Here is a 57,671-nt window from a genome sequence, read left to right as displayed (position 1 = left end):
AGACGCCGACGCTGGACGCCGACTACTGGGTGGCCAACGTGCGGCGGCCGGTGCAGTTCAGCCGGGCCGTCGCCGCCGCGGCCGCCGATCACGGCACCTTCATCGAGGTCAGCCCGCACGCCACGCTGGGGCAGCCGATCGCCGCCACGCTGGCCGAGCAGGCCGACGTCCACTCGCTCGGCACACTGGCCCGCGACGCCGACGACACCGTCACGTTCCACACCCACCTCAACGCCACGCACACCACCCGCCCGCCGCAGACCCCGCACCACGGCGAGCCGCACGTGGTGCTGCCCGCCACGCCGTGGCACCGCACCCGGCACTGGGTCGACGTCCGGCCGACGCGCCGGGTCGCCGAGGGCCGCCCCGCCACGGTTCCCGCCGACACCACGGTGCCGGCCGAGTGGTTCTGCGCACTGACCTGGCCGGTGAAAACCCTTGCTGGACAGCAGGATTCGGCCCCATCGCACGGCACATGGCTGGTCGTCGGCGACGCCCGGATCGGCGAGGCGATGGCCCGCCTGCTGGGCGGCCCGGTGAGCACGCTGGCCGCCGGCGACGACGGACTCTCCGACGCGGTGGCCGCGGCAACCCATGTGCTCTACGCCCCGGACGAGCGCGACGGCGACGAGCTGGGCTACGAACTGTTCGAGGCCGGCCGCGCGATCGCCTCGGCAGCCGCGGCGAGCCCGGCGCCGCCCGCGCTGTACCTGCTGACCCGCAACGCCCAGCCCGTCAGCGAGGGGGACCGGGCCAACCCGGCCCAGGCGGTGCTGTGGGGACTGGGCCGCACGCTGGCCCTGGAGCATCCCGAGATCTGGGGCGGCCTCGTGGACGTCGACGCGTCGGTTCCGGCGCCGGTGACGGCCCGCTGGGTGCTGGCCGAGGCGCACGCCGGGGACGGCGAGGACCAGGTCGTGTACCGGGCGGGCGAGCGCCGGGTGGCCCGGCTGGTGCACCAGCCGCCCACGGCCGCCGGCACCGCCGTACTGGATCCGAATCGGGCGCACCTGGTGATCGGCGCCACCGGCAACATCGGGCCCCGGCTGATCGAGCAGCTCGCCGCGATGGGAGCGAAAACCGTGGTGGCCGTGTCCCGGAACCCCGGCGGCCGGCTCGACGAGCTGACCGCACGGCTCGCGGCGACCGGCACGACGGTTGTCACCGCGGCCGCCGACGCCTCCGACGAGGCGGCCCTGCGCGCGCTGTTCGACCGGTTCGGCACCGACCTGCCGCCGCTGGGCGGGATCTACCTCGCCGCGATGAGCGGGGGACCGGTGACGCTGGCGGAGACGACGCACGACGACGTCGTCGCGATGTTCCGCTCCAAGATGGACGCCGCCGCGCTGCTGCACACGCTGTCGCTGGGGCACCCGGTCGAGCAGTTCGTGCTGTTCTCGTCGATCTCCGGTGTGCTCGGCTCCCGCTGGCTGGCCCATTACGCGGCGACGACGACGTTCCTGGACACGTTCGCGTTCGCCCGGCGCGCGGCCGGCCTGCCGGCCACCGCGATCAACTGGGGTCTGTGGAAGTCGCTCGCCGACGTGCAGGAGGGCTTCGAGAAGCAGGCGACGGCCGAGTCGGGCCTGGAGCCGATGGACGACGACACCGCGATCGAGGCGATGCGCCTGTTCGTCGGGCCGGGGGCGCCGGCGCGCGCCACTGTGGTGGCCGCGGACTGGCCCCGGCTGGCCGCCGCGTACCACACCCGCGCCCAGCTGCACATCCTCGACGACCTGCTCGCCGAGGACGCGGGCCCGCAGGCCGCGTTGACGGGGGACACCCCGTTCCGTGGTGAGCTGCGTGCCGCCGACCCGGCGCGCCGCAGAGATTTGCTGGCCGACCATGTCGCTGCCCAGGTCGCCGCGGCGATGGGGCTGGCCTCGGCGCACACGCTGGATCCGAGCGTCGGGTTCTTCCAGTTCGGCATGGATTCGCTGATGAGCGTAACGTTGCAGCGTTCTCTGAGCGAAAGCCTTGGGGAGGTCCTGCCCGCCTCGGTGGTGTTCGACTACCCGACCATCGAGGCGCTCACCGATTATCTGGCGTCGGTCCTGCCTGAGATAATCGAGACCGCCGGTCACGACGACGAGGTCGTGGCGGGCGAGGGCGGTGACGGCTCGGACGAGGCCGCGGACGCCTACGACGACCTGGCCGAGGACGAACTGCTTGCCAGACTTTCAGAAAGATTGAGTTGACTGAGATGACCCAAGCGTCGCCTGCTTCGCCGGATCGCCGGGCGATCATCACCGAGGCCCTGCGCAAGATCGACGATCTGAGCGCGAAGCTGGCGGCCGCCGAGAAGGCCGAGACCGAGCCGATCGCCGTCGTCGGCATCGGCGCGCGGCTGCCTGGCGGCGTCGACAACGCGTCGCAGTTCTGGCAGTTGCTGCTCGACGGCGGCAACGGCGTCATCAGGGTGCCTGCCGACCGCTGGGACGCCGACGAGTTCTACTCGCCCGACCACAGCGTGCCCGGCACCATCGTCAACCGCGAGGGCGGGTTCCTGACCACCTGGCAGCCCGACGAGTTCGACGCGGAGTTCTTCTCGATCTCCCCGCGCGAGGCCGCCGGCATGGACCCCCAGCAGCGGCTGCTGATGGAGGTGGCGGTGGAGGCGCTCGAGGACGCCAACATCAGCCCGCGGTCGCTGCGCGGCTCGTCGACCGGCGTGTTCGTCGGTCTGACCGCCAATGACTACTTCCGCTCGGTGATCGGCAAGCTCGAGCCCGAGGAGATCGACCCCTACATCCCGTTCGGCAACGCGCCGAACTTCGCGGCCGGTCGGCTGTCCTACTTCCTCGGCGTGCGGGGTCCCGCGGTGGTCAGCGACACCGCGTGCTCGTCGTCGCTGGTGTCGATCCACCTGGCCTGCCAGAGCCTGCGCCGCGGCGAGAGCGACCACGCGCTGGCCGCCGGGGTGAACCTGATCCTGAGCCCGGAGAACAACATCGCCTGCTCGCGGTGGGGCATGCTGTCGCCGACCGGCCGGTGCGCGACGTTCGACGCCGACGCCGACGGCTACGTCCGCAGCGAGGGCTGCGGCGTCGTGGTGCTCAAGCGCCTCACCGACGCGCTGCGCGACGGGGACCGCGTGCTCGCGGTCGTGCGCGGCTCGGCGGTCAACCAGGACGGCGCCAGCAGCGGCCAGACCGTCCCCAACGGCCCCGCCCAGCAGGAGCTGATGCGCACCGCGCTGGCCAACGCGCGGCTGGCCCCGTCGGACATCGACTACATCGAGGCGCACGGCACCGGCACCGGGCTGGGCGATCCCATCGAGCTCGACGCGCTGGCCGCCGTGTACGGCGACCGCAAGGATTCCGCGCCGCTGGTGCTCGGGTCGGTCAAGACGAACCTCGGGCACCTGGAGTCCGCGGCGGGCGTCACCGGTTTCATCAAGACCGCGCTGAGCCTTCAGCACGGCCACATCCCCCGGCAGCTGCACTTCACGACGCTGACCCCGCAGGCCTCCGAGGGCGCGTCGAAGTTCCACATCGTCGCCGAGCCGATGGACTGGCCGGCCCACGACCGTCCGCGCCGCGCCGCGGTGTCGTCGTTCGGGGTCAGCGGCACCAACGCCCACATCGTCCTCGAGCAGGCCCCCGAGCCCGATCCTGCGAAAACCCCCGCGGCGCAACCGGAACCGGCGGTGAGCACACTGGTGGTCACCGGCAAGACCCCGGCCCGCGTCGCGTCGCTGGCCGGTGCGCTGGCCGACTGGCTGCAGAGCCCGGACGCCGCGTCGGTCAGCCTGGCCGACGTCGCCGAGACGCTCAATCACCGCCGCGCCCAGCACCCGCGGTTCGCCACCGTCGCCGCCACCGACCGCGACCAGGCGGTCGCCGGGCTGCGGGCGGTCGCCGGGGGTTACCCGGCGCCGGGCGTGGTGCCCGTGCACGACGGCGCCTGCGGTTCCGGCACGGTGTTCCTGTACTCGGGGCAGGGCTCGCAGTGGGCGGGCATGGGCCGCCGGCTGCTGGCCGACGAGCCCGCGTTCGCCGCGGCGGTCGACGAGCTGGAGCCCGACTTCGTGGCGCAGGCCGGGTTCTCGCTGCGTGACGTGCTGGCCTCGGGGGAGACCGTGGTCGGCATCGACCGCATCCAGCCGGTGCTGGTCGGCGTGCAGCTGGCGCTGACCGCGCTGTGGCGGTCCTACGGCGTCGTCCCCGACGCCGTGATCGGGCATTCGATGGGTGAGGTGACGGCCGCCGTGGTGGCCGGGGCGCTCAGCCCGGCCGACGGCCTGAAGGTGATCTCCACCCGGTCGCGACTGATGAAGCGCCTGTCCGGGCAGGGCGCGATGGCGCTGCTGGAACTCGACGCCGCGGCCGCCGAGGAGCTGATCGCCGGCTACGACGGGTTGACGGTGGCCGTCTACGCGTCCCCGCACCAGACCGTGATCGCCGGCCCGCCGGACCAGGTCGACGCCGCGGTCGCGGTGGTCGACGCGCAGGACCGGCTGGCCCGCCGCGTCGACGTCGACGTGGCCTCGCACCACCCGATCATCGATCCGATCCTCGACGAGCTGCGCACCGAACTGGCGACGCTGCAGCCGAAGGCCCCGGCCATCCCGGTGATCGTCACCACCGATCAGCGCCCCACCGACGGGTCGAACGTGTTCGACGCCGATCACTGGGTGGCCAACCTGCGCAACCCGGTGCGGTTCGCCCGCGCGGTCGCCACCGCCGGGGCCGACCACGCCGTGTTCGTCGAGGTCAGCCCGCACCCGCTGCTGGGCTACGCGATCAAGGACACGCTGGCCGAGCAGCACCACCACAGCATCGCCACGCTGCAGCGCGACGCCAACGACACGCTGACCTTCCGCACGAACCTCAACGCCACCCACACGACGCGTCCCCCGAAGACGCCCGAGCGGCCAGGCCCGCGGGTGCAGATCCCGACCACGCCGTGGCACCATTCGCACCACTGGATTCACACGGCCGCGATGCGAAAGGCGGCTGCGGACAACGGTTCTGCGGTGTCGCCGGCGAGCGGCGAGGGCGGCTACCACGAGTGGATGCACCGGCTGAGCTGGCCGGTGCGCGAGCTCGGCGGTGCCCGCGCCGACGGCTCCTGGCTGGCGCTCTCCGACGACGAGGGCCTGGCGAGGGCGCTGGGCGCGCAGGGGTTGCCGCTGTCCGCGCTGGACGATCCCGCCGCGCTCCGGAGTGCTGTCGGCGCAGCGGATGTCGTCGTGTACGCACCGTCGGTGCCCGCGCAGCGCTTCGACGCCGCCGCGGCCTACCAGGTGTTCGACGAGCTGCGCCGCCTCGTGGTCACGCTGGCCGGAACCGGTTCGGCACCAAGGCTTTTCATCGTGACGCGCAACGCGCAGCCGGTCGTCGACGGGGACCGCGCGAACCCCGCGCACGCAGTGCTGTGGGGCCAGGGCCGCACGCTGGCGCTGGAACATCCCGAGTTCTGGGGCGGCCTGGTCGACGTCGACGAGACGTTGCCGCCGGAACTGCTGGGCGCCTACCTACGCACCGAGGCGTCGACGCTGGGGGACACCGACCGCGACGACCAGGTGGTCTACCGGGTCGGCGAACGGCGCGTTCCGAGGCTGGAGTCGGCGGCGCTGCCGGCGGTGGCGGTCAGCCGCCTCGAGGGCGGCACCAGTCACCTCGTGGTCGGCGCCACCGGCAACGTCGGCCCGTATCTGATCCGCCAGCTCGCCGAGATGGGCGCCTCGACGGTCGTCGCGGTGTCGCGGCGCGGCACGGGGCTCGCCGAGCTGGCCGCCGAGCTGGCCCCGCACGGCACCACGCTGGTCGAGGTCGCCGCGGACGCCGCCGACGAGGCGTCGATGGCGGCGGTGTTCGACCGGTTCGGGGCGGACCTGCCGCCGCTCGACGGCGTGTACCTCGCGTCGCTGGCGGGCGGCGAAGCGCTGCTGACCGACATGACCGACGACGACCTGCGGCCGATGTTCCGGGCCAAGGTCGACGCCGCGGCGGTGCTGCACAAGCTGTCGCTGACCACTGCCGTACGCCGGTTCGTGCTGTTCTCGTCGATCACCGGGCTGCTCGGTTCCCGCGCGGTCGCCCACTACACGGCGGCCAACGCCTTCGCCGACGCGTTCGCCTACGCCCGCCGCGCGCTGGGCCTGCCGGCGACGGTCGTCGACTGGGGCCTGTGGAAGTCATGGTCGGACGCCCAGCCGCAGATGAAGGCGGCCGGGTTGGAGCCCATGCCCAACGACGTCGCGATCCGGATGCTGCCGACGGTGCTCAGCCCCGACGCCGGCACGCAGATCGTGCTCGCGGGCGCCGACTGGCCCCGGCTGGCCGATGCGTACCGGATGCGCGCCGCGGTCAAGGTGCTCGACCACCTGGTCAGCGGTCCGGTCGACGGAGCGGACCTGTCGGCATTGCCGGCACCCGCGTGGGGCACGGTGCTCGGCGACCCGGTCGAGGCGGCCGGTCACGATCACGTGTGGCGGGCGCGGCTGCAGCCCGGCGAACGGTCCTACCCCGTCGCGCACCGCGTGCGCGGCGTCGAGGTGGTACCGGTGTCGGTGGTGCTGCACACGCTCTCGGCCGTGGCCGCCCGCATCGGTGACGGAAAGGTCGCCGGGGACATCCGCTTCGAGTACCCGATCGTCGCCGACCAGCCGAAGGTCGTCCACGTCGTCGCCACGGGCGACGCGCTCAGCGTGTGGTCGAGCGCGGGACCCGACACCCCCGAGCAGAAGTGGACCCGGCACGCCGGGGCCACGCTGGTCGCTGCCCCCGGGGCGGCGCCGCAGGGCGATCAGAGCCCGGTCGGGACGGTGTTCGACGCCGCGGCGATCGAGGAGATGCAGCGCGCGTGGGGGGTGGAGGGCCGGCCGTTCTCCTGGACCGTCGCCGACGCCACGGCCACCGCCGCCGGCGCCCGGGGCACGGTCGACGTGCCCACGGAGACGGACACGCCTGCCGCGGCACTGCTGGACGCCGCTGTGCACGTGGCCCGGCTCGCCGACGCTGACAACCCGGCACTGCTGCTGCCCGCGGGCGCCGAGAGCATCGCCGCGGCCGACGCCGCGGCGGACGGGTCGGCGGTGATCGAGGTGTACCGGCGGGCGGGCGCCGGCGACGGACTGGTCGTCGACGCGCTGGTCACCGGGCCCGACGGTGCGGTGTGGGTGGACATCCGCGGGTTGCACTTCGCCCCGGTGGAGTCGGCCCCGGCCCCGAGTGCAGGCCAGACAGCAACGGCGGCAACCGAATTCGTCGACTGGTCGACGATGTCGGGCACGGAGACGGTCACGCAGCTGCGGGTGCGGCTGCGCGCGATCCTCGCCCGCGAACTCGGCATGCCCGAGGACGCGGTCGATGTCGATTCGCCGTTCCCGGAGCTGGGCCTGGACTCGATGATGGCCATGAACCTGTTGCGCGACGCCAAGGCGCTCGTGCGCATCGACCTGTCCGCGACGATGCTGTGGAACCACCCGTCGATCTCGCTGCTGTCGCAGTTCATCGCCGAACTGCTGGCACCGACGCAGCAGGCCGCACCGGAGTCCGAGCCTGAGCCCGAACCCGAGGACGACGAGTTCAGCCTCGACGACCTGTTCGACAGCATCGAATCTTCCGTCGAGTCGGCCAACGCCGGCAGTGAGGGCGCCATCTGATGAAGACCACCTTCGACCGGATCTCGGCGATGACCGTCGAGCAGCGCGACAAGCTGGCCGAACAGTTCGAGAAGGCGTCGCGCGTCGCCGGTGCCGAACCGATCGCCGTCGTCGGCATCGGCTGCCGGCTGCCCGGCGGGATCACCGGACCCGACAGTTTCTGGAAGCTGCTGGAGAGCGGCACCGACGCGGTCACCGAGGTGCCCGCCGACCGGTGGGACGCCGAGGCGTTCTACGACCCCGACCTGAGCGCGCCGGGCCGGATGCCCACCAAGTGGGGCGCCTACCTCGACGATGTGACGGGTTTCGACGCCGACTTCTTCGGGATCACCCCGCGTGAGGCGACGTCGATGGATCCGCAGCAGCGGGTAGCCCTCGAGGTCGCCTGGGAGGCGCTGGAGAACGCCGGGTACGCCCCCGATCAGCTGGGCGAATCCCGCACCGCGGTGATGCTGGGCGTCTACTACAGTGAGTACCAGAACGCCTCACCCGACAATGCCGACGCGATCGACGCGTATTCGGCGACCGGCAACGCGCACAGCGTGACCGTCGGCCGCATCGCCTACCTGCTGGGCCTCAAGGGCCCGGCGGTGGCCGTGGACACCGCGTGCTCGTCGTCGCTGGTGTCGATCCACCTGGCCTGCCAGAGCCTGCGCATGCGGGAGAGCGACCTCGCGCTGGCCGGCGGGGTGAACCTCAACCTGCGCCCGGAAACCCAACTGGCGCTGGCCAAGTGGGGCATGCTCTCGCCGCACGGGCACTGCTATGCGTTCGACTCGCGTGCCGACGGGTTCGTCCGCGGCGAAGGCGCCGGCGTCGTGGTGCTCAAGCGGCTCACCGACGCGGTGCGCGACGGGGACCGTGTGCTCGCGGTGGTGCGCGGCTCGGCCGTCAACCAGGACGGCCGCTCCAACGGCCTCACCGCCCCCAACGCGCCGTCGCAGCGCGACGTCCTCACCCGGGCGCTGAAGTCGGCCGATGTCGCGGCGTCGACGGTGGACTACATCGAATGCCACGGCACCGGAACGGCTCTCGGCGATCCGATCGAGTTCGACGCGCTGGCCGCGATCTACGGCAAGGGCGAGGTGCCCTGCGCGCTGGGCACCGTCAAGACCAACATGGGCCACCTCGAGGCGGCCGCCGGCGTGGCCGGGTTCATCAAGACCGTGCTGACGCTGCAGCACGGCACGATCGCGCCGAACCTGCACTTCGACAAGTGGAACCCGCAGATCGACCCGAAGCCGACGCGGCTGTTCGTGCCGACCGAGGCCAAGCAGTGGCCCACCAGCGACCACCCGCGCCGCGCGGCGGTGTCGTCGTTCGGCTTCAGCGGCACCAACGCCCACATCGTGCTGGAGCAGGGACCGGAGAGCCCGGCGGCCACGCCCGCGCCGGAAACCGGCGTGACCACCCTGGTGGTCTCCGGCAAGACCCCGGCCCGCCTCGCCGCGTCGGCGAAGGCGCTGGCCGACTGGCTGGAGGGCGACGGCGCGGCGGTGCCGCTCACCGATGTCGCGTTCACCGTCAACCACCACCGCAGCCGCTACCAGACCATCGCCACGGTGTGCGCCCGCACCCACGCCGAGGCCGTGACGGGCCTGCGCGCGCTGGCCGCCGGCCAGAGCGCGCCCGGCGTGATCGGCGCGCACGACGCCAAGGTCGGCAAGGGAACGGTGTTCCTGTACTCCGGGCAGGGTGCGCAGTGGGCCGGCATGGGCAAGGCGCTGCTGGCCGAGGAACCCGCGTTCGCCAAGGCCGTCGACGAGCTCGAGCCGGCGTTCCTCGACAAGGTCGGCTTCTCGCTGCGCCAGACGCTGGAGGCCGGTGAGCCGGTCGTCGGCATCGACCGCATCCAGCCCGTCCTGGTCGGCATGCAACTGGCGCTGACCGAGCTGTGGCGCTCCTACGGCGTGGAACCCGACGCGGTGATCGGCCACTCGATGGGGGAGACGACGGCTGCGGTGGTGGCCGGGGTGCTCACGCCCGCCGAGGGCCTCGACGTGATCGCCACCCGGACCCGGCTGATGAAGCGGCTGTCCGGTCAGGGCGCGATGGCGCTGCTCGAACTCGATCCCGCGGCGGCGGAGAAGCTGATCGCCGACCGTCCCGACGTCACGATCGCGGTGTACGCGTCACCGAAACAGGTGGTGATCGCCGGACCGCCCGATCAGGTCGACGAGCTCGTCGCGCAGGTCGATGCGCAGGGCAAGCTGGCCCGCCGCGTCGAGGTGGATGTGGCCTCGCACCACCCGACCATCGACCCGGTGTTGCCCGAGCTGCGCGAGGCGCTGACCACGCTGAGCCCGGCCGCCCCGAAGATCCCGCTGGTCTCGACCGTCGCCTACACCGGCTCCCAGCCGATGTACAGCGCCGACTACTGGGCCGCCAACCTGCGCAACCCGGTGCGGTTCAGCCAGGCCGTGCACGAGGCATCCGCCGAGAACAGCAACTTCATCGAGATCAGCCCGCATCCGCTGCTGAGCCACGCGATCTCCGACACCCTCGCCGCGCAGTCGACCAGCCGGCGGTTCCACGTCGGCTCGACCGTGAACCGGGACCACCCGGAGACGCTGGCCTTCCACGCGCAGCTCGCGGCGGTGCGCCCGCCGGCGGTCAAGGCCGCCGACGGCGAGTTCGGGCGCGTGGTGGACGCGCCGACGAGTGCCTGGCAGCACGTGCCGTTCTGGCAGTCCGACCGCGGGTCGGGTCAGCAGTTCACCGGTGCGCACCCGCTGCTGGGCCTGCACGTGGAACTGCCCTCGGGCAGCGGCCACGTCTGGCAGTCCGACGTCGGCACCGAGCCGCACCCGTGGCTGGCCGACCACATCGTGCACGGCCTGCCGGTGATGCCCGGCGCCGGGTTCGCCGAGATCGCGCTGGCCGCGGCCCAGGAGGCACTGGGCCTGCCCGCGACCGGGGTCGAGGTCTCGGTCGAGGTCGAGCAGATGCTGCCGCTCGACCCGCACACGAAGCTCACCACGCAGCTGCACACCGCCGACGACGGCACGCTGCGGGTGGAGATCCACTCGCGCTCCGACGCGGGCGGCTGGACCCGGCACGCGATCGGCACCGTCCGGGCCGTCGACGCGGGCCCAGGGTCAGACACCGAGGCGGCGCCGGCGAAGGTGACGCCGACGGCGGGCGGCACCCCGGTGTCCCCGGCCGACTTCTACACCGCGCTGCGCCGCACCGGCGCCCATCACGGCCACGCGTTCGCGGCGCTGACCCGCATCGCGCGGTCGACCGATGCGGCCGACACCGAGATCGAGCTGCCCGACGAGGCGACGCCGCACCGGGGTATCGCGCTGCATCCGGTGATGCTCGACGCCGCGCTGCAGGGCCTGGCCGCCGCGATGAGCGACTCCACGCTCGCCGACTCCGGCGAGGACACCTATCTGCCGGTCGCGTTCGGCTCGATCCGGGTGTTCGGGACGGTCGGGCGGCGCGCCCGGTGCCGCGCCGAACTGGTCAGCGTGGTCGCCGAGACCGGCGACGCCGTCGGCCGGGTCACGCTGACCGACGACACCGGCACCGTGCTGGCCCGCGTCGACAACGTCACCCTGAAGCGAGTCCAGCGGCGCACCGTCCCACTTCCGTTGTCGCAGAAGATCTTCGACTCCCGGTGGGTCGAGTCGGCGGCGACGGCTGCGGGGTCGCCGACCGGCAGTTGGCTGGCACTGGCCGACGGGCCGGCGGGCCTGGCCGCGGCGCAGGACTTCGCCGCCCGGTTCGGCGGTGCCACCCGGCGGGTCGTCACCGCCGACCTCGGCGACGAGGCGGCCGTGCGGGAGGCGTTCGCCACCGCGACGGCCGACCCCGACCTGCCGCCCGCCGGCGTCATCGTGTTCGGCGACTTCGGCTCCGGCGATGCCGCCGACGCCGCGGCCGGGCTGGCCCACGCCCGCGACGTGATCTGGGGTGTGGCCGGTACGGTGCGCGCGATCGTGGGCAGCTGGCACGGCAAGGCGCCGCGGCTGTGGCTGGTCACCCGCGGCGGCCTGGTCGTCGCCGCCGAAGACGGGCCGGGCAACCCGGCCGCCAACAGCCTCAAGGGCCTGGTGCGGGTGCTGGCCTACGAGCATCCCGACCTGAAGACCACGCTGCTCGACACCGGCGCCGACGATCCGGCCGGGGCGCTGGCGGCCGAGATCGAAGCCGACGGTGCCGATGACGTGATCGCGTGGCGCGGCGGCGCCCGGTTCGTCGAGCGGCTCTCCCGCGCGGCGCTGCCGGCCACCCCGGGACAGCTGACGGTCCGCAGGGACGGCTCCTATGTCGTGACCGGCGCGTTGGGCGGCGTCGGCATGTCCGTGGTGACCTGGCTGGTCGACCACGGCGCGGGACGTCTCGTGCTCAACGGCCGCCGCGGACCCTCCGACGAGGTGCAGGCCGTTCTCGACGAGCTGTCGCAGCGCGCCGAGATCGCGGTCGTCACCGGCGACATCGCCGACCCGGGGGTGGCCGACCGGCTGGTCGCCGCCGCCGAGGAGACCGGTAAGCCGCTGCGCGGTGTCATCCACTCGGCCGCGGTGCTCGAGGACGAGATCTTCGTCGGCCTCACCCGCGAGAGCCTGGACACGATCTGGGCGCCGAAGGCGACGGGTGCGCTGCGCCTGCACGAGGCCACCGTCGGCAAGGACCTGGACTGGTGGGTCGGCTTCAGCTCGATCGTGTCGCTGCTGGGTTCACCCGGTCAGGCGGCCTACGCCGCCGCCAACGCCTGGGTGGACGGGCTGGTGGCCGCGCGGCAGGCGGCGGGACTGCCCGCGATCGCCATCAACTGGGGCCAGTGGGCCGACGTGGGTCTGGCCAGCACGCTGCGGTTCTCGGTGCTCGACCCGATCAGCCCGGCCGAAGGTGTGGACGCGCTCGGCGGCGTGCTGGCCGCCGGACTGTCCCGGGTGGGCATCGCGCGGCTGCGGCTGGACCGTGCCGCCGCGGCGTTCCCCGAGATCCATCAGATCGGGTTCTTCACCGACCTGATCGGCGAGCTGCAGACCGACGACATCGACGACGACTGGGGCGGCGCGGACGCGCTCAAGACGATGGACGCCGGCGAGGTCAACCGCGTCGTCGTGGCCCGGCTGCGCCGCCGCATCTCGGCGATCATGGGCTACTCCGACGACAGCGCGGTCGACGTCGCGCAGCCGCTGACCGAGCTCGGTCTCGATTCGCTGATGGCGGTGCGCATGCGCAACACCATCCGCGGCGATTTCGGCGTCGAGCCGCCGGTGGCACTGTTGTTGCAGGGCGCCACGCTCACCGACCTCGCGGTGGATCTGATCCGCCAGCTGGGGCTCGAGGAGCAGGAGGACGCGGAGCGTCCCAACGCGCTGCGCGAGCGCGCCCAACAGCGTGCCGCCGCGCGTCAACGTGCCGCATCGCGGCGGAAAGTAGGACCACGATCGTGACGAGCAACCAAGCGGAGCTCCCCGACAACGCCATCGCCGTCATCGGCATGGCCGGGAAGTTCCCGGGGGCCGAGTCGGTGTCGGCGTTCTGGCGCAATCTGCGGGCCGGCGTGGAGTCCATCGTCGACCTGTCCGAGGACGAGCTGCTGGCCAACGGCGTCACCGAGCGCGCGCTGGCCAACCGCGGCTACGTCCGGCGCGCGGGGCTGATGCCGGGCATCGAGGAATTCGACGCGGACTTCTTCGGGTTCACCCCGTACGCGGCGCGCATGCTCGACCCGCAGCACCGGCTGTTCCTGCAGGCGGTGTTCCACGCCCTCGAAGACGCCGGCTACGACCCCAAGGGCCTGGAGTCCACCGTCGGTGTGTTCGGCACCAGCAGCTCGAGTGGCTATCTGCTGCACAACCTGATGTCGAACTTCGACCCGATGATGGTGATCGGGCAGGGCGCCAGCTTCGAGATGGTCAACCTGTCCCTGCAGAACGACAAGGACCACCTCGCCACCCGGGTGGCCCACCAGTTCGACTTCCGCGGCCCGGCCCTGTCGGTGGCCACCGCGTGTTCGTCGTCGCTGGTAGCGGTGCACCTGGCGTGCCAGTCGATCCTCAACGGCGAATGCGACATCGCGCTGGCCGGCGGATCGTCGCTGCGCATCCCGCACCACGTCGGCTACTGGTACGAGCAGGGCGCGATGGTGTCGCCGACCGGGCAGTGCCGCCCGTTCGACGTCCGCTCGGACGGCACGATCTTCGCCAGCGGCGTCGGCGTGGTGGTCCTCAAGGCGCTGGCCGACGCGATCGACGACGGTGACCGCATCCACGCGGTGATCCGCGGCTCGGCGCTGAACAACGACGGCGCGACCAAGATGACCTACGCCGCACCGAACGCGCTCGGGCAGGCCGAGGTCATCGCCGAGGCGCACGCGATCGCCGGCGTCGACGCCTCCACGATCACGTACGTCGAGACGCACGGCACCGGCACCCCGCTGGGCGATCCGATCGAGATCGAGGGCCTGCGTCAGGCGTTCGAGCTCGCCGAGGACACCCGCAGCGCGCCCTGCTACCTGGGCTCGGTGAAGTCGAACATCGGCCACCTCGAGACCGCGGCCGGCATCGCCGGGCTGATCAAGGCCATCCTGTGCCTGGAGCACAAGGCGATCCCGGCGACGCTGCACTACACCAGCCCGAACCCGGAACTGCACATCGACCGCGGGCCATTCCGGATCCGCAATGCCGACGGCCCGTGGGAGTCCGACGGCATCCGGCGCGCCGGGGTCAGCTCGTTCGGGGTGGGCGGCACCAACGCCCACATCGTGCTCGAGGAGGCGCCGAACGCGCCGGCCCCGACACCGAGCGCGCGGCCGCAGGTGCTGGTGCTCTCGGCCCGCACCCAGGAGGCGCTCGCGCAGTCGCGGGCCGCGCTGGCCGCCGAGCTGGCCGTCAGCGACGAGATCAGCCTGCCCGACGCCGCCTACACGCTGACGCGGCGCCGCAAGGACCCGTTCCGGCTGGCCGCCGTCGTGCACGATCAGGCCAACGCCGCAACCGTGCTGTCGGCGACCGAGACCGACAACGTCTTCGAAGGCCTCGCAGTACCGGACGCCGAGTCCTCGGCCGACCGGGTGGCGTTCCTGTTTCCGGGCCAGGGCGCCCAGCACATCGGGATGGCCCGCGGGCTGTACGACGGCGAGCCGGTGTTCGCCCGTCACTTCGACGAGTGCGCCACCGCCTTCAGCGACGAGATGGGCTATGACCTGCGCGCCGAGATCTTCGACGGCGTGGGCCGCAACCTCGAGCAGACCGATCGCGCCCAGCCGGCGCTGTTCACCGTCGAGTACGCGCTGGCCCGGCTGATCCAGTCCTACGGTGTGGAGCCCGCCGTGATGGCGGGCCACAGCATCGGGGAGTACCCGGCCGCCACGATCGCGGGCGTGTTCGACCTCGACACCGCGGTCAAGGTCGTCTCCAAGCGGGCGCAGCTGATGCACGCCGCGCCGCGCGGCGTGATGGTCGCGGTTCCGCTGAGCCCCGAAGCCATCGCCGAGCACCTCACCGGCGACGTGGACGTCGCGACGATCAACGATCCGGGCAGCTGCGTCGTCGCCGGCAGCGAGGAGGCGATCCGCACCTTCCAGGCCGGTCTGGCCGAGAAGGGCATCGCCGCGCGGCGGGTGCGCACCTCGCACGCGTTCCACTCCCGCCTGATGGATCCCGTGGTCGCCGAGTTCAGCGCGTTCCTGTCCGGCATGACGCTGCACGAGCCGCGAATTCCGTTGCTGTCCAACATCACCGGCACCACGATGTCGGCGGCCGAGGCCACCAACCCGACCACCTGGGCCCGTCAGATCCGGGCCACGGTGCGCTTCGCCGACGAGCTCGACATGCTGCTGAGCGCTCCCGACCGGGTCCTCGTCGAGGTCGGTCCCGGCGGCACGCTGACATCGTCGGCCGGCCGGCACCCGCGCTGGTCGGAGCGGCACCGCGCGGTGCGGCTGATGCGCCATCAGGCCCAGAACCGCAGCGACTCCGACACGTTCCTGCTCGGGCTCGGCCAGCTGTGGGCCGCAGGTGTGGACGTCGATTGGAACCAGGGCACGGACAGCGAGCCGCAGTTGGTGACGCTGCCCGGCTACCCGTTCGCCAAGCAGCGGCACTGGGTCGAGCACAACGCCAACGCGGCGTGGCTGGCCGGTGCGGGCGCCAACGGCGTCGCCGTGGATGCGGCCGCGCCCGCCGGGATCGCGGGGGCGCCGGCCACCGCGGGCGGCACGTCGTCGGTGGAGACCGCACTGGCGCAGGTCTGGGCGCAGTGCCTGGGCCTGTCCGACATCGACCGCAACGCCAACTTCTTCGAGCTGGGCGGCGATTCCCTGATCGCGATCAGCGTGGCGATGACCGCGGGCCACCGCGGCCTGGACCTCACCCCGCAGGATCTCTACGAGAACCAGACGGTGTCGTCGCTGGCCAAGGTGCTGACCGCCCGGTACGCCGAGGGCGGGCTGGCCCGGCATTCGCTCGACGACGTGGTCACCCCGCCGGTGCCGCCGAACGTGGCGTACTTCCTCGAGCACGGCCTGCGCGACGTGGGCCGCTGGCGCACCCCGGTCATCCTGGGGCTGCGGGCCGACATCGGCGAGGACGACGTGCGCGCGGTGCTCACCGCGGTCACGGGCGTGCACGACGCGCTGCGGGTGCACCTCGTGGAACGGGCCGGCGTCTGGGAGCAGCACATCGCCGAGCCCGGCGAGTTCACCGAGTTGGTCGTCCGCGCCCTGCCCGACGGGGTGCCCGCGGGCAGCCCGCAGGAGCGGGAGGCCGTGCAGGCCGCGCTCGACGAGCAGGTCCGTGAACACCAGCTGCTGACCGCGCCGCTGACGGCGACGTTCCTGCGCGCGAGCGCGGGCGGCCCGTCCTACCTGGCGCTGAGCCTGCACGGGGTGGCCGGCGGACCGGGCGACGACGGGGTGTCGCGCGACGTGCTGCTGACCGACATCTTCACCGCGTTCTCCCAGCGGATGGCGGGGGAGGAGATCGCGCTGGCCGCGGTGCCCACGTCGTGGCGGGAATGGTCGCAGCGCTGCGCCGGGCTGGCCACGCACCCGGCGGTGCTGGACAGTCGCGACTACTGGCTGCAGACCGCGCGCGCCGCGACAGTGAGCGTGGCCGGGCCGGAACCGGCCGAGCGGCCGGGCGCCGACGATCTGGTGCGGTTCTCGGCGGCGCTGTCGGCCGCGGAGACCGGCGAGATCGACGACACGCGGCGGCGGCTGCGGTTGCCGGTCGAGGAGATCCTGCTCGCTGCCCTGGGCCGGGCCGTTGCAGCGACGGTCGGTGAGGGCGCGGTGGCGGTCGACGTCGGCGGGCGTGCCCGCTCGGTGCTCAAACCCGACGTCGACCTGCAGCGCACGGTGGGGTGGTTCTCCACCCTGCATCCGGTCGCGCTGACCGCGGCGTCGGCCCAGAACACGGGTGCGGGGGCGCTGCTGGAGGACGTCCGCGAGACGCTGAAGGCGGTGCCGCACTACGGCATCGGGTACGGCCTGCTGCGGTACCTGTACGCGCCGACGGCGAAGGCGCTGGGGGAGACGCGTTCGGCCGACATCCTGTTCACTCACGTCGGCACGATCCCCGAGGTGCCCGCCGAGCAGCCCGAGGACGCGCCGGTGCGCTTCGACGCCGACACCGCGATGCCCATCCGCGACGCACTGCCCGGCCTCGGGCACGCGCTGGAGTTGCGCGTGTACCGGACCGGCGGCGTGCTGCACACCGACTGGTGGTACGACAGTCGCCGGCTCGGGCCCACCGATGTGGAATCCTTTGCCCGGCAGTACTCGACGGCACTGCTGGAGATCACGAGGGAAGCGCTGGCCGAGGAGGACTCCGACGCGGCCGGCGACGAGCTGGCGCTCGTCGACCTGTCGTGACACGGCGCAACCGGGCAGGAGGAGCTCATGGCCCGCTCTGAGAAGGCGGTGGTGGTCGCCGGCATCCGGAAGTCGTTCGGCGACGTCGTCGCGCTGCGCGACGTCAGCTTCGAGGTGGAGCGCGGCGAGGTGCTCGGTCTGCTGGGCCCCAACGGCGCCGGCAAGACCACGACGGTCAACATCCTGTCCACGCTGATCACCCCCGACAGCGGCCGCGCCCTGATCGCGGGCCACGACGTGGTCAGCGATCCGGCCGGCGTACGCCGGTCGCTGATGCTGACGGGGCAGTACGCGGCGCTCGACGACATGCTCACCGGCCGGGAGAACCTGCTGATGTTCGGCCGGCTGCAGGGCCTGAAGAAGAGGGTGGCCAGGGAACGCGCGCTGGAACTGCTCGAGCAGTTCGACCTGGTGGCCGCCGGGGACCGGCCCGTCGGCACGTATTCCGGCGGTATGAAGCGCCGCATCGACATCGCCTGCGGGCTGGTGGTCCGCCCGGAGGTGGTGTTCCTCGACGAGCCGACCACCGGGCTGGATCCGCGCAGCCGCCAGGCGATCTGGGAGCTGGTCACCGACTTCAAGGAGGCCGGCATCGCCACGCTGCTGACCACGCAGTACCTGGAGGAGGCCGACCTGCTCAGCGACCGCATCATCGTGATCGACAAGGGCACGGTGATCGCCGAGGGCACCGCCGACCAGCTCAAGGAACGCACAGGCGGCACCTACTGCGAGATCGTGCCGCGGCACATGCGCGACCTGCCCGAGGTGGCCCGCGTGCTGGGACCGCTGCTGCCGCAGGCGAATCGGGCCGCACTGACCGAGACCTCCGACCGCATCTCGATGCCGGCCCCGGACGGCCCGACCACGCTGATGGCGGCGCTGACCAAGCTCAGCGAGGCGAACATCGAGCTGATGGACATCGCGCTGCGGCGCCCGTCGCTCGACGAGGTGTTCCTGGCCCTGACCGGTGACGACACCCGCCAAGGGGAGCGTGCCGAGACGCGCGCGGCCGCGGACGCCTACGCGTGACCGGCACCGTCTCGACCGCGGCGCGGTCCGCGAGGTCCACGGTTCCGACCGCGACGCGGCCGCGGGTCAATCCCGTCCAGCAGTGGTGGGTGCTGACGGTCCGAATGATCATCCCGACGCTGCGCAACGGCGAGTTGGCCACCCAGATCGCCGGGTCGATCGTGTTCACCATCGGCTACTACCTGCCGCTCAAGCAGATGATGGGCGCTATCCAGCCGCTGTCCAGCTACGCCCAGTACCTGACCCCGTTGATCATCCTGCAGGCCATCTGGTTCGCGGCGGTGTCGGCGGCGTTCCGCTCGGCGACCGATTCGATCCAGGGCATCAACCGGCGCTTCCGCGCGATGCCGATTCCGGCGATCATGCCGCTGGCCTCGCGGCTGACCGCGAGCATGTACCGCTGCTGCATCGCGCTGGTGGTGTCGGTGGTCTGCGGTCACGTGATCGGGTTCCGGTTCCACGGCAGCCTCGCCCACATCGCCGCATTCGTCGGGCTGGTGCTGCTGATCGGCGCGACGCTGGCGGTCATCGGCGATCTGATCGGGATCGCCACCCAGAACCCGGAGGCGACGGCCCCGATGATGCTGGTTCCCCAGCTGACGCTCGGCCTGGCGTCGGTGGGCCTGCAGCCGGTCGAGCGCTTCCCCGAGTGGATCCAAGGCTTCGTGCGCAACCAGCCGCTGTCGCAGTGGGTGTACGGCCTGCAGGCGCTGGCCGGCGACAGCACCGATGCCGCGCCGGAGGCGACATGGGCGGTGCTCGCCCCGGGCCTGGCGTGGGCGGTGGGCTGCGGGGTGCTCGCAGTCGTGCTGCACGGCGTGGTGAGCAGGAGACGCCGATGACGGCCACGCAGGCGTCCCGGGCCGAGGCGCCCTACCGGCCCGGCGGGCGGCACCGGGTGGCCCGGGTGTGGGAGAACTCGCCGCGCCGGCTCGTCCCGCAGGTGCTGGTGCTGACCGCCCGCATCCTGCGCCGCTGGAGCCGTGACCCGGCGACGCTGGTGCAGTCCCTGGTGATGCCGGCCGGGTTCCTCGCGGCGCTGGACATCGTGCTCGGCGACGTCATCGAGAAAGTGACCGGACACAGCGGCCTCTACGGTCAGGTGCCGCTGGTGGCGCTCGTCGGCGGCATGACGGGCGCGATCATCGGCGCGGTGAACGTGATGCGCGAGCGTGAGGTCGGCCTGCTGTCCCGGTTCTGGGTGGTGCCGGTGCACCGGGCGGCCGGGCTCCTGGCCCGGTTGCTGGCGGACTTCGTCCGCATCCTGGTGATCACGCTGGCGGTGATGTGCGTGGGCCTGGCGCTGGGCATGCGGTTCGAGCAGGGCCTGCTCGCCGCGGTGGTCTGGGTGTTCGTGCCGTCGCTGTTCGTGGTCGCGCTGTCGGCCGCGGTGCTGACGCTGGCCCTGTTCTCGCAGTCCACGATCGTGCCGCAGGCCACCGAGATCGTGATCGCGCTCCTGATGTTCTTCTCGATCGGGTTCGTCCCGCTCGACCAGTACCCGGACTGGCTGCAACCGATCGTCGAGCACCAACCGGTGAGCTATACCATCGAGGCGATGCGGGGCCTGTCGCTGGAAGGGCCGATCGCCGAACCCCTCCTCTTCACGGCGCTGTGGTCGTTCGGCATCTTCGCCGTCTGCGCGGTGCCGCTGGCGATCGGGTACCGCAAGGCCAGCCGTCGTGGGTGAGCCACCCACGCCACCGACGTACAGGGAGAACTGAGCGATGTTTCCTTCCTCGGGCATCCGCAAGCTCGCGCGCAGCGAGGAGATGTTCGCCGAGACGCACAACTTCATCGGCCTCGCCGCGCACGTGAAGGGCCCGATGGACGCCGACGCGCTGTCCGACGCCTTCGACGCGCTGCTGCAGGCGCATCCGGTGCTGGGCGGGCACCTCGAGCAGCTGCCGGACGGCAAGTGGGAGATCGTGCTCGACGACCTGATGCACCCGGGCATCGAGGTGGTGGAGCTCTCCGGCGACGAGCCGGCGCCGCCGCTGATCTTCGACCAGACCCAGTCGCTGGTGCACCTGCGGCTGACCGTCCGCGACGGGCAGGCCCAGCCCACGCTGTACATCCACCACAGCCTCGCCGACGGTCACCACCAGTTCAGCCTGGTCGAGGAGCTGTTCTCCACCTACACCGATCTGGTCACCACGGGCACCACCCGGCCGGTGAAGGTGCATCCGGCGCCCGAGCCGCTCGAGGTCATCCTGGCCAACCGCGGCGTGGAGAAGCGGCCGCGCTCGGGGCTGGAGCGGCTGCTGGCCGCGATGTTCGCCTACGAGCTGCCGCCGTCACGGCGCGCCCCGTCGGAGGTGAATCCTGTGCTGCCACAACTGGTTCCGATGGAGTACTGCACACTCTCGGAGCAGGACACCGAGAAGATCATCGCATTCTGCCGGGCGAACAAGCTGGGCCTGAACAGTCTGCTGTCGGCCGCGGTGCTGATGGCCGAGTGGCAGGTGCGCAACACCCCGAACATCCCGGTGCCGTACGTCTATCCGGTGGACCTGCGGTACCTGCTGACTCCGCCGGTCTCGGCGACCGAGAGCACGAACCCGGTCGGCATCGCGACCTACCTGGCCGAGATCCATCCGGGCACCGATGTGGCCGCGCTGGCCCGCGACATCAACGACACCTACAAGAAGGACATCGCCGAGGGCGTGATCCAGCAGAGCTTCCTGCACTTCAGCCCGCAGTACGTCGGCAACCCGCCGGGCCTGCCCGATGTGGTGATGTTCACCGACAACGGGATCGTGCCGCCGCTGCGGACGCCGCCGGACATGCAGGTCGCGGCGAGCCACGGCGAGTTCTACTTCGCCGTCGGGGCGGGCATCGAGATCTACACGTCGAAGATCTTCAACGGTGCGCTGATGATCGAATACCACTCCCACGGACCCGGTCGCGACAAGTCGATCGCCGCGATCGAGGCGCAGCTGCGCAGCATCGCGGCCAAGCAGGCCGCGAGCACGGGCGCCTAGGCGCCCGGCCCGAACGCGTAGCGATGGTATTGCAACGAGGTGCGCAGCGCCGGCACCACGGTCACGGCGCGCTTGAGCGCGTGCATGCCGCGGCCGGTGCGCGCGTAGGTGCTCGCGTCGAAAAACGTTGCCGCCGAGAGCAACCGGATGTCGGGCAGCTTGTCGAGGATCTGCTGCGGGCTGTTGACCGCCCAGTACAGCACCGACCCGGACGTGCGGACCAGCGACTGCGTCTTCTGCGATTTGATGGCCAGCCAGTTGAAGAAGTCGATCTGCAGCTCCCCGGTGCCGAAGCGGTCGATGAACCGGCGCAGCAGCGCGATGCCCTCCTCCTCGGTCAGGTACATGCTGATGCCCTCGGCGATGAGCAATGTCGGCCTGTCCGAAGGGATCTCGTCGAGCCACCCGGGCTCGGTCGCCGGGGTGGGGATCAGCTCGTAGTGGGGCCGGCTCGGGTAGATCTGCTCGCGCAGCGCGATCACCTGCGGGAAATCGACGTCGTACCAACGGACGTCGGGTCCGGGGTCGATGCGGAACACCCGGCAGTCCAGCCCGCAGCCGAGGTGGACGACGGTGCACTCGGGGTTCGCGGCGATGAACTGGCGCACCCAGATGTCGTACTGCGCGGTGCGAACGGTGAACAGCGGAGCCCACTTCGGGGTGATCTCGAGTTCACTCCAGTCGAAGTCGAGCTTGCCGATGGCCTCCTTGGCGAACCGGTCGCCGAGGATCGGCTGCTCGAAGTCCGCGTCGAGCGCCTTCAGGTACAGCGTGGACAGCATCGTCTTCGCGGGACCGCTCAGATTGACCGCAACTTTGTCGTTCACGTGTGTGAGGCTATGCGGTTGAGGCCCGGCGTGGCACGTCGGGGCGTGCGCACCAGGGATGACATCAGGAAAGGATGTGCCGAGGGTGACTGAATCTCCGCAGCCGGCGGCCCGGTCGCCGCGGGTGCTGCTGCTCTACTACAGCTACACCGGGCAGGCCAAAAAGGTTCTGGACGCGGCGGCGACGGTGTTCCGCGCCCGCGGTTGCGAGGTCACCGAGGCGCCCATCGAGTTCACCGATCCGCGCTACGCCGAGCGGTTCTCGCGGTTCCCGATGCGCCGGGTGTGGCCCGAGTTCATCGGGATGCTGCCCGCGCAGACGCTGCAGCGCACCGGGGACATCCGCACCCCGGACGCGGTGCGCACCGGCGACTACGACCTGATCTGCATCGGCTCGCCGACGTGGTGGGACACCGTGTCGATGCCGCTGCGGTCCTTCCTGAAGTCCCACGAGGCACGACCGCTGTTGGAGGGCAGGCGGTTTGCGGTGTTCGTGGTGTGCCGGCGCAAGTGGCGCAAGAACCTCGCCGGGGTGCGCAAGCTCGCCGAGAAGAAGGGCGGCCGCTACGTCGACGGCATCCACTTCACCTATCCGGGCGGCGAGCTGCCGTCGATGCTGTCACTGACCAGCTACCTGGGCACGGGGGAGTACCGCGACCGCTACCTCGGGGTGAAGCTGCCCCCGACCAACATCGACGACGACCACCTCGAGGAGGCGCGCCGGTTCGCCGCGCGCGTCGCGGACAAGGTGTTCGGCCGGCAGAAGCAGGAGACGTAACCGACGTGCCCCGTCCCTTTGACGTGACGACCGAGACGTCGGCCGGCGTCTCCGACGTCGTCGCCGCGTTCAGTGCCCAGGAGTACTGGTTGGCCCGGCTGGCCGCCTACGGCGGTGACTCGATGACGCTGGACTCGCTGGTCGTCGACGACGACGGCGGCATCGTCGTGCGCACCACCCAGGATCTGCGTCAGGAGATGCTCCCCGGCGCGATCGGTCGGCTGCTGCCCGGCGACACCGCGATCACCCGGACCGAGTCGTGGCGGCCCGCGACCGACGGGCAGGTGCACGGGGAGTTCACGATCGCCGCCCGCGGGGTGCCCAGTTCGGGCGCGGGAACCATGGTGCTGCAACCGGTTCCGGCGGGCTCGCGGCTGCGGGTGTGGGGCTCGCTGGAGGTGCGGATCCCGATCATGGGCGGGCGCATCGAACGCTACGTCGCCGATCTGATCGCCCGGGAGGTGCCGCAGATGCAGCAGTTCACCGCGTCGTGGATCGCCGGGGAGGCCTAGCGATGCCCGAGCCGATCCCGGCCACCGCCGACGCGCTGGCCCGGCTGGACATGCCGTTGGTCGAGGCGATGATGACGCAGCGGGCGATCCGGCGGGTGCGACCGGATCCGGTCGACGACGCGATCGTGCTGAAGTGCATCGAGCTCGCGCTGCGGGCACCCACCGGTGCGAACGGGCAGAACTGGGTGTTCGTCGTCGTCAAGGACCCGCGGGTCAAGAAGAAGCTGCAGCGGCGCTACCGGATCGCCTGGCGGGTGTTCCACCGCACGTCGATCCGCGACATCGCCTCCTACGACGACGAGATGGCCAAGAGCGTGAAGGCCATCGAATGGCAGCTCGAACACTTCACCGAGATCCCCGTGCTGGTGATCGCCTGCCTGCGCCTGGGCGCCCGGGACGGCAAGGTGCCGTTCGTGCCGATGCCGCATGCGGCCGCGTCGTCGTTCTACGGCTCGATCTACCCCAGCCTGCAGAACCTGTTGCTGGCAGCGCGGTCCATGGGGTTGGGCGCCTCCCTGATCACGTTGCCACTGTGGAACGTGACGTCGGCCCGCCGGGTGCTCGGGCTGCCACTGGACGTCACCCCGTGCGCGGTCGTGCCGCTGGGCTGGCCGAAAGGCCGGTACGGACCGACAACCCGCAGGCCCGTCGACGAAGTCGTGCATCTGGACCGGTACGGCAACCGGGCCTGGTTCGGCCCGCACCGGGCGCTGCGGAACTGACGCACACGTCAACCGCGGGACCATCGCGGCGCGGTGGTCTCGCTTTGCTGGACACCCGTGGCCCCGTGGGATACGTTCCTTGCTGTCGGGGATCTGTTCACGCACAGTCGATTCACAGTTGAACCTGAAAGGGGCGTCATGCCTGCTGCCGTACGGCCATATGTCACGGCCGGCGTGGCACTGGTGGGGGCCAGCGTCATCTCCGTCACTCCGATCCAACCGGTGTCCCTCGCCGACCGCGCGGTCACCCAGGAATACAGCCTGACCGCGGCGTCGAGCCCCACCTGCGCACCGGGATCCGTCTCGGCGCTCTGCGGCGACGCCGCCGGTGCCGCGGCACTGCCCACGGGCCTGCCGGTCACCGCGCTGGGCACCGACCCGTCGCTGCTCTACGTCCCGATCAACCTGCTCAACATGGCCCTGAGCATCCCGGCGTGGGAGATCCAGGCCATGGACCGGTTCGCCGACGCGATGATCGGGACCGGCAGCTGGCAGGTGTGGGGCCCGACCAACGTGTTCGGGTTCGACGAGTGGGACCCGCCGAAGCTGAAGGGCTTCGTCGACATGCTGATCCCGATCAAGCCGTTCTCGTCGGTGCTCGGCCAGGACCTGAGCTGGTGGGCCCAGGCCAACCTGCCGATGAACTCCGGTTGCGCGGCGCTGCCCGGCGCGTGCCCGAACCTCGGCGGGCTGCTCAGCAGCATGTTCAAGGTGTCGCTGCTGGATCTGTACCAGGGCTACACGTTCCCCGCCGCGGGCGAGGAGGGGTCGACCAACCCGTTCACCGGTGAGCCGGTGTCCTGGGCGGGTCAGACCGTCAAGCTGGAGCCGTTCGGCGCGTTCACCTCCATGTGGGACTACCTGACCGCGCCGCCGACCGGCCCGGAGACCGTGCCGCTGACCGACTACTTCTCGGTGCCGGCCAAGCTCGGCAAGGCGCTGTTCGACTCGTTCTACCCGTTTGTGCAGAACAGCGAGTGGTTCAACGACGAGCAGACCAGTTTCGCGCCGTTGTTCCGCGCGCTGGCCCCGCTGCTGTGCCCGTCGTGCACACCCGGCAAGCCGGTCTACGACAACCCGTGGCTCTACGAGAACTACCCGCCGGACCAGCAGGCCACCACGGAAGCGACGCCGACGGCCACGCTCGCGGCCGCGACAGCCCCCGAGGACCCGGAGGCAAACTCCGGAACTCTCGCAAACCGTGAAGAGAAGTCTGAGAGTTCGCATCCGGTGAAGGACGCGGTGACGGGTCTGCTGAAGAAGTTCGAGTTAGCCGGTGAGACCGATGACGCCGCGGCCCCGGCCACTGCGGAGCCCGCGGCCGAGGTTGCTGAGAAGCCGGCCCAGGCCACCGAACCCGCCGCGACGGAGACCGAGGCCGGGACCGGGAGCACGGCCGAGACCGCGTCGGACACCGCCAAGGACAGCACGGACGGCGCCGCGGAATCGGCGAAGCCGACGCGGACCGGACTGTTCGGCAAGCACCGCAAGTCCGACGGCGACGACACCAACTCGGTGAGCTCGATCCGGGACAAGGTCAGCTCGGACAAGAGCACGACGTCGGACAAGAGCACCTCATCCGACAAGAGCACCACGTCCGACAAGAGCACCTCGTCCGACAAGGGTTCGTCGGACAAGGGTTCCGGCGGCGCCGAGTAACGCCCAGCGAGTCGCCGCGCGCCGCTACCCGCGGCGCGCGGCGGCCCTGCGCAGCGCGGGCAGCAGCAGGGCCCGCGGGGTGAATCGGCCGCCCAGCCCGGTGAGTTTAGGCAGCAGGCCCGGCACGACGAGGCGTTTCCCGGCGAGCATGCCGTCGATGCCGGCCTCGGCGACCTCCTCGGCCGACACCTGCACCGGCCCGCCGGGCGGGGCCTCGCCGGCCACCTCCCACCACTCGGTGGGCACCGGTCCCGGGCACAGCGCGGTGCACGACACCCCGGTGCCGCGCAGTCCCTCGTGGACGGCCTCGGAGAAGGTCTGCACGTAGGCCTTGCTCGCCGAATACACCGCGGCCCCCGGCAGCGGCTGGAAGCCCGCGATCGAGCCGAGGTTGAGGATCGCGCCGGACCCCTGCCCGATCATCGACGGCAGCGCGGCGTGGGTGAGTTCCGTCAGCGCGAGAACGTTCAACACCACCTGGCCGCTCTCCCGTTCGGCGGGCAGATCCTGGAACAGGCCGTTGGTCCCGAACCCCGCGCTGTTGACCAGGCCGGCCAACCCTCCGCCGCGCAGCCGCTCGGCGACGGCGGCCCGGCCGTCGGCGTCGGCGAGGTCGACGGCCAGCACGTCGACCGGGCGTGCCGGACCGCGCAGTTCGTCGGCCAGCACGTCGAGGCGGTCGCGCCGGCGAGCGACCAGCGTCAGCGGATAACCGCGCCGGGCCAGACCGCGCGCGATCTGGGCGCCGATGCCCGACGACGCACCGGTGATCACGACGGTGCGCTCGGCACCGGGCGGGGGGAGGGCCATGGGTTTCTCCTATGTCAAGCCGCTGCTGTTTGGCAAGCGGGGTGACGGTTGTTGTGATCGGTGTGTAGGTGTCCGAATACGACGCGGGCCAGACGTCGTTTGAGGCAGCGCAGGGCTTCGGTGGTGGAATCTCCTTGGTCGAGGCGGTGGCGGTAATAGGTGCGTCCGAGGCCGTCGAGACGGATCTGGGTGACGGCGATGCGGTGCAGGGCGGCGTTGAGTTGGCGGTTGCCTGAGCGGGTCATGCGGACCCGTCCGCGGGTGTTGCCCGACCAGACCGGGACCGGTGCCACGCCGCTGTGGCGGGCGAAGGCGGCCTCGTTTTTGAACCGGGTGACTCCGGCGGTTTCCCCGACGAGCTTGGCCGCGGTCAGCTCACCGCAGCCGGGCAGCGCCAACAGCGCCGGGGCGACAAGACGCACCCGGTCGCCGATCCGGGTGGCCAGGGCGTTGATCTGTTCGGTCAGGCGGGTGATGTCGGCCAGTTCGTCGCGGGCCAGTTCGGCGACCAGGCCGGGCTGGGTGGCCAGCCATGCCCCGAGCAGCTGGCGATGTTTGGCACGATCGAGCGAGCCGGCTTTGGGGGCATGGGCGGGATCGAGCTCATGAACCCGCCACAACAGCCGGTTGATCGTCGAAGTGCGCTGCCCGACAAGATCTTCACGACGATCCACCAGCAGCTTCAATTCCCGGGAGACCTCGTCGTGCGAGGCGACCGGGAGGTCGGGTTCACGCAGCACCGCCCGCGCGACAGCCAACGCATCGATGGGATCAGACTTGCCCCGGGTGCGCGCTGATGCCCGGGTCAAAGCCATGAGCTTGGGCGGGACCCGGACCACCTGCTGCCCGCAGGTCAACAAATCGCGCTCCAATCGGGCTGAGAGGTGCCGGCAGTCCTCGATGCCCCACCGCAGCTCGGCCCCGAACTGGGTGCGCGCCCACAACACCGCGTCATGATGCCCGGCGGTGGTGGCCTTGACGACTTTCTCCCCGAGTTTGCGTCCGACGTCGTCGACGGCGACGAAGGTATGGGTGTGCTTGTGCACGTCGGCTCCAACAACAACCATGGTGGTTGCCTCCTTCACTGTGAGGTGACAGTTGGGCCGGTCGGCGGACACATCTCAGTGGGGGCGACGCCACGCTCCTATCAAGTCACGCCGGCCGGTCCTTCACACCTGGTGCCGACAAAACCCATGGCTGCCAACCCGAAGGCGGCACCGATGCTACGAGCCAGACACCAGATGATCAGGATCCCAACCACCGCGAGAAGCGGCGACCTCACCCTGACACTGANCAACCCGAAGGCGGCACCGATGCTACGAGCCAGACACCAGATGATCAGGATCCCAACCACCGCGAGAAGCGGCGACCTCACCCTGACACTGAGCGCGATGGTAGCCGCGGCGGGTCCGTCCGGACCGCGTTCTGGGGTCGGCGCGCTCACGATTCGGCGAGCAGTTCTGCGAGGTCGGCCGGATCGAAGTACTCGTCGATCCGGGTGATCAGCCCATCGGCGCCGACCTTGATGACGATGCAGACCCGCATCGCCACCACCGCGCCGCGGTGGCCGTGGGCGTGCAGGATGTGCTGCTGGACGAAGCCGCCCTCGAACACCTGACGGTCCAGCACCTCGTAGCGCCGGTCGCTGGTGCTGTCGATGAACCAGCCGATGATGCGGGCCGACCGCCGCCGGTCGTTGTCGCGTTCGTCCCCGGTCTTGCGCACCGCGATGCCCGGGCCGAAGAGCTGCTCCACGCCGGCGACGTCGCTGTCCTCGATCGCGCCGAACAGGCGGTCGGCGACGTCGAGAACCGTCTTCACCTCGGTCGCGGACACGGTGCTGACTTCAACGTTGACCTCAACTTCCGTTCAGGTTGAACACTGGACACATGGACCAGACCCCCACACTCTCCCGCTTCGACGATTTCTACAAGCACCAGACCCCGCCGTGGGTCATCGGCGAACCCCAGCCCACGATCGTCGACCTCGAGCGCGCCGGTCACCTCCGCGGCCGCGTGCTCGACGTCGGGTGCGGAACCGGCGAGCACACCATCCTGCTGACGCGCCTCGGTTACGACGTCCTCGGCGTCGACGGCGCACCGACCGCGGTGGAGCAGGCCCGGCGCAACGCCGCCGCCCACGGCGTGGACGCCCGGTTCGACGTCCGCGACGCCCTCGATCTCGGAACGTCGCCGACCTACGACACCGTCGTCGACAGCGCCCTGTTCCACGTGTTCGACGACGCCGACCGGGCGCGGTACGTCCGCAGCCTGCACGGGGTCACCCGGCCCGGTGCTCTGGTGGTCGTGCTCGCACTCTCCGATGCCGGCCGCGGCTTCGGGCCGCAGGTCAGCGACGACGACCTGCGCGGGGCCTTCGGTGCCGGGTGGTCGGTGGAGGACCTCAGCCCGACGACGTACCGCGGCGTGGTCACCGACATGCACGCCGAGGCGCTCGGCCTCGACGTCGGCACACGGGTCGACGAGCCGGCCTGGCTGCTGCGGGCCCGTCGGACCTGAGCTCAGCGCGGGGTCAGCCTCACCACGGCGCCGGACTCTCCGCCGGAGGCCCCCCGCGGCGTCAGCGGGGCCGCGCGGCCCGACTCGAAGGCCACCCATACCGTGTCGTCGGATCCCACGGCCACGCCGTGCGGTTCGGCCGGCCCCGGGGGGAGGACGAACTCCTCGACGTGGCCGTCCCAGTCGATGTGGCCGATCCGGTTGGCCCCCCACTCGGTGAACCAGCAGCCCTCGGCGCCGGCGGCCAGCGCGTGCGGTCGGCAGTCCGGGTCCGGCAGCGCGAACTCCGTCACCTGCCCGGCAGGGTCGACACGCACGAGGTGCCCGCTGCCGATGCAGGCCGCCCACAGCGCGCCGTCGCCGCTTGCGATGCCGACGGGCGCCGCTGCGCTCGGAAGGGGCACGATCCGCACCTCGCCGTCGACGGTGACGCGAGCCAGCGCGTTTGCACCGTTCAACGCTGCCCACACTGCCCCGTCAGGGCCGGCGGTGAGATAGGCCGGGAAACTCCCGGCGGGCAGGCTGACGACCGTCACCGTGCCGTCCGCTCCACATCGGCCCACCCGGTCGGCGGCGGAGGCGGTGAACCAGAGCGCCTCGTCCGGCCCGATGCAGACACCGAACGGAGCGCTGCCGGCCGCGAGATCGACGGTGGCGGTGGTGCCGTCCGGACGCACCGTGCCGAGGCGATCGTCCCCGGTGCGGGCGAACCAGGCGGCCCCATCCGGCGCGACGGCGACGGCGGTGGGACGCGCGCCGGCGGGAGCCCGATGGTGCCGCTGGGTTCCGTCGTCGACGATCTGCACCACACCCCCGCCATGGGTCACCCACACCGCGCCGTCGGGGGATGTCGCGATGCCGTAGGGATCGGCGGCGCCGTCGAGGACGATCTCGCGTATCGACCCGATCGAATGCACCATCAGCCGTCGGCATAACCGGGATGGTCGATCTCCAAACGGTGCCGCACCAGCAGCCGCAGGCAGTCCATCACCTCGTCGCGACGATCCTCCAGCTTGCCGTCGCGGATGGCTCGCGCCAGCGCCGTCTCGTCGGCGAACCCGAGACGCTCCAGCGCCGCGTGTACCGAACCGGCTTTCTCGTCGAGCAATTCGCGTTCGACGATGCGCAGCGCATTGGCCGCCACGCGGGCGTGAAAGCCGACCTGCCCGTCGCACGCAGCGCGGACCTCGTTGTCGAGAAAGTCGGCGACGGCGGCCACGAGCTCAGCCGCCGTCGGTCGCGTACCCGTCATCTCGGCCCCTTCCCTGACAGCAGATCGAGCAGATCCCACTCCGTCTCGCTGACCCGCCGCCCGATCGCGGCGAGTTCGACCGACGGCGTCTCGCCCGACAGGTGCCGCTCGGCCTGGTGCCGGCAGATCACCCCCCACCGCAGCGTGGCGACCGTCAACCACCACCGGAACGCCGACCGGTCGACGTCGACGCCGGCCGCCTTCTCGTAGGTACGCAGAAACGTCTCGACACTGCCGAGTCCGCCGGCGCCGAGCTTCTCGGGCGCGCTGAACCGCCACGCCCGGATGCAGAACCAGGCCAGGTCCTCGTAACGCTCACCGATGTGCGTCAGCTCCCAGTCCAGCACGGCCGCCAGCCCGGACTGGTCGACGATCAGGTTGCCCATCCGGAAGTCGCCGTGCACCAGCACCATCGGGGACGGGTCCGGACGCTCGTCGGCCAGCCGGCGGAACGTCCACTCGAACGTGGCTGTGGTGTCACCGATCTCGTCGAGCCGGGCGCGCCACCCGGCGAGGTCGTCGGGAGTGGTCAGCCCGACACCGTCGACAGCGGCCCGGTGCACCGCGGCCAGCGCCTCCGCGCACTGGCGCAGCAGCCGCGCCCGGCCGGCGTCGTCGAGGCCCCGGAAGATGCGTCGCACGATGGTGTCGCCCGGGATCGCGTCGCAGATCAGATACGGATTGCCCAGCGCGGCAGGGGAATCGCTGGCGGTCACGATGTGCGGGACCGGCGCCCCGGCGGCGGCAGCACGCCGCTGCACCTGCGCCTCGAGTTCCATGCCGGCATGGATGTCGTCCGGTGCGCCGGTACGCAGGATCAGCGCGCGCCGCTCCCCGGCCACCGCCTCGAACGCCCACGTCGTGCGGCTCGCGCCGCCGGTCAACCGCTGCAGGCTCTCGACCTCCACGGCGCCGAGGACCGGCTGCAGCACGTCTTCGAGCCGATGCTCCAGGCTCACTTGCGGCCGAATCCGAACAGGCGCTGGGCGACTCGGCGGATCTGGATCTCCTCGGCGCCCTCGGTGATCCGGTACCGGCGGTGGTGCCGATAGATGTGCTCGAACGGCTCGTGTCTGCTGTAGCCGACGCCGCCGTGCACCTGCATCGCACGGTCGGCGGCTTCGCACACCAGTCGGTTGGCCCGGTAGTTGGCCATCGACACCTTGTCGGAGACCTCCATGTGGTGATTCGCGTCGAGCTGGCTGGCCGCGTAGTACACCAGCAGCCGCACCATCTGCGCCTCGGTCTGAAGCTCCACCAGCGGCCACTGCACCGCCTGGTTGACCGCCAGCGGTTTACCGAACACCGACCGCCGGTTGGCGTAGTCGACGGCGCGGTCGATGCAGTACTGGCCGGCGCCCAGGCTGCTCGCTGCCTGCCGAATCCTGTTCTCGTGCAGGAACGTCTGACCGACCTCCAGCCCGCGCCCGACCTCCCCGAGCACCGCGTCGGCGGGCACCCGCACGTTGTCGAGGACGACCTCGCCGTGATCGGTCGGCATGTTGAACGTCCACCAGTAGTACGGCACCGAGAAGCCGGGCGCGTCAGTGGGCACCAGGAACGCGGTGATCCCGCGGGCCTGGCCGGCCTCGCCCGACGTGCGCGCGAAGATCAGGTCGTGGGTGGCGCGGTGAACGCCGGTGTTCCAGCGTTTGGCGCCGTTGATCACCCAGTCGTCCCCGTCGCGGACCGCGGTGGTCTCCAGCCAGGTGGCGTCCGACCCGTGGTTGGGTTCGGTCAACCCGAACGCCATCGACCGCTCACCGGTGATCAGGGCCTCGGTCCAGTCCCTCTTCTGCTCGTCGGTGCCGAACCTGTCCATCATGATGACCTGGGGGAAGTTGCCGACGATCGAGGACTCGTCCTGCAGATCGTTGTGCAGGCCGAGACCCTTGTGCGCCAGATGCTCCCGGATGACGGCCATGTCGATGTTGGAGCCGTCGCGCCCGCCGAACTGCGACGGGAGGCCGTAGCGCAACCAGGCCGCCGCGTCTGCCCGGCGGCGCATCTCGCCGAGCAGATCCTCCCATTCCCGGCGCGGCACCCCGCCGTTCTCCCAATCGGTGCGCGCGTACTCGCGGCGCTGATCGAAGTACTGGATGTGCTCCCGCTCCAGGGGTTTGATCTCGGCCTCGATGAAGGCGTCCATCTCGGCGAGAAGCCCCGGAAGGTGTTCGGGGAGGCTGAAATCCACGGTGATCTCCTTGGTGTGCTCTGTCAGTACCCGTACAGCGTCTTCTTCCAGATCCGCGACAGCGTGACGATCGCGTCGCCGTCGTCGATCTCGATGTTCATCCCCATCCCGGCGCCCGCGGTGCCGACGAACACGGTGGTGAAGTTCTCGAACAGCAACGCGATGGCCGCCGCGGTGGGCTCGGGGTCGAGGTCCGCGGCGAACCCCTGTTCCTGGGCGCGACGCACCGAGGCGGCGACGATGTCGACGCCGAAGCGACGGAACTCGTTCTGGACGGCCGCGAAGCGCGGTTGAGTGGCGGCCAGCTGGGCGACCGCGATCATGATCCCGATGTTCTGCTTGAACATCGTCCAGTAGCCGGTGACCACCGTGGTGAAGAACGCGTCGTCGTCGGGAGAGTCGGGCAGCTGCAGCTGCAGACCCGACGGGGTCACCACGTCGTGCAGGAAGGACTGCGCCAGGGCGGCGAGCAGATCCTCCTTGTCGGCGAAGTACCGGTAGAACGCCGCCGTGGACCGCCCCGCGGCCGAGGTGATGTCACCGAGGGTGGTGCCGTGAAAGCCACGTTCGGCGAACAACTTCCGGGCAGCCTGCTCGATCGCGAGTCGGGTCTGACGTCCCTTTGCGCTGAGTTCCGACGATTCGGGCGGCACGGCGCGGCTAGTCCCGTTTTCGGTCACCCGAGCGCAGCAGAGCGCTCGGCAGGTCGTGGCCGACCGCGTCCTGTGCGACGCGGGCGGCGGCGATGGCGGCGTCGAGATCCACGTCGACGTCGACACCGCAGTCGCGCAGCAGGTACACCAGGTCCTCGGTGGCGATGTTGCCGCTGGCGCCGGGTGCGAAGGGACATCCGCCCAGCCCGCCGATCGACGCGTCGAGGCGCGTCACCCCCGCCTGGACAGCGGCGTAGGCGCTGGCCAGCCCGGCCCCGCGGGTGTTGTGGAAGTGCGCGCCCAGCGGGAGGTCGCCGATCCTCGGCCGCACGAGGGCGACGAGTTCGGTGACCCGGCGCGGCGTGGTGGTGCCGATGGTGTCTGCGATCGCGAGCCGGTCGGCCCCGGCGTCGACGGCCGCGGTGACGATGTCGACCACACGGTGCGGCGGCGTCGGCCCGTCGAACGGACAGTCCCAGGCCGTCGCGACGATGACCTCGACGGTGACGTCGCCGTCGTGGGCGATCGCGACGATCTCGGGGATCAGCGCGGCCGCGTCGGCGGAGGAGCGGCCGACGTTGGCCCGGCTGTGCCCGTCGGCGGCCGATACCACGTATTCGATCGAGCGCAGTCCCGCGGCGATCGCGCGGCGGGCGCCGTTGGGGCTGGCCACCAGCGCCGAGAACTCGATGCCCGGGAAGCGGTGCAGCTCGGCGGCCAACTCGGCGGCGTCCGCGAGAGCGGGCACCTTCGACGGCGAGACGAAGGCCGTCGCCTCCATCTCCCGCACGCCGGTGGCGGCGACGGCGGCGAGCAGGTCGAGCTTGGCCGACAACGGGATCGGCGCTTCGATCTGCAGCCCGTCGCGCAGCGACACGTCGCGGATTGCGACGTGGGCCGGTGACTCGCTCACAGCACCCCCTCCGCCTGCCACGCCTCGAGCTCGGCGTCGGAATGACCGAGCAGGTCCCGGTAGATCTCGTCGTTGTGCTGACCGGGTCGCGACGGTCCGGCGCTGCGGATCGTCCCCGGGGTCTGCGACAGCACCGGGACCACGCCCGGACCCTTGACGTTGCGGCCGATCCGGTCGTCCCAGTGGTCGGCGATCATGCCGCGTGCCTGCAGTTGCGGATCGTCGACGACCTCGGCGACAGTGTTGATCGGACCGCTGATCACCCCGGCGTCCGACAGTGTCGCGATGATGTCGGCCGGCTGCCGGTCGGCCGCCCACGCCCCGATGATCGTGTCGAGTTCGTCCTGATGACGGCCCCGCGCAACGTGATCGGCGAACCGCTCGTCGGTGGCCAGCTCCGGTCGGCCCATCGCCTGGCAGAGCCGCCGGAACACGGTGTCCTGGTTGGCGGCGATCACCACCCAGCTGCCGTCGGCGGTCGGATAGATGTTCGACGGGGCGATGCCCTCGAGCCGGGTCCCCGAGGGGCCGCGCACGATCCCGCCCACGTCGTAGTCCGGGATCGTCGATTCCTGCACGGCCAGGCAGGATTCGGTGAGCGCGGCGTCGACGACCTGACCCTCACCGGTCACCGTGCGGCGGTACAGCGCGGCCAGCGCCCCCTGCGCGGCGAACATCCCGGCCAGGCTGTCGCCCAGGGACAGCGCCAGACGCGGGGGAGGGCCGCCCGGGAAACCGTTCATGTGCCGCAGGCCGCTCGCCGCCTCGGCCACCGAGGCGTAACCGGCCTTGTGCGCCTCCGGACCCGTCTGGCCATAACCCGACACCCGTACCAGGATGATGCCCCGATTGTGTTCGCGCAGCACGTCGTAGCCCAGGCCCCACTTCTCCAGTGTGCCCGGACGGAAGTTCTCCACGATGATGTCGCTGCGCTCGACGAGTTCGAGAAACAGAGCACGGCCGGTAGGCACCCGCAGGTTCAGCGTGACGGCTTTCTTGTTGCGGGCGTGCACGGTCCAGAAGAAGTGGTGGCCGTCGAGCTCTGCCTGGCCCCAGGTGCGCAGCGGGTCTGGCGCGCCGGGGGGCTCGACCTTGATCACCTCGGCTCCCATGTCGCCGAGCAGCCTGCCGGCGAACGGACCGGAGATCAGCGTGCCGACTTCGATGACCCGGACACCGTCCAGCGGACCGGCGCAGGCGATTCCCCGGTCGCTTCGCTCCTGCCCGCCGAACGTCATACCGAAAACCCGTGCCGCTGGAGCCAATCGGTCACGATGCCGACCGCCTCGCGCAGTTTGTCGCGTTGGTCGGGCCCGGCGTAGTAGTGGTTCGCGCCCGGGATCTCGTACATCTCCTTGTCCGCATGCCCGATCGCCTGGAAGATCCTGCGGGTGTGGCTGGGCGTGCACGCGTCGTCGGCCAGGTTGCCGATCACCAGCGCGGGCACCGCGAGGTCGGGGCCGCATTTCACCGCGTCGGCGTGCGCGTCGTCGTAACTCCACTGGGAAAGCCAGCTGCGCAGCGTGCAGAAGCGCGCCAGACCCACCGGGCTCATGTTCACCACTGCAGGATCGCCCAGATAACAGGCTCCCGGTGTGCGTTCGTTCGGATCGACCGTCGGATCGAGCCAGCGGGGGTCGGCCATGGTGCCGTGCACGACGAAAGCGAACTCGTCATCCGGCCGACCGGCGGCCTTCAGGGTGGCCAACTTCTCCCTGACCCACTTCGTGATTCGCCGATTGCGGGCGATCTGTTCGTGCCGGTAGCGCTCGAGGAATTCCGGCGAGTAGGGCGGCTGGTTCGGATTGTCGGGGTCGTAGAGATCCAGTTCGGGGTCGCGGCGGGTGGGGTCGGTCTCGTCCAGGATGGACGCGTCCAGCCATTCGGTCATGGTGCCGTGCCTGCTGATGTGCGCGGCCAGCAGCATGATGCCGTCGGCGGGGATCAGGCCCAGTGTCGTGAGATCGGGCCCGTCGCCCGACGGACTGGACGTGACGGTCGGGTGCTGGGCCTGTTGCTGATAGAACGCCGACAGCGACCCGCCGCCGCTCCAGCCCGCGAGAACCACCTTCTGGTAGCCCAGCCGGTTCTTCGCGTCCTTGATGCACTCGCCGAGGTCCTCCACGACCTTCTCCATCAGCAGCGCCGAGTCGGTGCCGCGGAACCGGCTGTTGCAGTAGATGACGTGGTGTCCCGCGCGCGCCAGCGCATTGATCATCGGCAGGTACGCCCCGCCGCCGATGGGATGCATGAACACCAGCACGGTGTCCGACGGCCTGTCCCTGGGCTCGAGCAGGTAGCTTTCCAGCACCACGAGCTCGGCGACGCCGCCATAGACGTCACGGACCGCCGAGTTGTTCTGATAGGCAACGAGATACGGGATGCGCTCGTACTCGTGCTTGACGGGTGCCTGCACTAGTGCTGCCCGAGGTCGTTGGCCAGTACCTCCGCCGAGGGCACCAACCGCTCACGGGTGTCCACCGCGATCACCTGCCAGTCGACCGACTGGTAGTCGTCGAACTTGCGGCGGGCCCGCTCGCGCGCCTTCTCCGGCGCACCGTGGTGCACCCCCTGCGGGGCGTGGGAGATCAGGCCGGGTGGCATCGGGATGCCGTAGAGCGAACCGCCGTGGAAGAACGCGATCTCGTCGAAGTCGACGTTGCGGTGATACCACGGCGTGCGCTCGGTGCCGGGCACGCCCTCGGCCGGCTTGGGCAGGAAGTTCATCACGTACACGCCGGTGGCCTGCATGAACAGATGCACCGTCGGCGGCAGGTGCACGCTGTTCGATGTCACCACGTTGTAGTCGGCGATGTTGAACGTGAAGGGGAAATTGTCGCCCCGCCAGCCCTCGACGTCGAGCGGGTGGTGCTCGTAGTAGAGCGTCGTCGTCCCGACCCCGTCGATCGGGGAGTGCATCAGGCGCACCTCGTAGCTGTCGCGGCCGTCGTCGTCACACGGCGCCGGGTCGGGGATCACCGCCTGCGAGGGGTCGAACGGAAAGTGCCGGCCCAGTTGCCCCGGCGGCGGCACGCGGAACTCGTCTGTGGCCTGGATCATCAACCACGTGCACGGGCCGTCCGGGACGTGACGCCACGTGCACGCCTTCGGCAGGTACACCCAGTCGCCCTGTCGGTAACGCAGCGGCCCGAACTCGGTCTCGAGCAGTCCGGCCCCCTCGTGCACGAAGCACAGCAGATCCCCGTCGATGTACCGGACGAAGAACGGCATGTCCTGGGCGCGCCGGGACAGCAGCACTTGGCAGTCGGAGTTCGAGAACATCAGCAGGGGAGCGCCGAAGGCGTCCCCGGCGTCGCCGGGTTTGAGCTCGCCGGCCAGGACGTCGAGCGGACGCAGCGGCCCGACCGACCGGTACGCCGTGGGATCGTGGCGCCGGTAGAGGTTCGCGGTGCGCCCGGTGAATCCGCCGCGCCCGAGTTCGTCGTCCTTGAGTCCGTCGAGGTCGGCGTGAATCCGCTTCGGGTACTTGCCTTTTCGAAGATGGACGAACGATTCCATGCCGTGCTCCTCCCGAGAAAGTGAAACTGACATTACTTTTATGTCGGCGGACGGTCAATGGCCCCGGGCCCGCAGTGCAGGCTCAGTCGGTCAGGTCGACCCTGATCGTGAGCAGATGCGTTCCGAACGCGCGGACCCCGACATTGTTGAAGCGCGGGAGGGTCCGCATGCGGGCGTGCGGACCGTCGTCGGGCAGCAGGTGTGCCGTGCCGCGGTGCCACCGGCCGTTCAGCCGTACGCGTACGTGCGGATCCGCCGTGATGTTGCGGACGTACTGCGACCGGTCGCCGAACTCGGAGACGAACCAGAACTGATCGCCGATCCGCCTGCCGCCCACCGGGGTCCGTCGCGGTACGCCGGACGTGCGGCCCGTCGTCTCCAGAAGCGTCTGGAACGGCATGCGCCGCATCACCGGGTTGGCAAGGGTGCGCTGAAAGAACGTGGTGACGGTGTCGCGCAGCGTCTCTGCCATCGGAACCTCCCTGCCGGCCTCACACCATCGCGGTGCGAGGGATCGCGATGCCCAGGCTCAGCGCGCCGGCGAGCTCGCGGCTGGTGTCGTAATCGAACACCACGTGACCGGCGATGACGTCGACATCGCGCTTGATGCGCTGCAGCGGATGGTCCACGAAGTGGGCACTGGCGCCCGACGACGCCAGCAGGTCGCCGATCACCGCGCGCGATTCGGCAACGATGTGCGCCGCGGCCAGACGCGCCTGGCCGCGGACCGCACGGCTCACGGGATCCCCGGCGCTCACGATCTCCTCGATGTCGTCCACCGTCTCGGACAGCAGGGCGCGCAGGGCGCGCAGCCGCACCGACGCCTCTCCGAGGCGGATCGCTGCCATCGGCTTGTCCTTCTGCAGGACACCCTCGTAGGCGAGGTATCGCTGCGAGAGCCGGTCGGCGTAGATCTCGGCAGCGCGCTCTGCGCTGCCGAGCGCCGGCATGGCCGCGAGCAGCGCCAGCGCGGGCACCATGGGCCAGCGGTAGGTGTGCCCGTCGTGGACGGCCGCGCCGGGCGATGCGCCGGTGTAGATGTCCGACACGGCGACCAGTCGATGCGCCGGGACGAACACATCCTCGATCACCACGTCGTTGGAGCCGGTGGCGCGCATGCCGTCGGTGTGCCAGACATCCTCGATGCGCACGGCGTCGATGGGCAGCAGCGCGAGCATCGGTCGCAGGGAGCCCGCGCCGGACTCGCAGAGGGCTCCGACCATGATCCAGTTGCCGTGCATCACCCCGGTGGCCCAGGACCACCGGCCGGTGAGCCGCATCCCGCCGTCGCAGTCGACGCCCCGCCCGGTCGGGGCCAGCGGCGCCGGCGCGAGAAACGGACGCGTGAGGAACGCCTCCTGTTGGGCCTGCTCGCCGAAGAGCGCGAGCATCCAGTTGTGCAGGGCGTAGAACCCCAGCGTCCAGGCGCTCGAGGCGCAGCCGTGCGCCATGCGCCGGACGGGGTCGAGGATCGCGGGGAACGGCGCCTGCGCACCCCCGAACCGTGTCGGCACCAGGAGGTCGAAGAAGCGCGACGCGGTGGCCTCGGCCAGTGTCGCCGCGGGCAGTCGGCGAAGCCGTTCCGCCTCGCCGGCACGTTCGGACAGTCGCGCAACGAATTCAGGGCTGACAGGCGCTTCGGCAGCGACGGTCGAGGACATGGCGCGACGCTACCATACCTTTTGGTATGGAAGCGGGTCAGCGCGCCAGCATCACGTCGAGGAAGCGTTCCTGCTGGGCGGCCAGCCGGGCGCCGGCCGGCGCATCGGAGAGATGCAGGAAACCGATACCCGCCGCGAACGTCGCATGAGCCCGCATGTCCGCCTCGTCAGGGTCGAAGCCGGCGTCCTGGAAGGCCGTGCGCACCGCTGCCACCACCGTGTGGTCGGCGGCGCGCACACTGTCCGCCACGGCGGGGTCGGTGCGTGCCCACTCGCGCATGGCCCGTTCCAGGGCGCGCTGGCGCTCCGCACGCAGGGTGGCCATCATCGTGGCCAGTCGCTCCCGTGGCGGCAGACCCGACAGCTCGCCGAAGCCGCTGCGGTCGTGGTCGCGCAACTCGGCCCAGGCCCGGGCGAGGGCGGTGCGATACGCGGTCATGTCGGCGAAATGCCAGTAGAAGCTGCCCTTGGTGACGCCGAGGTGACCGCAGAGCCGGTCCAGCTTGAGCGCCTCGATGCCGGCCTCGGCGAGCAGGGTGAAACCGGCGTCGATCCAGTCGTCGACGGACAGTCTGCGAGACCCGGTCGCGCCCTTGGTCATCAGCGGAGCCTACTGATTTCGGCAACTGTGATGGCGGTCACTGCGGGAGAGGCGCCCACTCCGGTACTAATGCAGCATTCACCGTACGGGCCAGTGCTTTGCCGCACGCGGAGGCGGCGTTTGTCGCCGGCGTCAGAATCGCGAAGCGGCCGTATTTGGCGGTGTTTGCCGTGGCCGGGCTTTGTCCCGTGGGTGCCGCATGTTTTACTGCAACCGCTACAACTGAACCTTTTCTCGGCCCACCCCACCGTCGGACCGTCTTTTTCGGGGTGGCGTCACAGTGCGGTGAAGACATCGCTGTGGTGTCGGCGACCGCTCGGGAAACGCAGGACGAACCGCCTCGGGCGGTACACCGAAGATGGATGGAATTGACCGTATGAGACTTCTTGACAGGATTCGTGGGCCTTGGGCGCGCCGCCTCGGCATGGCCGCGTTCGCCGCGATTTTGCTGCCTGGCGTCATCGGCCTGACCGGCAACACGGCGACCGCCGGGGCCTTCTCCCGTCCCGGCCTGCCGGTCGAGTACCTGATGGTGCCGTCGCCGTCGATGGGCCGTGACATCAAGGTGCAGTTCCAGAGCGGCGGCCCGAACTCGCCGGCGCTCTACCTGCTCGACGGCCTGCGCGCCCAGGACGACTTCAACGGCTGGGACATCAACACCCAGGCGTTCGAGTGGTACCTGGACTCCGGCATCTCCGTCGTGATGCCCGTCGGCGGCCAGTCGAGCTTCTACTCCAACTGGTACAAGCCGGCCTGCGGCAAGGCGGGCTGCCTGACCTACAACTGGGAGACCTTCCTGACCCAGGAGCTCCCGAACTTCCTCGCCTCCGAGCGCCAGGTCAAGCCCACGGGCAGCGCCGCGGTCGGCCTGTCGATGGCCGGTAGCGCCTCGCTGGTGCTGGCCGCCCACCACCCGGCCCAGTTCCCGTATGCCGGTTCGATGTCGGGCTTCCTGAACCCCTCCGAGGGCTGGTGGCCGTTCCTCATCAACATCTCGATGGGTGACGCCGGCGGCTACAAGGCCAACGACATGTGGGGCCCGGCCGAGACCGATCCGGCCTGGAAGTACAACGACCCGATGGTGCAGATCCCCAACCTGGTCGCCAATGGCACCCGCATCTGGGTGTACTGCGGTAACGGTCAGCCCAACGAGCTGGGCGGTGGCGACCTGCCTGCCACGTTCCTCGAGGGTCTGACCATCAAGACCAACAGGACGTTCCAGGACAACTACATCGCCGCCGGTGGCAACAACGGGGTGTTCAACTTCCCGAACAACGGCACGCACAACTGGGCGTACTGGGGACGTGAGCTCCAGGCGATGAAGCCGGATCTCATCACCCACCTCGTCGGGTAACCACCCGGCACAGCATTCGACGAAGCCCCCGGCCCTGTTGCGGCCGGGGGCTTCTTCGTGTCCCGGTCGGCTGGTTACTGTGGCGATCATGACCGAGATCAACGCGATGGTGGCTCACGAGGACGGCGAGGGCGGCATCGTGCTGCGCCACGAAGTGGTGGACGAATCGTTCCTCCCCGAGGGCGACGTGGAGATCCGCGTCGAGTACTCCAGCGTCAACTACAAGGACGCCCTCGCCGTCACACCGAAGGGCGGGGTGGCCCGGTCGTACCCGTTGATCCCGGGCATCGACGTCGCCGGAACGGTGAGCTCGAGCGCGTCTGCGGACTTCTCGGTGGGGGATGCGGTCATCGCGCACGGGCAGGACATCGGCACCGGCCGGCACGGCGGTTACGCCCAGACCGCCCGATACCCCGCGGACTATCTGGTCAAGCTCACCTCGCTGAGCACCGCGGACGCCGCGGCCATCGGGACGGCCGGGTTCACCGCGGCCATGAGCGTCGCCGCGCTCCGCGATCACGGCGTCGAACCGGGTGACGGTCCCGTCCTGGTGACGGGCGCGACGGGGGGAGTGGGCAGTGTCAGCGTCGACCTGCTCGCCGGGCTGGGTTATGAGGTCGTGGCGTCCACCGGCAAGGCGGACTCGCGCGATCTGCTGCGTGATCTCGGCGCCGCCGAGGTGATCGACCGGGTGCCCGGTCCGGACGAGAAGGTGCGTCCGCTGGGCAAGGCGCACTGGGCAGCAGTCGTGGACTGCGTCGGCGGCACCACCCTTGCCTATGCGCTGAGCACCATGAAATACGGTGGCGTTGCTGCCATTTCGGGTCTGGCCGGATCTCCCGACCTGCCGGCGACGGTCATGCCGTTCATCCTGCGCGGCGTGACCCTGGCCGGGATCGACTCGGTGCTGCTGCCCATCGACCGGCGCCGCGAGGTCTGGGCGCAGCTCGAGTCTGATCTTGCGCCGCGCCATCTGGCCCGCATCACCCGCGATGTTCCGGTGCGCCGGGTCGACGACGTGCTGAAGACGATCATCGGCGGCGGGGTCACCGGCAGGACCCGGGTGGTCGTGCACGACGGGTTCTGACCCGGACGGCAATTTCCGTCGTTGCGACACGTCCGCCCGCTCGGCGCGCGATCATGATCGGTACCGGGGAGCGGGGAAGACGGGGGGATGAGCGGGCCGGAAGTCGAGACAGTCGCTTCATGCGGGTCGTGCGGCAACGACCTGCGGGCCCGTTCGCGGTTCTGCGACGTCTGTGGATCGCCGGTGCGCGTCGGCTCGGCGTCGGGTGAGCGCAAGCTCGTGACGGTGCTGTTCGCCGATGTGGTCGGGTCCATGCGGCTCGCCGCCGATCTCGACCCCGAACGGCTTCGCGAGATCATGAACGAGCTGTTCAATCGCTGCGCGGCCGTCGTGCAGCGCTATCAGGGCACCACCTGTGCCTTCACCGGCGACGGGCTGATGGCGTTGTTCGGCGCACCACTGGCGCTCGAGGACCATGCGCTGCGGGCCTGTATCGCCGCATTGGAGATCCAATCGGTGGCCGAGGCGCTCTCTGCGGAGATCGCGCGCCGCGACGGCGTCGCTCTGACGCTGCGGGTGGGGCTGAACTCCGGTTCCGTTGTGGTCGGTGAGATCGGCTCGGGACCGGGCCGGTACACCGCGACGGGCCATGCCGTCGGCATGGCTCAGCGCATGGAAGCGGCGGCAGCGCCCGGTGGGGTTCTCTGCTCGATGGCCACGGCGGATCTGGTGCAACGCGCCACCCGCATGGGTCCGGCGGTCAACGTGCGTGTCAAGGGGGCTGTGGACCCGGTGAGCGCCCGGGAGCTTCTCGGGGTCGAAGCCGGGCGAATGGTGATGGGCCGCAACGAGGCCGCCATGGTGGGCCGCGAAGCCGAGCTCCGCCGATTGGCCGCCGTGGTGGAGAACGGCGGTGAGGCGCATCTGGTCGCCGTGGCCGGCTCGCCCGGGGTCGGCAAGAGCCGTCTGATCGAGGAGTTCGCTCGGCGAGCGACGAACGCCGGCGCGGCAGTGGTCCTGACGGGCTGCGATGCGCATTCGATGCCCGTCGCATTCCTCGCGTTGTCCCGGGTGCTCCGGGCGATGTTCGGCGTCGACGATCTCGGCAGTGACGATGCGCGGGAGCGGGTGCTGGAGCAACTGCCCATGCGCTCCACTGATGCGCAGATCCTCTTCGAGGCCATGGGTCTGACCGATGGGACCTGGCCGGCGCTGCACGTCGGCGCCGACGGCCGGCGACACCGTCTGGCGGAGACGATGAGACGGTTCGTCCGGCGCCATGCCGGCCCGGTGGTCATCGTCATCGAAGACGTGCACTGGGTGGATGCCGCCAGTGAGGCGGTGCTCGCCGACTTCGTCGCCGGGCCGAACCCGACGTCGGCGATCCTCGTGGTCACTCACCGACCGGAGTACCGGGGCGTGCTGCGGCGGCAGGGGCAGCTCACCGTGACGCTGGAGCCACTCGACGGGTCCCTGACGGTCGACCTCGCGCTCAACCTGCTCGGCCGCGACGACGCGGTGCGGTTGCTCGCGACGCGCATCGCCGGTGCAGCCGGGGGCAATCCGTACTTCGTCGAGGAGATCGTGCGCGATCTGGCCGGCCGAGGGGTGCTGGCGGGCGGCCGGGGCGACTACCGGCTCGTCGGCGATGTCGGCGATGTCGGCGACATCGGTGTGCCGGTGACCGTGCAGGCCGTGCTCGCCGCGCGCATCGACCGTCTGGAGCCCGCCGCCAAAGAGGTGCTCAATGCGGCAGCGGTGATCGGCACCCGCTTCGACAGAGACACCCTCGAAGTGCTGGCATCCGGCGGGCTCGCGGCGCAGCTCGCCGAGCTGGTCGCCACGGAACTGATCGATCAGACCGAATTCACCCCGAGGCAGCGGTACTGCTTCCGGCATCCGCTTGTTCGCACAGTGGCCTATGAATCCCAGATGAGCACCCATCGCGCGCGGGCACATCGTCAGCTCGCCAGCGCCATCGAAGCTCGCGGCGCCCAGGATGAGAGCGCCGCCATGATCGCGACGCATCTCGAAGCCGCAGGTGAACTGAAGGCTGCGTGCCGCTGGCATCTGCGCGCCGCCGAGTGGCTGCGGATGCGCGACATGTCCGCGGCGCGTCAGCAGTGGGAAAGTGCTGTGCGACTTGCTGATCAGCTTCCCGCCGGCAGCGACGAGACCGTCGCCCTGCGCATCGCACCGCGCGCGATGCTGGTGTCGACCGAACTGTTCGTCGGTGCGGACCCGGCCAACGAGCGGCGATTCCGGGAACTGCGGGAGCTCACCACCCGGGCTGGTGACCTGCACGCACTGGCGCTGGCGCTGGCCGGTCGCATCGTGACATTCATCGTCAACAGCAACCGCGTCCCCGAGGCGATTCCGCTGGCGGCCGAGCTGGCGGATCTACTCGACCATCTCGGTCCGGCTCCGCCTGAGGAACTCGAGATCCTCTACTCGGCAATTGCTTTCGGACACTGGGTGAACTGCGAATTCGACGCTGCCCTGGAAGTGATCGGACGCAGTGTTTCCCTCGAGCTCGAGCGGCCGTCCATCGATCGCGCGGTCGCCTACGCGATCACCGGTCTGTGCGAAGTGTGTATCGGCGATCGCGCGGGTGGGGTCGCCCACATCCGACTGGCGACCGAGTTGGCACGCGACCTGCCGCCGGTGAGCTACTCGACCGTCTCTCTGTATTGGGCCATCCTCGCGATGATGGGTCTCTATGTCGCCGACGAACTGGTCGAGGAGATGAGAGAGGGCTTGGTGCGGGCGGAATCTTTCGGTGACCGGTTCGGCGTCATCGCCGCCCAGTGGACCTACGCAACGATGCTGCTGCAAACCGAGAGTCCCTGCCGAGAAGAGGCTTTCGACCTCCTCCGCAAAGCCGAAGCCGGTATCACGGCCCACCACCTGCAGTCCTTCGCGCTGGCGATCACGGGGACGCAGCTGGCCAGGGAGGCTGCTCGCAACGGGGACCGGGACGAAGCCATCGAGCTGATGCGCCGTCTGACGACCCTGCACACCCACGATGCGCCGCTGGTTCACCTGGGGTGTCCCTCCGAAACCCTCTGCGAACTGTTGCTCGACCGTCGGCGTCCCGAAGATCTGCTCGAGGTGGAGAGCGTGCTCGAGCTCTGGCATGCGCGTACCCCGGGTATGCCACCGATGGACCTGTGGACCATCCGGATCAATGCGCTGTTGGCGTCGGCCCGGGGTGACCAGCACCGCTGCCGGCAGCTGATGGGGGAGTACGCGACGGCCTGCGAGACAACGGGTTACCGGCATCATTGGGGCGGCCCACACCCGGCCCTGACGCGGAGCGAGGGCTGACGATGGCCACCATCCTTGCCTACACCTCACCCGCACTGGGGCACCTGCTGCCTCTGAGCGCGCTGCTGGCCGAGCTCATGGCACGCGGCCACCAGATCCACATTCGCACCCTGGCGGACGGTGTTGAAACTGCTGTCGCGCAGGGATTTTCAGCGGCTTCCATCGATCCCCGCATCGAGGCCATCGAGATGGACGACTGGAGGGCGGCCAACCCCGTATCAGCACTGCGGCTGTCGGTGTCGGCCTTCCGCCGCCGCGCGCCTTACGAGGTCGGCGATCTTCGCGCCGCGATCGCCGAGGTCGCGCCCGACGGCTTGCTGGTCGACGTCAACTGCTGGGGAGCGCAGACAGCCGCCGATGCCGCGGACTTACCGTGGGCAAGCTTCTCGCCCTACACGCCGGCGCTCGACGTCGAGGGCGTTCCCCCGTTCGGACTGGGGCTTCGCCCCGTGCGGGGCATCGTCGGCCGGTGGCGCGACGCCGTGGTCCGCGCTGCGGTCAACCGGCCTCTGCAACGGCCGGCGGTGGCAGCTATCAACGCGATTCGCGCGCCGTTGGGCGTCCGGCCCGTCGCATCACTCGACGACTTCCTCCGTCGCCCGCCACTGCTGTTCCTCGCGACCGGTACACCGTTCCAGTACACGGCTGACTGGGGATCGAACGTGCACATGATCGGCCCCTGCGTTCCCGAACCGGTGGCGGGCGAACCACCGGAGTGGCTCTCGTCCATCGACCGGCCCATCGTCCTGGTGACGACCTCGTCGGAGCGGCAGAACGACGCGGACCTCGTGAGCGCCGCCGCTGCCGCGCTGACCGACGACCCGGTCCACGTGGTGGCCACGCTGCCCGCCGGAGTCACCGAAGGTCTGGTCGACCGCCCCCGCGTGACCGTCCGCCGGTTCGTCGACCACGATCAGGTCTTGGCCCGGGCGGTCTGCGCCGTCACCCACGGGGGGATGGGCGGGACCCAGCGCGCGCTGGCCCGGGGCGTCCCGGTCTGTGTGGTGCCCTACGGACGCGACCAGTTCGAGGTCGCTCGGCGGGCAGAGGTCGCCGGCTGCGGAACGCGGCTTCCGGCCCGGCGGTTGTCCGTACCCCGGCTGCGCCGCAAGATTCACGAGGCGATGACGATGGGGCCCGGCGCCGCCAGGGTCGCCCAGGGGTTCCGCGCCACCGGAGGCGTTGCCCGCGGCGCGGACCTCTTCGAGGAGTTGATGGAGCGCTGAGCTACTTCAATTCGGCCGAGGACAGGCCGAGAAGGCGGCGGGCGACCACCAGCTGCTGGATCTGCTGGGTGCCTTCGAAGATGTCGAGGATCTTCGAGTCCCGGGCCCACTTCTCGAGCAGGGTCTGCTCGGAATAGCCAGTGGTACCGGCCATCTCGACCGCCTTGAGGGTGATGTCGGTACCGACCCGGGCGGCCTTGGCCTTGCCCATCGACGCCTCTTTGGAGTTCGGGATCTTGTTGTCGGCCTGCCAGGCCGAACGCACCGTCAACAGATAGCCGGCCTCCCAGTCGGCCTCCATCCGCAGGAACTCCGCGGCGGCTGCGCTCTGCGCATGCGCAGGCTTGTCGTAGGAGATCTCGATGCCGGCCTCGGTGAGGATCTTGCGCAGTTCCTCCAGCGCGGCGCGGGCGACCCCGACGGCCATCGCGGCCACGATCGGCCGGGTGTTGTCGAAGGTCTCCATCACCCCCGCGAACCCCTTGTCCACCTGGATCTCGGGGCTTCCGAGCAGGTTCTCCTTGGGGATGCGGGCGTTGTCGAAGCGGATCGCGGCGGTGTCGGAGGCCTTGATGCCGAGCTTGTTCTCCAGCCGCTCCACCGTGACGCCGGGATGATCGCGCGGCACGATGAACGACTTGATCGCCGCGCGGCCCTTGGTCTTGTCCAGCGTCGCCCACACGACGATGTGGGTGGCGCGGGACCCGGCGGTCACGTAGATCTTCTCGCCGTTGATGACGTACTCGTCGCCGTCGAGCACGGCGGTGGTCGACACCGCCGCGGAATCCGAGCCGAAGCCGGGCTCGGTGATGGCCATCGCGGCCCACACCTTGCCGAGTCGCTCGAGCTGCTCGGGCGAGGCCACGCTCGAGATCGCGGCGTTGCCGAGACCCTGGTAGGGCACCGAGAGCAGCAGTGCGACGTCACCCCAGCTCACCTCGAGGGCGTTGAGGAGCGCAGACATGTTGGCGCCGTTGATGTTTCCCTTGGGTCCGTTCTCGTCGCGCTGGAAGGCCTCGGCGCCTGCGAACGAGATCGTGTTCGCCTCCGAGATGCCCTCGAAGAGGGTGGCCAGCGTGTCGAGCTCGACCGGGTAGTCGTGCTCGCGCAGGTCGTACTTGCGCGAGATCGGCCGCAGCATCTCGGCCGCACCCTGGTGGCCTTTCTCGATGACCGCCTGCAGCTTCTTCGGCATTTCCAGATTGATCGCCATGATCGTCCCGCTTTCCTAGAGAGGCTGCTTGTCTACAGAACGACGACACCCTCGGCGACGCCGAGAGCCCGCAGGTCGCGGTACCAGCGTTCGACCGGGTGTTCCTTGGTGTAGCCGTGGCCGCCGAGCAGTTGCACGCCGTCGAGGCCGATCTGCATGCCCTTGTCGGTGCCCAGCTTCTTGGCCAGCGCGGCCTCGCGTGCGAACGACAGTCCCTGCTCGGCGCGCGCGGCGCCGCGCCACGTGATCAGCCGCAGACCGTCGAGCTCGATCGCGATGTTGGCGCACATGAACGCCACCGACTGCCGGTGTGCGATCGGCTCGCCGAACGCCTCGCGCTCCTTGACGTAGGGAACGACGTAGTCGAGGACCGCGTGCGAGGTGCCGACCGCCAGGGCGGCCCAGCCCAGCCGGGACAGCGCGATCGCCTCGGAGTAGTTGCAGTCGTGTTCGGCCTCGGCGACATCCCCGCCCAGCCGCGCGCCGAGCGGCACGGTGACCTTGTCGAGTTCCACGCGGCCCAGGGCGGCCGCGCGGATACCCATGCTCGGATCGGTGGTGACCGTGAGCCCGGCCGCGGACGACTCGACCACGAACAGCGTCGGCTTCCCGTTGAGCTGCGCGGCGATGATGAACACCTCGGCGTCGGCCGCCGCGGGCACCAGCGACTTGACCCCGTCCAGCCGGTATCCGCTCGGCGTGCGCACCGCGGTGGTCTTCAGTGCCGTCGGGTCGAACAGCGGGTGCGGCTCGGCGATGGCGACACACGCCTGCGGCACGTTCTCGCCGGCGAACTCCGGCAGGTACGTCGCCTGCTGATCAGCACTGCCCCAGTGGGTCAGAGCCGACGCGACGCCGCCGGGCGCGAGGATCGGCAGAGCCAGACCCATGTCGCCGTAGGCCAGGGCCTCCGCGACGAGCGCGTTGGTGACCGTGCCCCGGTGTTCGGCGATGCCGTCGAAGTCCTCCGGGATGTTGATCGCCGTGACGCCCAGTTCGGCGGCCTTGGTGATCAGGTCAGGGGGATACGTCGCCGCGGCGTCGGCGTCGTGGGCAGCCGGCCGCAGGATCTCCTCGGCGAACTCCTCGACGGTCTGCACGATCATCTTCTGATCGTCGTCGGGCGTCAGATCGAAGTAGTCGGAGCCGCTGGCCTTCAGGCGGGTCGCCGGCTTGCCGAGGGCCTGGACACGCTTGAACTGACGCGTCGAGGCGCCCGCGGCGGAGAAGACCTGCTTCACGCCGTACTTCAGCCCCCGGTTGAGCGGGTCCCGCAGGTTGTACTTGTCCAGGAACTCCTGCCCCAGGAGGGGCGTGAGCAGCGCGATTCCGATGTCGGTCGCGGACCGCTTGTGCTTGTGCAGACCGACCGCACTCTCGTGGCCGGATCGCTTGGACGGCAGGGTGTTCGTCATTGGTCAGCTGCCCTCAGGTGGTGTCGGAGAAACGCAGATGCGCAACTGACTCCAGAGTAAGGTATCGGAACTGACTATTGAGTAAGGTCCGCCGATCTGTTGCGCACCTCACATCATCGCCGACCGGTCGCCGGGGCGTGCGGCAAAGTCCGGAAGCGTCACCGAAGTGCGGCGAGCACCGTGTCGTGGAGCAGACCGTTGGTGGCCACCGCGCTGCCGCCGTGCGGGCCGGGCTGCGCGGCGAGATCGGTGAAGCGGCCGCCGGCCTCGCGCACCAGGATGTCGAGCGGTGCCAGGTCCCACAGCTTGACCTCCGGCTCCACGGCGACGTCGACGGCGCCCTCGGCGACCAGGCAGTAGGACCAGAAATCGCCGTACCCGCGCACCCGCCACACCGTGTCCGTGAGCTCGAGGAACGTGGGGCGCGCCGCGTCCCACCCGGTGGTCAGGTCGGAGTACGACAGACTGGCCGAACCGAGGTCGGCGACGGCCGAGACCGAGATCCGGCGGGTCGTGCCGGCAAACGAACTGAACGCGCCCTGACCCCTGCCGGCCCACCACCGCCGCGCCAGGGCGGGCGCGCTGACGACGCCGACCGTGGGGACGCCGTCGACGAGCAGGGCGATCAGCGTCGCCCACACCGGCACGCCGCGGACGAAGTTCTTGGTGCCGTCGATCGGATCGACCACCCACTGACGGCCGGTGAATTCCTTTGTCCCCCCGAACTCTTCGCCGAACACCGAATCCGCGGGGCGATGCTCGGCGAGCCGGTCCCGCAGCAGCGTCTCGGCATCGAGGTCGGCGTCGGTGGCGGGGGTCATGTCGGGTTTGGTCTCCACGCGCAGGTCCACGGCGCCGAAGCGCTGCATCGTCAGCGCATCGGCCTCCTCGGCCAGCGTGAGGGCCAGGGCGAGGTCGTCGGCGACATCGGGGAAATCGGTGCTCATAGGTGCCGTCCTACCATGGCGGTGTGGCCGAACTCGCGATCATGCTGCTCATCATCGGTGCCATCGTGCTAGTCGTGGCGCCCCGAATCATGCGCAAGCGTGGTGCGGGCAGCGATTGGGTGCCCGGAACGCTCCTCGTCACCGGCGTCAGCCCCCGCCCGAGCGACATGACCGGCGAGCAGTACGTCACCATCACCGGCGTTATCAACGGGCCGACGGTCAACGAGTACACCGTCTACACACGCATGGTCGTCGATGTGAACGCCTGGCCCACGATGGGTCAGCTCATCGACGTGGTGTACTCGCCGGGCAATCCCGAGAAGTGGGCGTTCGCTCCCTCACCCGTGCCCGATCCGTAGCAGCTCCTCCAGACTGGTCAGCTTCACCCGCGGGCGCCCGGAGCCCTCGCCCGCCGTGCGCTCGTGCGCGTCGATGAGTTTCCAGTGGTCGTTGGTGACGAGCTTGGGCTGCCGTTCGAGCAGCCACCGCTCCACCTGTTCGGCGTGGTCGGGACCGATGTCGGTGGGTTCGGCCGCGCGCAGATCGGCGAGCACGGTGTTGACGGTCTCCTGGGAATCGCTCTTGTTGCTGCCGATCACGCCGGTCGGCCCACGCTTGATCCAGCCCACGACGTAGGCGTTGCGGCTGCCCTCGACCTTCCCGTCCGTGTGGGGGATGGTGCCGGACCGCTCGTCGAACGGCAGACCGGGCATCGGCAGTCCGCGGTATCCGACCGCGCGGACCACGAGCTGCGCGGGCACCTCCTCGCGCTCACCGGTGTCGCGGGCCGAGACCCGGCCGTCGGCACCGCGCACGAGAACGTTGCGGCCCAACACGATCGACTCCACCTTGCCGTCGCCCTTGATCTCGATCGGCGACGTGCGGAACCGGAACACGATGCGCCGCTTGGCCCCGCGCGGTTCCAATTCCACGTAGCCGCGCAGCACCTTGATGTTGTTGCGCACGGTCTTGCCCGCGGCCTCGAGGTCCTCGTCGGTGATGTCGGCGAAGTCGGCCGGGTCGATGATCACGTCGACGTCACCGAGGGCCTCGAGGTCGCCGAGCTCACGAAGCTCGAGCGTGGTGAACGGCGCCTGCAGCGGGCCGCGCCTGCCGATGATCAACACCTCCTCAACGCCGCGATCGCGTAGCGACTCCAGCGCGTGGTCGGCGATGTCGGTCGCTGCGAGCACGTCCGGATCGCTGACCAGGATGCGCGCGACGTCGATCGCCACGTTGCCGTTGCCAATGACAACAGCGCGACGGCACGTCAAGTCGGGCGCGAGATCGGCAAAATCAGGATGGGCGTTGTACCAGCCGACGAAGTCGACGGCGGCCACACTGCCCGGGAGGTCTTCCCCGGGGATGCCCAGCGGCCGGTCCGACTGCGTGCCGTGGGCATAGATCACGGCGTCGTAGCGCTGGGCGAGCTCTTCGGCCTGCACGTGCTCGCCGACGACGACGTTGCCGAAGAACCGGAACCGCGGATCGGCGGCGGTCTTGTCGAACTGCGCCGAGATCGACTTGATCTTCGGATGGTCCGGTGCGACGCCCGACCGCACCAGACCCCACGGGGTGGGCAGCATCTCGAGCATGTCGACACGGACGTCGCGCTGCGCGGGGTCGTCGCCGGATCCGGCGGCCTTCAACAGCGAGGCCGCAGCGAAGAACCCGGACGGTCCCGAGCCGACGATCGCGACGTGATACGGACGCAAAGGGGGCATGTGGGCTGCCTTCTGTCGCTGCCCGGCCACGCGCAGGGGGCTGTCGCGACGCGGCCGGACGAGGGTTGCCTCCCGATGCTAGAACGCGCTCGGCGTGGACCGGGGGGAACGCGCGGACCGGTAACCTGATCTCCCGTGGATCCTGACCGTCAAGCCGACATCGCTGCCCTCGACTCCGCGCTCACCACGGTGGAGCGTGTGCTCGACGTCGAGGGGCTTCGCGGTCGCATCGCCAATCTCGAACAGGAGGCGTCGGACCCGAAGCTGTGGGACGACCAGACGCGGGCGCAGAAGGTGACCAGCGACCTGTCGCACGCCCAGAACGAACTGCGCCGGGTCGAGGAGTTACGCCAGCGCGTCGAGGATCTGCCGGTGCTCTACGAGCTGGCCAGCGAGGAAGCCGGCGCGGACGGGGACACCGCAAGCGCCGAGGCCGACGCCGAGCTGCGGCAGCTGCGCGAGGACATCGAGGCCTTGGAGGTCCGCACCCTGCTCTCGGGGGAGTACGACGAGCGGGAGGCGCTGGTCAACATCCGGTCAGGCGCCGGCGGGGTGGACGCCGCGGACTGGGCCGAGATGCTGATGCGGATGTACATCCGGTGGGCCGAGCAGCACAAGTACCCGGTCGAGGTCTACGACACCTCCTACGCCGAAGAGGCAGGCATCAAGAGCGCGACGTTCGCCGTGCACGCGCCGTTCGCCTACGGCACCCTGTCGGTCGAGCAGGGCACCCACCGCCTGGTGCGCATCAGCCCGTTCGACAACCAGGGCCGCCGCCAGACGTCGTTCGCCGAAGTCGAGGTGTTGCCGGTCACCGAGACCACAGACCACATCGACATCCCGGAAGGCGACGTGCGGGTCGACGTGTACCGCTCCAGCGGACCCGGCGGCCAGTCCGTGAACACCACCGACTCTGCTGTTCGACTGACCCACATCCCGACCGGTATCGTCGTGACTTGCCAGAACGAGAAGTCGCAGTTGCAGAACAAGGTGTCGGCGATGCGCGTGCTTCAGGCGAAATTGTTGGAACGCAAGCGCTTAGAGGAGCGGGCCGAAATGGACGCTCTCAAGAGCGACAGCGGCAGCTCCTGGGGCAATCAGATGCGGTCCTACGTGCTGCACCCCTATCAGATGGTGAAAGATCTTCGCACCGAGTACGAGGTCGGGAATCCAGCCGCGGTGCTGGACGGGGACATCGACGGCTTCCTCGAGGCCGGGATCCGGTGGCGTAACAGAAAAGATGACAGCGACTAGCCCTTGACCAACACGCTTCTAGCATTCGACCTCGCGTCCCGGTGGCACGGCTTCTGGCGCGGTGACATCGGCGTGTGGATCCTCGACCGCGGGGTGCGCATCGCGCTGCTGCTGATTGGTGCCCTGCTGGCGGCGAGATTCATCAACTGGACCGCGCAGCGCATCACCCGGCGCATCGACGCCGAGTACCAGGAAAGCGATCAGCTGGTCCGCTCCGAGAGCGCCAAACACCGCCAGGCGGTGGCGTCGGTGATCTCCTACGTCTCCGTGGGCCTGCTGTTGGTGATGGTGCTGGTGCAGATCACCGACATCCTCGCGATCCCGATCAGCTCCCTGGTGGCGCCCGCTGCCGTGATCGGCGCCGCGCTCGGCTTCGGCGCCCAGCGGCTGGTGCAGGACCTGCTGTCGGGATTCTTCATCATCACCGAGAAGCAGTACGGCTTCGGTGACCTGGTCGCGCTGACCGTCGCCGGCATCGCACTGCCCGCCGAGGGCACCGTCGAGGACGTGACGCTGCGCGTAACCAAGCTGCGTTCGGCCGAAGGGGAGATGTACACCATCCCCAACGGCCAGATCGTCAAGACCGTCAACCTGTCCAAGGACTGGGCCAGGGCGGTCATCGACATCCCGGTACCGGTGGCAGCCGACCTCAACGCGGTGAACGAGGTGCTGCACGGCGTGGCCGACAAGGCCAAAGACGATGCCCAACTCAAGGATCTGCTGCTCGACGCGCCGCAGCTGATGGGCGTGGAGAGCATCGAACTGGACACGGTGAACCTGCGGATGGTCGCGCGCACACTGCCGGGCAAGCAGTTCGAGGTCGGGCGTCGGCTGCGCGTGCTGGTGGTACGCGCACTGCGCCGGGCCGGCATCGTCGCCCCCGGTGAGATGGCGGCGCCCGTCGTCGCGGCGATCCCGCACCCCGCCCGATCCGACGACGCGGCCAAGGATGCGCCGACGGAACCGGAGTCGCAGCGATGAAGTGGACCGACTGGATCTGGGCGCCGAAGCGCCCGGGCAGCACCCGGGGCTGGCCCAATTACATCTTCGGTGGCCGCATGCGGACCTCGACGGCGGCGCTGCTTCTCGCGTTCGTCGCGCTGTTCTGGGTGAACCAGACCTTCCAGCCCGCCTCGTCGGAGAAACCCGCCGACCAGACGCAGGTGGTGCCGCCGGGCTTCGTTCCCGACCCGAACTACACGTGGGTGCCGCGGACCAATGTGCAGACTCGCGCGCCGGAGACCACCACCCCCACCACGACGACAACGACGACCACGACCACCCCGGCTCCGACGACCACGTCGTCACCCTCGGACACCACGTCGCCCACCAGCACCGACAGCACCGAACCGGGCGCCCCGGGCACGACCGTGATCGACCCGGACGGCCCGGGACCGCTGGACCCGCAGACGTTCACCCTGGCACCGCCGACGCTGGCGCCCACCACGGTCGCCCCGCCCGGCGCGCCGCCGGCGACGACCGCGACGCCTCCCCGGTGATTCGGCGGCGCCGCGGTACCTGCCTGCCTCCCCGCTACACTGGCGTGCCGTGATGATCACCCTCGACCATGTCTCCAAGCAGTACAAGTCGTCGGCGCGGCCGGCGCTCGACAACGTCTCGGTCAAGATCGACAAGGGTGAGTTCGTCTTCCTGATCGGCCCGTCCGGGTCGGGCAAGTCCACGTTCATGCGCCTGCTGCTGGCCGAGGAGCACCCGTCCTCCGGCGACATCCGGGTCTCCAAGTTCCATGTGAACAAGCTGTCCGGCCGGCACATCCCGGGTCTGCGTCAGGTCATGGGCTGCGTCTTCCAGGATTTCCGGCTGCTGCAGCAGAAGACGGTCTTCGAGAACGTCGCCTTCGCGCTCGAGGTGATCGGCAAGCGGGCCGACACCATCAACCGGGTGGTGCCCGACGTGCTCGAGATGGTCGGGCTGTCCGGCAAGGCCAACCGCCTGCCCGCCGAGCTGTCCGGCGGCGAGCAGCAGCGGGTCGCGATCGCGCGGGCGTTCGTCAACCGGCCGCTGGTGCTGCTGGCCGACGAACCGACGGGCAACCTCGACCCGGAGACCAGCAAGGACATCATGGATCTGCTCGAGCGGATCAACCGCACCGGCACCACGGTGCTGATGGCCACCCACGACCACCACATCGTCGACTCCATGCGTCAGCGGGTCGTCGAACTCGAACTCGGCCGGCTGGTTCGCGACGAACAGCGCGGCGTCTACGGAATGGATCGCTAGTGCGCTTCGGCTTCCTCGTCAACGAAGTCCTCACCGGGCTTCGCCGCAACGTCACCATGACGGTCGCGATGGTCCTCACCACCGCGATTTCGATCGGGCTGTTCGGTGGCGGCCTGCTGGTGGTGCGGCTTGCCGACCAGTCCCGCGCGATCTATCTCGACCGGGTGGAGAGCCAGGTCTTCCTCACCAACGACGTGTCGGCGAACGATCCGACCTGCGACGCGGACCCGTGCAAAGCGCTGCGCAAGACGATCGAGGACCGCCAGGACGTCCGGTCCGTGCGCTTCCTCAACCGCGACGAGGCCTACGACGACGCCATCCGCAAGTTCCCGCAGTACAAGGACGTCGCAGGCAAGGACGCGTTCCCGGCGTCGTTCGTCGTCAAGCTCGACGATCCCGAGCAGCACAAGGACTTCGACGACGCGATGATCGGCCAACCCGGCGTCCTGAACGTCCTCAACCAGAAGGACCTGATCGACCGGCTGTTCGCGGTGCTCAACGGCATCAGCAACGCGGCGTTCGCGGTGGCGCTGGTGCAGGCCATCGGGGCGGTCCTGTTGATCGCGAACATGGTCCAAGTCGCCGCCTACACCCGGCGTACCGAGATCGGCATCATGCGGCTGGTGGGCGCCACCCGCTGGTACACCCAGCTGCCGTTCCTGCTCGAGGCGATGCTCGCGGCGTTCGTCGGGGTGCTGATCGCCATCGCGGGGCTGATCGCGGTGCGGGCATTGTTCCTGGAGAGCGCGCTCGACCAGTTCTATCAGGCGAACCTCATCGCCAGAGTGGACTATGCCGACGTGCTCTACTACAGCGCGCCGTGGATGCTGTTCCTCGGCCTGGCGATGTCGGGCATCACCGCCTACGTCACCCTGCGCCTCTACGTGCGGCGGTAGCCGTGGCGAAGAAGGTGAAAGGCGTCAAGGACAGCAACAACCAGGTGGTGGCCACCAACCGCAAGGCGCGCCACAACTTCGCGATCCTCGAGACCTTCGAGGCGGGCGTCGCGCTGATGGGCACCGAGGTGAAGAGCCTGCGCGAGGGGCAGGCGTCGCTGGCCGATGCATTCGCCACCGTCGACGACGGCGAGATCTGGCTGCGCAACCTGCACATCCCGGAGTATCACCACGGCAGCTGGACCAACCACGCCCCGCGGCGCAACCGCAAACTGCTGCTGCACCGTCGCGAGATCGACACGCTGGTCGGCAAGACCCGCGACGGCAACCTGACGCTGGTGCCCCTGTCCCTGTACTTCACCGGCGGCAAGGTGAAGGTCGAGCTGGCGCTCGCCCGCGGTAAGCAGGCCCATGACAAGCGCCAGGACCTGGCCCGCCGCGACGCCGAGCGGGAGGTCACCCGAGAGCTGGGACGACGCGTCAAGGGCATGACCTCCTGACCGGCGTCCTCAGCGCGCTGATCGCGGCGCTGGGATACGGCGTCAGCGACTTCGTCGGCGGCTACGCCTCGCGCCGTGTCGCCGCGCTGCGGGTGGTGCTGCTGTCCTATCCGCTGGCGCTGGTCCTGCTCACGGTCATCGCGGTGCCGTTCGGCGGTCAGCTCAGCGCGTCCGCTGTGCTGTGGGGGCTGCTGGCGGGCGTGGGTCAGGCGTTCGGCGTGTGGTGGTTCTACGCCGCACTCGGATCGGGTCCCATCTCGGTGGTGTCGCCGCTGACGTCGGTGCTGGTCGCCGGCGTCCCTGTCGGTGTCGGCATGGCGTTGGGCGAGCGGCCCAGCGCGCTCGCGCTGTGCGGGGTGCTGCTGGCGCTGGTCGCGGTGGTCATGGTCAGCCGGCAAGCAGGCGACGAGGACGTCCGGCCGCACCGCTTCACCGTCAAGGTCGCCTGGCTGACGGTCGGATCCGGT

Annotated in this window: 45 protein-coding genes (2 of these 45 cut by a window edge); 25 read left to right on the top strand and 20 right to left on the bottom strand. The window is 70.1% G+C overall.

All coding sequences use genetic code 11. From position 1 onward, the window contains the following. The 8 genes from MCHUDSM44219_RS30740 to MCHUDSM44219_RS06755 all read left to right on the top strand — a co-directional run. Window positions 1–2,198, top strand: part of the annotated coding region (locus MCHUDSM44219_RS30740; protein ID WP_236695377.1) for a type I polyketide synthase (this coding region is incomplete at its 5' end). 687 nt of the annotated region lie to the left of the window's left edge; 2,198 of its 2,885 annotated nt are in view. 5 nt (window positions 2,199–2,203) lie between these two features. Beyond that, window positions 2,204–7,612 (top strand): type I polyketide synthase, encoded by a 5,409-nt coding sequence (locus MCHUDSM44219_RS06785; RefSeq protein WP_048417472.1) that lies wholly within the window; start codon window positions 2,204–2,206, stop codon window positions 7,610–7,612. Continuing rightward, window positions 7,612–13,023 (top strand): type I polyketide synthase, encoded by a 5,412-nt coding sequence (locus tag MCHUDSM44219_RS06780; protein WP_048417471.1) that lies wholly within the window; start codon window positions 7,612–7,614, stop codon window positions 13,021–13,023. The genes MCHUDSM44219_RS06785 and MCHUDSM44219_RS06780 overlap by 1 nt, the downstream gene beginning before the upstream one ends. After that, a complete protein-coding gene (locus MCHUDSM44219_RS06775) occupies window positions 13,020–17,447 on the top strand; it encodes a type I polyketide synthase (protein WP_413783587.1) in 4,428 nt (1,475 codons plus the stop codon). The genes MCHUDSM44219_RS06780 and MCHUDSM44219_RS06775 overlap by 4 nt, the downstream gene beginning before the upstream one ends. A gap of 27 nt (window positions 17,448–17,474) precedes the next feature. Continuing rightward, complete coding sequence (locus MCHUDSM44219_RS06770; RefSeq protein WP_048417470.1) at window positions 17,475–18,476, top strand: daunorubicin/doxorubicin resistance ABC transporter ATP-binding protein DrrA; 1,002 nt, start codon at window positions 17,475–17,477, stop codon at window positions 18,474–18,476. Next, the gene (locus MCHUDSM44219_RS06765) at window positions 18,473–19,318 is read left to right on the top strand and encodes an ABC transporter permease (RefSeq protein WP_048417469.1); all 846 of its coding nucleotides are present in this window, start codon (window positions 18,473–18,475) and stop codon (window positions 19,316–19,318) included. The genes MCHUDSM44219_RS06770 and MCHUDSM44219_RS06765 overlap by 4 nt, the downstream gene beginning before the upstream one ends. Then, window positions 19,315–20,166 carry an ABC transporter permease gene (locus MCHUDSM44219_RS06760; protein ID WP_048417468.1) on the top strand — a complete coding sequence of 284 codons (852 nt, stop codon included), beginning with the start codon at window positions 19,315–19,317 and terminating at the stop codon, window positions 20,164–20,166. Before MCHUDSM44219_RS06765 ends, MCHUDSM44219_RS06760 begins: the two co-directional genes overlap by 4 nt. A gap of 37 nt (window positions 20,167–20,203) precedes the next feature. Continuing rightward, window positions 20,204–21,460: a phthiocerol/phthiodiolone dimycocerosyl transferase gene (locus MCHUDSM44219_RS06755; protein ID WP_048417467.1), complete on the top strand. Its 1,257-nt coding sequence runs from the start codon at window positions 20,204–20,206 to the stop codon at window positions 21,458–21,460. On the opposite strand, the gene MCHUDSM44219_RS06750 is transcribed toward MCHUDSM44219_RS06755, so the two are convergent. After that, window positions 21,457–22,287 carry a class I SAM-dependent methyltransferase gene (locus MCHUDSM44219_RS06750; RefSeq protein ID WP_048417466.1) on the bottom strand — a complete coding sequence of 277 codons (831 nt, stop codon included), beginning with the start codon at window positions 22,285–22,287 and terminating at the stop codon, window positions 21,457–21,459. The two genes, MCHUDSM44219_RS06755 and MCHUDSM44219_RS06750, sit on opposite strands and share 4 nt — an antisense overlap. A gap of 76 nt (window positions 22,288–22,363) precedes the next feature. Here MCHUDSM44219_RS06750 and MCHUDSM44219_RS06745 point away from each other — a divergent pair, with 76 nt between their 5' ends. The 4 genes from MCHUDSM44219_RS06745 (at window position 22,364) to MCHUDSM44219_RS06730 (ending at window position 25,958) form a co-directional block, all read left to right on the top strand. Then, on the top strand, window positions 22,364–23,065 hold the full coding sequence (locus tag MCHUDSM44219_RS06745) for a flavodoxin family protein (protein WP_413783586.1): 702 nt from the start codon (window positions 22,364–22,366) through the stop codon (window positions 23,063–23,065). A gap of 5 nt (window positions 23,066–23,070) precedes the next feature. Beyond that, window positions 23,071–23,577 (top strand): DUF2505 domain-containing protein, encoded by a 507-nt coding sequence (locus MCHUDSM44219_RS06740; protein WP_048417464.1) that lies wholly within the window; start codon window positions 23,071–23,073, stop codon window positions 23,575–23,577. Between the two features lie 2 nt (window positions 23,578–23,579). After that, window positions 23,580–24,299, top strand: a complete 720-nt coding sequence (locus tag MCHUDSM44219_RS06735) for a nitroreductase family protein (protein WP_048417463.1) — start codon at window positions 23,580–23,582, stop codon at window positions 24,297–24,299. Window positions 24,300–24,437: 138 nt separating this feature from the next. Beyond that, the gene (locus tag MCHUDSM44219_RS06730; RefSeq protein ID WP_048417462.1) at window positions 24,438–25,958 is read left to right on the top strand and encodes a hypothetical protein; all 1,521 of its coding nucleotides are present in this window, start codon (window positions 24,438–24,440) and stop codon (window positions 25,956–25,958) included. A 24-nt stretch (window positions 25,959–25,982) separates the two neighbouring features. On the opposite strand, the gene MCHUDSM44219_RS06725 is transcribed toward MCHUDSM44219_RS06730, so the two are convergent. From MCHUDSM44219_RS06725 to MCHUDSM44219_RS06710, 3 genes are all read right to left on the bottom strand, one after another. After that, window positions 25,983–26,768: an SDR family NAD(P)-dependent oxidoreductase gene (locus MCHUDSM44219_RS06725; RefSeq protein WP_048417461.1), complete on the bottom strand. Its 786-nt coding sequence runs from the start codon at window positions 26,766–26,768 to the stop codon at window positions 25,983–25,985. 14 nt (window positions 26,769–26,782) lie between these two features. Continuing rightward, entirely contained in the window at window positions 26,783–27,853 is a 1,071-nt protein-coding gene (locus MCHUDSM44219_RS06720) for an IS110 family RNA-guided transposase (protein WP_178044637.1), read from the bottom strand. Between the two features lie 355 nt (window positions 27,854–28,208). Continuing rightward, the gene (locus MCHUDSM44219_RS06710) at window positions 28,209–28,604 is read right to left on the bottom strand and encodes a nuclear transport factor 2 family protein (protein ID WP_048417459.1); all 396 of its coding nucleotides are present in this window, start codon (window positions 28,602–28,604) and stop codon (window positions 28,209–28,211) included. A 53-nt stretch (window positions 28,605–28,657) separates the two neighbouring features. Here MCHUDSM44219_RS06710 and MCHUDSM44219_RS06705 point away from each other — a divergent pair, with 53 nt between their 5' ends. Further along, window positions 28,658–29,287 (top strand): class I SAM-dependent methyltransferase, encoded by a 630-nt coding sequence (locus MCHUDSM44219_RS06705; RefSeq protein ID WP_048417458.1) that lies wholly within the window; start codon window positions 28,658–28,660, stop codon window positions 29,285–29,287. 2 nt (window positions 29,288–29,289) lie between these two features. Here the strand turns inward: MCHUDSM44219_RS06705 and MCHUDSM44219_RS06700 are convergent, their stop codons facing one another. The 12 genes from MCHUDSM44219_RS06700 to MCHUDSM44219_RS06645 form a co-directional block, all read right to left on the bottom strand. Beyond that, window positions 29,290–30,207: a Vgb family protein gene (locus tag MCHUDSM44219_RS06700; RefSeq protein ID WP_048417457.1), complete on the bottom strand. Its 918-nt coding sequence runs from the start codon at window positions 30,205–30,207 to the stop codon at window positions 29,290–29,292. Then, entirely contained in the window at window positions 30,207–30,539 is a 333-nt protein-coding gene (locus MCHUDSM44219_RS30735; RefSeq protein WP_048417456.1) for a DUF6285 domain-containing protein, read from the bottom strand. The genes MCHUDSM44219_RS06700 and MCHUDSM44219_RS30735 overlap by 1 nt, the downstream gene beginning before the upstream one ends. Then, a complete protein-coding gene (locus MCHUDSM44219_RS06690) occupies window positions 30,536–31,492 on the bottom strand; it encodes a phosphotransferase family protein (RefSeq protein WP_048417527.1) in 957 nt (318 codons plus the stop codon). Before MCHUDSM44219_RS06690 ends, MCHUDSM44219_RS30735 begins: the two co-directional genes overlap by 4 nt. A 2-nt stretch (window positions 31,493–31,494) precedes the next feature. After that, on the bottom strand, window positions 31,495–32,733 hold the full coding sequence (locus MCHUDSM44219_RS06685; protein WP_048417455.1) for an acyl-CoA dehydrogenase family protein: 1,239 nt from the start codon (window positions 32,731–32,733) through the stop codon (window positions 31,495–31,497). A gap of 23 nt (window positions 32,734–32,756) precedes the next feature. Then, on the bottom strand, window positions 32,757–33,386 hold the full coding sequence (locus tag MCHUDSM44219_RS06680; RefSeq protein ID WP_048417454.1) for a TetR/AcrR family transcriptional regulator: 630 nt from the start codon (window positions 33,384–33,386) through the stop codon (window positions 32,757–32,759). Window positions 33,387–33,393: 7 nt separating this feature from the next. Next, complete coding sequence (locus tag MCHUDSM44219_RS06675; protein ID WP_048417453.1) at window positions 33,394–34,299, bottom strand: hydroxymethylglutaryl-CoA lyase; 906 nt, start codon at window positions 34,297–34,299, stop codon at window positions 33,394–33,396. Further along, entirely contained in the window at window positions 34,296–35,537 is a 1,242-nt protein-coding gene (locus MCHUDSM44219_RS06670) for a CaiB/BaiF CoA transferase family protein (RefSeq protein WP_048417452.1), read from the bottom strand. The genes MCHUDSM44219_RS06675 and MCHUDSM44219_RS06670 overlap by 4 nt, the downstream gene beginning before the upstream one ends. Continuing rightward, a complete protein-coding gene (locus tag MCHUDSM44219_RS06665) occupies window positions 35,534–36,715 on the bottom strand; it encodes an alpha/beta hydrolase family protein (RefSeq protein ID WP_048417451.1) in 1,182 nt (393 codons plus the stop codon). The genes MCHUDSM44219_RS06670 and MCHUDSM44219_RS06665 overlap by 4 nt, the downstream gene beginning before the upstream one ends. Beyond that, a complete protein-coding gene (locus MCHUDSM44219_RS06660; protein WP_048417450.1) occupies window positions 36,715–37,818 on the bottom strand; it encodes a homogentisate 1,2-dioxygenase in 1,104 nt (367 codons plus the stop codon). The genes MCHUDSM44219_RS06665 and MCHUDSM44219_RS06660 overlap by 1 nt, the downstream gene beginning before the upstream one ends. An 82-nt stretch (window positions 37,819–37,900) precedes the next feature. Further along, window positions 37,901–38,290 carry a nitroreductase/quinone reductase family protein gene (locus tag MCHUDSM44219_RS06655; RefSeq protein WP_048417449.1) on the bottom strand — a complete coding sequence of 130 codons (390 nt, stop codon included), beginning with the start codon at window positions 38,288–38,290 and terminating at the stop codon, window positions 37,901–37,903. Between the two features lie 19 nt (window positions 38,291–38,309). After that, window positions 38,310–39,479 carry an acyl-CoA dehydrogenase family protein gene (locus MCHUDSM44219_RS06650; RefSeq protein WP_048417448.1) on the bottom strand — a complete coding sequence of 390 codons (1,170 nt, stop codon included), beginning with the start codon at window positions 39,477–39,479 and terminating at the stop codon, window positions 38,310–38,312. A 37-nt stretch (window positions 39,480–39,516) separates the two neighbouring features. Next, window positions 39,517–40,080, bottom strand: coding sequence for a TetR/AcrR family transcriptional regulator (locus MCHUDSM44219_RS06645; protein ID WP_048417447.1), 564 nt, complete (start codon window positions 40,078–40,080; stop codon window positions 39,517–39,519). Between the two features lie 376 nt (window positions 40,081–40,456). On the opposite strand from MCHUDSM44219_RS06645, the gene MCHUDSM44219_RS06640 reads away from it, so the two are divergent. The 4 genes from MCHUDSM44219_RS06640 (at window position 40,457) to MCHUDSM44219_RS06625 (ending at window position 47,014) form a co-directional block, all read left to right on the top strand. Then, complete coding sequence (locus MCHUDSM44219_RS06640; RefSeq protein ID WP_048417446.1) at window positions 40,457–41,434, top strand: esterase family protein; 978 nt, start codon at window positions 40,457–40,459, stop codon at window positions 41,432–41,434. Window positions 41,435–41,522: 88 nt separating this feature from the next. Next, window positions 41,523–42,521: an MDR family oxidoreductase gene (locus MCHUDSM44219_RS06635; RefSeq protein ID WP_048417526.1), complete on the top strand. Its 999-nt coding sequence runs from the start codon at window positions 41,523–41,525 to the stop codon at window positions 42,519–42,521. 87 nt (window positions 42,522–42,608) lie between these two features. After that, the gene (locus MCHUDSM44219_RS06630) at window positions 42,609–45,788 is read left to right on the top strand and encodes an ATP-binding protein (protein ID WP_048417445.1); all 3,180 of its coding nucleotides are present in this window, start codon (window positions 42,609–42,611) and stop codon (window positions 45,786–45,788) included. Window positions 45,789–45,790: 2 nt separating this feature from the next. Beyond that, window positions 45,791–47,014 carry a glycosyltransferase gene (locus MCHUDSM44219_RS06625; RefSeq protein ID WP_048417444.1) on the top strand — a complete coding sequence of 408 codons (1,224 nt, stop codon included), beginning with the start codon at window positions 45,791–45,793 and terminating at the stop codon, window positions 47,012–47,014. A gap of 1 nt (window position 47,015) precedes the next feature. Here MCHUDSM44219_RS06625 and MCHUDSM44219_RS06620 read toward each other — a convergent pair whose 3' ends face one another. The 3 genes from MCHUDSM44219_RS06620 to hisN form a co-directional block, all read right to left on the bottom strand. Next, window positions 47,016–48,227 carry an acyl-CoA dehydrogenase family protein gene (locus tag MCHUDSM44219_RS06620; protein WP_048417443.1) on the bottom strand — a complete coding sequence of 404 codons (1,212 nt, stop codon included), beginning with the start codon at window positions 48,225–48,227 and terminating at the stop codon, window positions 47,016–47,018. Between the two features lie 32 nt (window positions 48,228–48,259). Then, on the bottom strand, window positions 48,260–49,642 hold the full coding sequence (locus MCHUDSM44219_RS06615) for an acyl-CoA dehydrogenase family protein (RefSeq protein WP_048417442.1): 1,383 nt from the start codon (window positions 49,640–49,642) through the stop codon (window positions 48,260–48,262). Between the two features lie 158 nt (window positions 49,643–49,800). Next, the gene (gene hisN, locus MCHUDSM44219_RS06610) at window positions 49,801–50,589 is read right to left on the bottom strand and encodes a histidinol-phosphatase (protein WP_048417441.1); all 789 of its coding nucleotides are present in this window, start codon (window positions 50,587–50,589) and stop codon (window positions 49,801–49,803) included. Window positions 50,590–50,612: 23 nt separating this feature from the next. On the opposite strand from hisN, the gene MCHUDSM44219_RS06605 reads away from it, so the two are divergent. Then, window positions 50,613–50,948, top strand: a complete 336-nt coding sequence (locus MCHUDSM44219_RS06605; RefSeq protein WP_048417525.1) for a hypothetical protein — start codon at window positions 50,613–50,615, stop codon at window positions 50,946–50,948. Here the strand turns inward: MCHUDSM44219_RS06605 and MCHUDSM44219_RS06600 are convergent. After that, on the bottom strand, window positions 50,928–52,313 hold the full coding sequence (locus tag MCHUDSM44219_RS06600; protein ID WP_048417440.1) for an FAD-dependent oxidoreductase: 1,386 nt from the start codon (window positions 52,311–52,313) through the stop codon (window positions 50,928–50,930). The two genes, MCHUDSM44219_RS06605 and MCHUDSM44219_RS06600, sit on opposite strands and share 21 nt — an antisense overlap. 135 nt (window positions 52,314–52,448) lie before the next feature. Here MCHUDSM44219_RS06600 and prfB point away from each other — a divergent pair, with 135 nt between their 5' ends. The 7 genes in view from prfB to MCHUDSM44219_RS06565 are tightly spaced (at most 52 nt apart) and all read left to right on the top strand, a layout consistent with a single transcriptional unit that may run on beyond the window. Next, window positions 52,449–53,567, top strand: coding sequence for a peptide chain release factor 2 (prfB, locus tag MCHUDSM44219_RS06595; protein ID WP_048417439.1), 1,119 nt, complete (start codon window positions 52,449–52,451; stop codon window positions 53,565–53,567). Between the two features lie 3 nt (window positions 53,568–53,570). Continuing rightward, window positions 53,571–54,548 carry a mechanosensitive ion channel family protein gene (locus MCHUDSM44219_RS06590; protein ID WP_048417438.1) on the top strand — a complete coding sequence of 326 codons (978 nt, stop codon included), beginning with the start codon at window positions 53,571–53,573 and terminating at the stop codon, window positions 54,546–54,548. Further along, window positions 54,545–55,066 carry an Rv3103c family proline-rich protein gene (locus tag MCHUDSM44219_RS06585; RefSeq protein WP_413783585.1) on the top strand — a complete coding sequence of 174 codons (522 nt, stop codon included), beginning with the start codon at window positions 54,545–54,547 and terminating at the stop codon, window positions 55,064–55,066. The genes MCHUDSM44219_RS06590 and MCHUDSM44219_RS06585 overlap by 4 nt, the downstream gene beginning before the upstream one ends. A gap of 52 nt (window positions 55,067–55,118) precedes the next feature. Further along, window positions 55,119–55,808 (top strand): cell division ATP-binding protein FtsE, encoded by a 690-nt coding sequence (gene ftsE / locus MCHUDSM44219_RS06580; RefSeq protein WP_048417437.1) that lies wholly within the window; start codon window positions 55,119–55,121, stop codon window positions 55,806–55,808. Then, window positions 55,808–56,704, top strand: coding sequence for a permease-like cell division protein FtsX (gene ftsX / locus MCHUDSM44219_RS06575; protein ID WP_048417436.1), 897 nt, complete (start codon window positions 55,808–55,810; stop codon window positions 56,702–56,704). The genes ftsE and ftsX overlap by 1 nt, the downstream gene beginning before the upstream one ends. Before the next feature lie 2 nt (window positions 56,705–56,706). After that, entirely contained in the window at window positions 56,707–57,204 is a 498-nt protein-coding gene (gene smpB, locus MCHUDSM44219_RS06570; protein ID WP_048417435.1) for an SsrA-binding protein SmpB, read from the top strand. Beyond that, on the top strand, window positions 57,201–57,671 hold the 5' portion of the coding sequence (locus MCHUDSM44219_RS06565) for a DMT family transporter (RefSeq protein ID WP_082162081.1). It continues 375 nt past the right edge of the window; only the first 471 of its 846 coding nucleotides appear in the window; its start codon is at window positions 57,201–57,203; the stop codon falls past the right edge of the window. The genes smpB and MCHUDSM44219_RS06565 overlap by 4 nt, the downstream gene beginning before the upstream one ends.

The organism is Mycolicibacterium chubuense (genome assembly GCF_001044255.1).
GTDB classification, from domain to species: Bacteria; Actinomycetota; Actinomycetes; order Mycobacteriales; family Mycobacteriaceae; genus Mycobacterium; species Mycobacterium chubuense.
This window is presented reverse-complemented; position numbering and strand designations above follow the sequence as displayed.

Excerpts from the sequence above, each read along its gene's own strand:
- MCHUDSM44219_RS06785 (WP_048417472.1), top strand. The coding sequence starts at position 2,204 with ATGACCCAAGCGTCGCCTGCTTCGCCGGATCGCCGGGCGATCATCACC.
- MCHUDSM44219_RS06780 (WP_048417471.1), top strand. The coding sequence starts at position 7,612 with ATGAAGACCACCTTCGACCGGATCTCGGCGATGACCGTCGAGCAGCGC.
- MCHUDSM44219_RS06770 (WP_048417470.1), top strand. The coding sequence starts at position 17,475 with ATGGCCCGCTCTGAGAAGGCGGTGGTGGTCGCCGGCATCCGGAAGTCG.
- MCHUDSM44219_RS06760 (WP_048417468.1), top strand. The coding sequence starts at position 19,315 with ATGACGGCCACGCAGGCGTCCCGGGCCGAGGCGCCCTACCGGCCCGGC.
- MCHUDSM44219_RS06755 (WP_048417467.1), top strand. The coding sequence starts at position 20,204 with ATGTTTCCTTCCTCGGGCATCCGCAAGCTCGCGCGCAGCGAGGAGATG.
- MCHUDSM44219_RS06735 (WP_048417463.1), top strand. The coding sequence starts at position 23,580 with ATGCCCGAGCCGATCCCGGCCACCGCCGACGCGCTGGCCCGGCTGGAC.
- MCHUDSM44219_RS06730 (WP_048417462.1), top strand. The coding sequence starts at position 24,438 with ATGCCTGCTGCCGTACGGCCATATGTCACGGCCGGCGTGGCACTGGTG.
- MCHUDSM44219_RS06725 (WP_048417461.1), bottom strand. The coding sequence starts at position 26,768 with ATGGCCCTCCCCCCGCCCGGTGCCGAGCGCACCGTCGTGATCACCGGT.
- MCHUDSM44219_RS06705 (WP_048417458.1), top strand. The coding sequence starts at position 28,658 with ATGGACCAGACCCCCACACTCTCCCGCTTCGACGATTTCTACAAGCAC.
- MCHUDSM44219_RS06700 (WP_048417457.1), bottom strand. The coding sequence starts at position 30,207 with ATGGTGCATTCGATCGGGTCGATACGCGAGATCGTCCTCGACGGCGCC.
- MCHUDSM44219_RS30735 (WP_048417456.1), bottom strand. The coding sequence starts at position 30,539 with ATGACGGGTACGCGACCGACGGCGGCTGAGCTCGTGGCCGCCGTCGCC.
- MCHUDSM44219_RS06670 (WP_048417452.1), bottom strand. The coding sequence starts at position 35,537 with ATGACGTTCGGCGGGCAGGAGCGAAGCGACCGGGGAATCGCCTGCGCC.
- MCHUDSM44219_RS06660 (WP_048417450.1), bottom strand. The coding sequence starts at position 37,818 with ATGGAATCGTTCGTCCATCTTCGAAAAGGCAAGTACCCGAAGCGGATT.
- MCHUDSM44219_RS06655 (WP_048417449.1), bottom strand. The coding sequence starts at position 38,290 with ATGGCAGAGACGCTGCGCGACACCGTCACCACGTTCTTTCAGCGCACC.
- MCHUDSM44219_RS06650 (WP_048417448.1), bottom strand. The coding sequence starts at position 39,479 with ATGTCCTCGACCGTCGCTGCCGAAGCGCCTGTCAGCCCTGAATTCGTT.
- MCHUDSM44219_RS06645 (WP_048417447.1), bottom strand. The coding sequence starts at position 40,080 with ATGACCAAGGGCGCGACCGGGTCTCGCAGACTGTCCGTCGACGACTGG.
- MCHUDSM44219_RS06640 (WP_048417446.1), top strand. The coding sequence starts at position 40,457 with ATGAGACTTCTTGACAGGATTCGTGGGCCTTGGGCGCGCCGCCTCGGC.
- MCHUDSM44219_RS06635 (WP_048417526.1), top strand. The coding sequence starts at position 41,523 with ATGACCGAGATCAACGCGATGGTGGCTCACGAGGACGGCGAGGGCGGC.
- MCHUDSM44219_RS06630 (WP_048417445.1), top strand. The coding sequence starts at position 42,609 with ATGAGCGGGCCGGAAGTCGAGACAGTCGCTTCATGCGGGTCGTGCGGC.
- MCHUDSM44219_RS06625 (WP_048417444.1), top strand. The coding sequence starts at position 45,791 with ATGGCCACCATCCTTGCCTACACCTCACCCGCACTGGGGCACCTGCTG.
- MCHUDSM44219_RS06620 (WP_048417443.1), bottom strand. The coding sequence starts at position 48,227 with ATGGCGATCAATCTGGAAATGCCGAAGAAGCTGCAGGCGGTCATCGAG.
- MCHUDSM44219_RS06615 (WP_048417442.1), bottom strand. The coding sequence starts at position 49,642 with ATGACGAACACCCTGCCGTCCAAGCGATCCGGCCACGAGAGTGCGGTC.
- hisN (WP_048417441.1), bottom strand. The coding sequence starts at position 50,589 with ATGAGCACCGATTTCCCCGATGTCGCCGACGACCTCGCCCTGGCCCTC.
- MCHUDSM44219_RS06600 (WP_048417440.1), bottom strand. The coding sequence starts at position 52,313 with ATGCCCCCTTTGCGTCCGTATCACGTCGCGATCGTCGGCTCGGGACCG.
- MCHUDSM44219_RS06585 (WP_413783585.1), top strand. The coding sequence starts at position 54,545 with ATGAAGTGGACCGACTGGATCTGGGCGCCGAAGCGCCCGGGCAGCACC.
- ftsE (WP_048417437.1), top strand. The coding sequence starts at position 55,119 with ATGATCACCCTCGACCATGTCTCCAAGCAGTACAAGTCGTCGGCGCGG.